The sequence below is a fragment of the Metapseudomonas phytobenefica genome, assembly GCF_043392685.1.
Classification (GTDB): domain Bacteria; phylum Pseudomonadota; class Gammaproteobacteria; order Pseudomonadales; family Pseudomonadaceae; genus Metapseudomonas.
In genome coordinates this window covers 1-55,899 of record NZ_JBHZGM010000018.1, presented here as the reverse complement: position 1 = coordinate 55,899, position 55,899 = coordinate 1, and the positions used below count along the sequence as shown (strand labels likewise).

At 62.7% G+C, this 55,899-nt stretch carries 52 protein-coding genes, 2 tRNA genes and 1 pseudogene; 36 read left to right on the top strand and 19 right to left on the bottom strand.

Annotated elements, in window-relative coordinates; genetic code table 11:
* Positions 1-100: 100 nt before the first annotated feature.
* The 18 genes from ACFW0B_RS15505 to ACFW0B_RS15420 all read left to right on the top strand — a co-directional run bounded on the left by ACFW0B_RS15505 (position 101) and on the right by ACFW0B_RS15420 (position 18,407).
* Complete coding sequence (locus ACFW0B_RS15505) at positions 101-1,258, top strand: iron-containing alcohol dehydrogenase (protein ID WP_449149598.1); 1,158 nt, start codon at positions 101-103, stop codon at positions 1,256-1,258.
* 48 nt (positions 1,259-1,306) lie between these two features.
* Positions 1,307-2,803, top strand: coding sequence for a CoA-acylating methylmalonate-semialdehyde dehydrogenase (locus ACFW0B_RS15500; RefSeq protein ID WP_449149596.1), 1,497 nt, complete (start codon positions 1,307-1,309; stop codon positions 2,801-2,803).
* 348 nt (positions 2,804-3,151) lie between these two features.
* Entirely contained in the window at positions 3,152-4,783 is a 1,632-nt protein-coding gene (locus ACFW0B_RS15495; RefSeq protein WP_449149594.1) for a BCCT family transporter, read from the top strand.
* 461 nt (positions 4,784-5,244) lie between these two features.
* Positions 5,245-7,236, top strand: a complete 1,992-nt coding sequence (locus tag ACFW0B_RS15490; RefSeq protein ID WP_449149592.1) for a conjugal transfer protein TraG — start codon at positions 5,245-5,247, stop codon at positions 7,234-7,236.
* Complete coding sequence (locus tag ACFW0B_RS15485) at positions 7,233-7,667, top strand: hypothetical protein (protein ID WP_003454156.1); 435 nt, start codon at positions 7,233-7,235, stop codon at positions 7,665-7,667. Before ACFW0B_RS15490 ends, ACFW0B_RS15485 begins: the two co-directional genes overlap by 4 nt.
* Positions 7,664-8,668 carry a P-type conjugative transfer ATPase TrbB gene (trbB, locus tag ACFW0B_RS15480; RefSeq protein WP_449149590.1) on the top strand — a complete coding sequence of 335 codons (1,005 nt, stop codon included), beginning with the start codon at positions 7,664-7,666 and terminating at the stop codon, positions 8,666-8,668. The genes ACFW0B_RS15485 and trbB overlap by 4 nt, the downstream gene beginning before the upstream one ends.
* Positions 8,665-9,006, top strand: coding sequence for a TrbC/VirB2 family type IV secretion system protein (locus ACFW0B_RS15475; RefSeq protein ID WP_036993377.1), 342 nt, complete (start codon positions 8,665-8,667; stop codon positions 9,004-9,006). The genes trbB and ACFW0B_RS15475 overlap by 4 nt, the downstream gene beginning before the upstream one ends.
* Entirely contained in the window at positions 9,003-9,275 is a 273-nt protein-coding gene (locus ACFW0B_RS15470; RefSeq protein WP_268132537.1) for a VirB3 family type IV secretion system protein, read from the top strand. Before ACFW0B_RS15475 ends, ACFW0B_RS15470 begins: the two co-directional genes overlap by 4 nt.
* Positions 9,276-9,286: 11 nt before the next feature.
* Positions 9,287-11,716 carry a conjugal transfer protein TrbE gene (gene trbE / locus ACFW0B_RS15465; RefSeq protein WP_449149587.1) on the top strand — a complete coding sequence of 810 codons (2,430 nt, stop codon included), beginning with the start codon at positions 9,287-9,289 and terminating at the stop codon, positions 11,714-11,716.
* Positions 11,713-12,447 (top strand): P-type conjugative transfer protein TrbJ, encoded by a 735-nt coding sequence (gene trbJ, locus ACFW0B_RS15460; RefSeq protein ID WP_449149585.1) that lies wholly within the window; start codon positions 11,713-11,715, stop codon positions 12,445-12,447. The genes trbE and trbJ overlap by 4 nt, the downstream gene beginning before the upstream one ends.
* Before the next feature lie 12 nt (positions 12,448-12,459).
* Entirely contained in the window at positions 12,460-12,645 is a 186-nt protein-coding gene (locus tag ACFW0B_RS15455) for a hypothetical protein (RefSeq protein ID WP_268132531.1), read from the top strand.
* Positions 12,642-13,817: a P-type conjugative transfer protein TrbL gene (trbL, locus tag ACFW0B_RS15450; RefSeq protein ID WP_449149582.1), complete on the top strand. Its 1,176-nt coding sequence runs from the start codon at positions 12,642-12,644 to the stop codon at positions 13,815-13,817. Before ACFW0B_RS15455 ends, trbL begins: the two co-directional genes overlap by 4 nt.
* Positions 13,818-13,829: 12 nt before the next feature.
* Entirely contained in the window at positions 13,830-14,537 is a 708-nt protein-coding gene (gene trbF, locus ACFW0B_RS15445) for a conjugal transfer protein TrbF (protein ID WP_449149580.1), read from the top strand.
* Positions 14,534-15,520 (top strand): P-type conjugative transfer protein TrbG, encoded by a 987-nt coding sequence (gene trbG, locus ACFW0B_RS15440; protein WP_268132525.1) that lies wholly within the window; start codon positions 14,534-14,536, stop codon positions 15,518-15,520. Before trbF ends, trbG begins: the two co-directional genes overlap by 4 nt.
* A gap of 2 nt (positions 15,521-15,522) precedes the next feature.
* The gene (locus ACFW0B_RS15435) at positions 15,523-16,788 is read left to right on the top strand and encodes a TraB/TrbI/VirB10 family type IV secretion system protein (protein WP_449149578.1); all 1,266 of its coding nucleotides are present in this window, start codon (positions 15,523-15,525) and stop codon (positions 16,786-16,788) included.
* Positions 16,785-17,018 carry a DUF2274 domain-containing protein gene (locus ACFW0B_RS15430; protein ID WP_449149576.1) on the top strand — a complete coding sequence of 78 codons (234 nt, stop codon included), beginning with the start codon at positions 16,785-16,787 and terminating at the stop codon, positions 17,016-17,018. The genes ACFW0B_RS15435 and ACFW0B_RS15430 overlap by 4 nt, the downstream gene beginning before the upstream one ends.
* 495 nt (positions 17,019-17,513) lie before the next feature.
* Complete coding sequence (locus ACFW0B_RS15425) at positions 17,514-18,239, top strand: zeta toxin family protein (protein WP_449149574.1); 726 nt, start codon at positions 17,514-17,516, stop codon at positions 18,237-18,239.
* Positions 18,240-18,248: 9 nt separating this feature from the next.
* Positions 18,249-18,407: a hypothetical protein gene (locus ACFW0B_RS15420; protein WP_449149572.1), complete on the top strand. Its 159-nt coding sequence runs from the start codon at positions 18,249-18,251 to the stop codon at positions 18,405-18,407.
* Positions 18,408-18,735: 328 nt separating this feature from the next.
* On the opposite strand, the gene ACFW0B_RS15415 is transcribed toward ACFW0B_RS15420, so the two are convergent.
* The gene (locus ACFW0B_RS15415; protein WP_449149570.1) at positions 18,736-19,674 is read right to left on the bottom strand and encodes a LysR family transcriptional regulator; all 939 of its coding nucleotides are present in this window, start codon (positions 19,672-19,674) and stop codon (positions 18,736-18,738) included.
* 110 nt (positions 19,675-19,784) lie between these two features.
* Between ACFW0B_RS15415 and ACFW0B_RS15410 the strand changes: the two genes are divergently transcribed.
* Together ACFW0B_RS15410 and ACFW0B_RS15405 are read left to right on the top strand one after the other, a co-directional pair.
* On the top strand, positions 19,785-20,537 hold the full coding sequence (locus ACFW0B_RS15410) for a 3-oxoacyl-ACP reductase family protein (protein WP_449149568.1): 753 nt from the start codon (positions 19,785-19,787) through the stop codon (positions 20,535-20,537).
* A 14-nt stretch (positions 20,538-20,551) separates the two neighbouring features.
* Complete coding sequence (locus ACFW0B_RS15405) at positions 20,552-21,148, top strand: NADPH-dependent F420 reductase (protein WP_449149566.1); 597 nt, start codon at positions 20,552-20,554, stop codon at positions 21,146-21,148.
* A 275-nt stretch (positions 21,149-21,423) separates the two neighbouring features.
* On the opposite strand, the gene ACFW0B_RS15400 is transcribed toward ACFW0B_RS15405, so the two are convergent.
* A complete protein-coding gene (locus tag ACFW0B_RS15400) occupies positions 21,424-22,350 on the bottom strand; it encodes a hypothetical protein (RefSeq protein WP_449149564.1) in 927 nt (308 codons plus the stop codon).
* A gap of 851 nt (positions 22,351-23,201) precedes the next feature.
* On the opposite strand from ACFW0B_RS15400, the gene ACFW0B_RS15395 reads away from it, so the two are divergent.
* Positions 23,202-24,401, top strand: coding sequence for a tyrosine-type recombinase/integrase (locus ACFW0B_RS15395; protein ID WP_449149562.1), 1,200 nt, complete (start codon positions 23,202-23,204; stop codon positions 24,399-24,401).
* A gap of 71 nt (positions 24,402-24,472) precedes the next feature.
* On the opposite strand, the gene ACFW0B_RS15390 is transcribed toward ACFW0B_RS15395, so the two are convergent.
* From ACFW0B_RS15390 to ACFW0B_RS15345, 10 genes are all read right to left on the bottom strand, one after another.
* A tRNA-Pro gene (locus tag ACFW0B_RS15390) sits at positions 24,473-24,549 on the bottom strand.
* Positions 24,550-24,634: 85 nt separating this feature from the next.
* Positions 24,635-24,991 (bottom strand): MerR family transcriptional regulator, encoded by a 357-nt coding sequence (locus ACFW0B_RS15385; RefSeq protein ID WP_016493505.1) that lies wholly within the window; start codon positions 24,989-24,991, stop codon positions 24,635-24,637.
* On the bottom strand, positions 24,972-25,274 hold the full coding sequence (gene ihfA / locus ACFW0B_RS15380) for an integration host factor subunit alpha (protein WP_003282572.1): 303 nt from the start codon (positions 25,272-25,274) through the stop codon (positions 24,972-24,974). Before ihfA ends, ACFW0B_RS15385 begins: the two co-directional genes overlap by 20 nt.
* A 3-nt stretch (positions 25,275-25,277) precedes the next feature.
* On the bottom strand, positions 25,278-27,656 hold the full coding sequence (pheT, locus tag ACFW0B_RS15375) for a phenylalanine--tRNA ligase subunit beta (protein WP_449149559.1): 2,379 nt from the start codon (positions 27,654-27,656) through the stop codon (positions 25,278-25,280).
* Positions 27,657-27,693: 37 nt separating this feature from the next.
* Positions 27,694-28,710 (bottom strand): phenylalanine--tRNA ligase subunit alpha, encoded by a 1,017-nt coding sequence (gene pheS / locus ACFW0B_RS15370; protein WP_449149557.1) that lies wholly within the window; start codon positions 28,708-28,710, stop codon positions 27,694-27,696.
* Between the two features lie 94 nt (positions 28,711-28,804).
* The gene (gene rplT, locus ACFW0B_RS15365) at positions 28,805-29,161 is read right to left on the bottom strand and encodes a 50S ribosomal protein L20 (RefSeq protein ID WP_044874620.1); all 357 of its coding nucleotides are present in this window, start codon (positions 29,159-29,161) and stop codon (positions 28,805-28,807) included.
* A gap of 28 nt (positions 29,162-29,189) precedes the next feature.
* Complete coding sequence (gene rpmI, locus ACFW0B_RS15360) at positions 29,190-29,384, bottom strand: 50S ribosomal protein L35 (RefSeq protein WP_016493509.1); 195 nt, start codon at positions 29,382-29,384, stop codon at positions 29,190-29,192.
* Between the two features lie 61 nt (positions 29,385-29,445).
* The gene (gene infC, locus ACFW0B_RS15355; RefSeq protein ID WP_449149666.1) at positions 29,446-29,997 is read right to left on the bottom strand and encodes a translation initiation factor IF-3; all 552 of its coding nucleotides are present in this window, start codon (positions 29,995-29,997) and stop codon (positions 29,446-29,448) included.
* On the bottom strand, positions 29,997-31,919 hold the full coding sequence (thrS, locus tag ACFW0B_RS15350) for a threonine--tRNA ligase (protein WP_449149555.1): 1,923 nt from the start codon (positions 31,917-31,919) through the stop codon (positions 29,997-29,999). Before thrS ends, infC begins: the two co-directional genes overlap by 1 nt.
* Before the next feature lie 228 nt (positions 31,920-32,147).
* Positions 32,148-32,224, bottom strand: a tRNA-Val gene (locus ACFW0B_RS15345).
* A gap of 184 nt (positions 32,225-32,408) precedes the next feature.
* On the opposite strand from ACFW0B_RS15345, the gene ACFW0B_RS15340 reads away from it, so the two are divergent.
* The gene (locus tag ACFW0B_RS15340; protein ID WP_449149553.1) at positions 32,409-33,692 is read left to right on the top strand and encodes an NAD(P)/FAD-dependent oxidoreductase; all 1,284 of its coding nucleotides are present in this window, start codon (positions 32,409-32,411) and stop codon (positions 33,690-33,692) included.
* A 59-nt stretch (positions 33,693-33,751) separates the two neighbouring features.
* On the opposite strand, the gene ACFW0B_RS15335 is transcribed toward ACFW0B_RS15340, so the two are convergent.
* Positions 33,752-34,420, bottom strand: coding sequence for a PA2778 family cysteine peptidase (locus tag ACFW0B_RS15335; RefSeq protein WP_449149551.1), 669 nt, complete (start codon positions 34,418-34,420; stop codon positions 33,752-33,754).
* A gap of 315 nt (positions 34,421-34,735) precedes the next feature.
* Between ACFW0B_RS15335 and ACFW0B_RS15330 the strand changes: the two genes are divergently transcribed.
* From ACFW0B_RS15330 to ACFW0B_RS15320, 3 genes are all read left to right on the top strand, one after another.
* The gene (locus tag ACFW0B_RS15330; RefSeq protein ID WP_449149549.1) at positions 34,736-35,005 is read left to right on the top strand and encodes a hypothetical protein; all 270 of its coding nucleotides are present in this window, start codon (positions 34,736-34,738) and stop codon (positions 35,003-35,005) included.
* A gap of 216 nt (positions 35,006-35,221) precedes the next feature.
* Complete coding sequence (locus ACFW0B_RS15325; RefSeq protein ID WP_449149547.1) at positions 35,222-36,229, top strand: GlxA family transcriptional regulator; 1,008 nt, start codon at positions 35,222-35,224, stop codon at positions 36,227-36,229.
* A gap of 10 nt (positions 36,230-36,239) precedes the next feature.
* The gene (locus ACFW0B_RS15320) at positions 36,240-36,518 is read left to right on the top strand and encodes a DUF1272 domain-containing protein (RefSeq protein ID WP_449149545.1); all 279 of its coding nucleotides are present in this window, start codon (positions 36,240-36,242) and stop codon (positions 36,516-36,518) included.
* Between the two features lie 91 nt (positions 36,519-36,609).
* Here ACFW0B_RS15320 and nfuA read toward each other — a convergent pair whose 3' ends face one another.
* On the bottom strand, positions 36,610-37,194 hold the full coding sequence (nfuA, locus tag ACFW0B_RS15315; protein ID WP_449149543.1) for a Fe-S biogenesis protein NfuA: 585 nt from the start codon (positions 37,192-37,194) through the stop codon (positions 36,610-36,612).
* Positions 37,195-37,279: 85 nt separating this feature from the next.
* Positions 37,280-39,565, bottom strand: a complete 2,286-nt coding sequence (locus ACFW0B_RS15310; protein ID WP_449149541.1) for a fatty acid cis/trans isomerase — start codon at positions 39,563-39,565, stop codon at positions 37,280-37,282.
* 172 nt (positions 39,566-39,737) lie between these two features.
* Here ACFW0B_RS15310 and metH point away from each other — a divergent pair, with 172 nt between their 5' ends.
* On the top strand, positions 39,738-43,430 hold the full coding sequence (gene metH, locus ACFW0B_RS15305; RefSeq protein ID WP_449149539.1) for a methionine synthase: 3,693 nt from the start codon (positions 39,738-39,740) through the stop codon (positions 43,428-43,430).
* Positions 43,431-43,542: 112 nt separating this feature from the next.
* Here metH and ACFW0B_RS15300 read toward each other — a convergent pair.
* Positions 43,543-43,927, bottom strand: a pseudogene (locus ACFW0B_RS15300) (DUF1883 domain-containing protein).
* A gap of 81 nt (positions 43,928-44,008) precedes the next feature.
* Here ACFW0B_RS15300 and ACFW0B_RS15295 point away from each other — a divergent pair.
* The 3 genes from ACFW0B_RS15295 to ACFW0B_RS15285 all read left to right on the top strand — a co-directional run bounded on the left by ACFW0B_RS15295 (position 44,009) and on the right by ACFW0B_RS15285 (position 45,993).
* Positions 44,009-44,617, top strand: a complete 609-nt coding sequence (locus ACFW0B_RS15295; RefSeq protein ID WP_449149537.1) for a hypothetical protein — start codon at positions 44,009-44,011, stop codon at positions 44,615-44,617.
* 62 nt (positions 44,618-44,679) lie between these two features.
* The gene (locus ACFW0B_RS15290) at positions 44,680-45,720 is read left to right on the top strand and encodes an RNA methyltransferase (protein WP_449149535.1); all 1,041 of its coding nucleotides are present in this window, start codon (positions 44,680-44,682) and stop codon (positions 45,718-45,720) included.
* A 54-nt stretch (positions 45,721-45,774) separates the two neighbouring features.
* Positions 45,775-45,993, top strand: coding sequence for a DUF2970 domain-containing protein (locus ACFW0B_RS15285; protein WP_449149533.1), 219 nt, complete (start codon positions 45,775-45,777; stop codon positions 45,991-45,993).
* 3 nt (positions 45,994-45,996) lie between these two features.
* Here ACFW0B_RS15285 and ACFW0B_RS15280 read toward each other — a convergent pair whose 3' ends face one another.
* A complete protein-coding gene (locus tag ACFW0B_RS15280; RefSeq protein WP_449149531.1) occupies positions 45,997-47,082 on the bottom strand; it encodes an ABC transporter substrate-binding protein in 1,086 nt (361 codons plus the stop codon).
* A 456-nt stretch (positions 47,083-47,538) separates the two neighbouring features.
* Between ACFW0B_RS15280 and ACFW0B_RS15275 the strand changes: the two genes are divergently transcribed.
* Positions 47,539-49,197: a nitrite/sulfite reductase gene (locus tag ACFW0B_RS15275; RefSeq protein ID WP_449149529.1), complete on the top strand. Its 1,659-nt coding sequence runs from the start codon at positions 47,539-47,541 to the stop codon at positions 49,195-49,197.
* Entirely contained in the window at positions 49,181-49,681 is a 501-nt protein-coding gene (locus ACFW0B_RS15270) for a DUF934 domain-containing protein (protein ID WP_449149527.1), read from the top strand. Before ACFW0B_RS15275 ends, ACFW0B_RS15270 begins: the two co-directional genes overlap by 17 nt.
* Before the next feature lie 88 nt (positions 49,682-49,769).
* Here ACFW0B_RS15270 and ACFW0B_RS15265 read toward each other — a convergent pair whose 3' ends face one another.
* On the bottom strand, positions 49,770-50,351 hold the full coding sequence (locus ACFW0B_RS15265; protein WP_449149525.1) for a TetR/AcrR family transcriptional regulator: 582 nt from the start codon (positions 50,349-50,351) through the stop codon (positions 49,770-49,772).
* A 110-nt stretch (positions 50,352-50,461) separates the two neighbouring features.
* Between ACFW0B_RS15265 and ACFW0B_RS15260 the strand changes: the two genes are divergently transcribed.
* Positions 50,462-51,316 carry an alpha/beta hydrolase family protein gene (locus tag ACFW0B_RS15260; protein ID WP_449149523.1) on the top strand — a complete coding sequence of 285 codons (855 nt, stop codon included), beginning with the start codon at positions 50,462-50,464 and terminating at the stop codon, positions 51,314-51,316.
* A gap of 23 nt (positions 51,317-51,339) precedes the next feature.
* Here ACFW0B_RS15260 and sohB read toward each other — a convergent pair whose 3' ends face one another.
* Positions 51,340-52,362, bottom strand: a complete 1,023-nt coding sequence (gene sohB, locus ACFW0B_RS15255) for a protease SohB (protein WP_449149521.1) — start codon at positions 52,360-52,362, stop codon at positions 51,340-51,342.
* 209 nt (positions 52,363-52,571) lie between these two features.
* Between sohB and ACFW0B_RS15250 the strand changes: the two genes are divergently transcribed.
* The 4 genes from ACFW0B_RS15250 to ACFW0B_RS15235 all read left to right on the top strand — a co-directional run bounded on the left by ACFW0B_RS15250 (position 52,572) and on the right by ACFW0B_RS15235 (position 55,727).
* Positions 52,572-53,282 carry a histidine phosphatase family protein gene (locus tag ACFW0B_RS15250; RefSeq protein ID WP_449149519.1) on the top strand — a complete coding sequence of 237 codons (711 nt, stop codon included), beginning with the start codon at positions 52,572-52,574 and terminating at the stop codon, positions 53,280-53,282.
* 59 nt (positions 53,283-53,341) lie between these two features.
* Complete coding sequence (locus ACFW0B_RS15245; protein ID WP_004422544.1) at positions 53,342-53,656, top strand: SCP2 sterol-binding domain-containing protein; 315 nt, start codon at positions 53,342-53,344, stop codon at positions 53,654-53,656.
* Between the two features lie 207 nt (positions 53,657-53,863).
* Positions 53,864-54,934 (top strand): phosphotransferase family protein, encoded by a 1,071-nt coding sequence (locus ACFW0B_RS15240; protein ID WP_449149516.1) that lies wholly within the window; start codon positions 53,864-53,866, stop codon positions 54,932-54,934.
* Positions 54,935-54,959: 25 nt separating this feature from the next.
* A complete protein-coding gene (locus ACFW0B_RS15235) occupies positions 54,960-55,727 on the top strand; it encodes an SDR family oxidoreductase (RefSeq protein WP_449149514.1) in 768 nt (255 codons plus the stop codon).
* Positions 55,728-55,899: the final 172 nt, after the last annotated feature.

Genomic DNA, 55,899 nt, shown 5'->3' with positions numbered 1-55,899 from the left:
GTGTCGGGCCTGAACTGCTTCAGGATGCCCTTCCCCTCTCAAAGAACGAGCGCAGAAGCCCGCTTGCGGGCTTGCTCATGCTGCGAAAAGAGATTTCATCATGACTTACTCGAGCATTCTCCCCCGCATCCTGCAGACAGGGGCCGGCGCCAGTCTGCAGATCCCGCAGGTCCTTGCCAGCCTGGGTTGCATGCGCCCGCTGATCATTACCGATCGCATGATGGTTGAGCTGGGTTACGCCGGCCGTATTCAAAATGCCCTTGCCGATACGGGTCTGTATGCAGACATCTTCTCTGATACCGTACCTGAACCCACGGTCGCCTCGATTCAGGCGGGCGTCGAAGCCGCTCGCGTTGGTGGCTATGACAGCATCATCGCATTGGGTGGCGGTAGCCCGATTGATAGCGCCAAGGCCATCGGCATCCTGGCCAAGCATGGTGGCGAAATGCGCGACTACAAGTTCCCGCGTAACGTCACCGAGGCCGGTCTGCCGATCATCGCGATTCCAACCACCGCCGGTACCGGTTCAGAGGTGACTCGTTTCACCATCATCACCGACGAAAAAAGCGACGAGAAGATGCTCTGCGTCGGAGCAGGCTTCATGCCCGTGGCCGCACTGGTGGACTTCGAGCTGACCCTGAGCTTGCCTCCGCGAGTCACCGCCGACACCGGAATCGATGCGCTGACCCATGCCATCGAGGCGTATGTCAGCAAGAAGGCCAATCTGTTCAGCGATGCTCAGGCCCTGGCCGCTATGCGCCTGATCGGACCGAACCTGCGTCAGGTTTACACGAAGGGTGATGATCGAGCAGCGCGTGAAGCTGTGATGCTGGGCTCGACCTTGGCGGGCTTGGCGTTCTCGGCCGCTTCCGTTGCGTTGGTGCATGGAATGAGCAGACCGATCGGCGCCTTCTTCCATGTGCCGCACGGCCTCTCGAACGCCATGCTGCTGCCTGCCGTTACTGCGTTCTCCATCCCTGCTGCTCGTGATCGCTATGCCGATTGTGCGCGAGCGATGGGCGTAGCGGCTGCCTCGGACAGCGATAACAGCGCTGTTGAGAAGCTCCTCGTTGAACTGGAAGCAATCAACGCTGAGCTGAACGTGCCGACACCGGCGCAGTTCGGTATCGACCGTAATCAATTCTTCGAGCTCATGCCGACCATGGCCCGTCAGGCGCTGGCTTCCGGCTCGCCTGGCAACAACCCGCGTGTACCTAGCGAGGCCGAGATGGTCGAGCTGTACCGCAGCCTCTGGTAAGTCCTACCGCCATTTTTGAACCTGTCTGAACATACGAGGAATCCGTTTATGAACACTGTAGGCCACCTGATCAACGGCCAGATCACTACTGCTGCCAAGCACACCCAGGATGTCTTCAACCCGGCTACTGGCGAAGTTTCCCGCCAGGTCGCACTGGCCTCCGCCCAGACCGTGGATTGCGCAATTGCTGCGGCTGAAGCTGCCTTCCCGGCCTGGCGCGATACTCCGCCGATCAAACGCGCCCGAGTGATGTTCCGCTTCAAGGAACTGCTGGAGAAGAACGCCGACACCATCTGCCAGATGATCGGTGAGGAGCACGGCAAGATCTCCCATGACGCAGCCGGTGAGCTGCAGCGCGGCATCGAGAACGTCGAATACGCCTGCGGAATCGCCGAGCTTCTCAAGGGGGAGCACAGTAAGAACGTTGGACCGAACATCGACTCCTGGAGCGAGTTCCAGCCGTTGGGGGTGGTGGCTGGCATCACCCCATTCAACTTCCCGGTGATGGTGCCGCTGTGGATGTTCCCGATGGCGATTGCCAGCGGCAACTGCTTCATCCTCAAGCCTTCCGAGCGTGACCCGAGCTCCACCCTGTTCATTGCCCAGCTGCTGCAGGAAGCTGGTCTGCCCAATGGTGTGCTGAACGTGGTGAATGGTGACAAGGAGGCGGTGGACATCCTCCTGCGCGACCCTCGCGTTCAGGCCGTGAGTTTCGTCGGTTCGACCCCGGTGGCCGAGTACATCTATTCCACGGCGACTGCCCATGGCAAACGTTGCCAAGCGCTGGGTGGTGCCAAGAACCACGCCATCGTGATGCCCGACGCGGATATGGACAACGCTGTTAACCAACTGCTCGGGGCGGCCTTCGGCTCGTCCGGCGAGCGCTGCATGGCCTTGTCGGTCGCCGTGGCGGTGGGGGATGCAGCTGCGGATGCGCTGATCGAGAAAATGCAGGCGGCCATGCAGAACCTGAAAGTCGGTGCCTACACCGACAGCAAGAATGATTTCGGCCCTGTTATCACGCGCCAGCATCAACAGAAGGTGATTGGCTACATCGGCAGCGCAGAAGAGCAAGGCGCCACCGTCGTAGTCGACGGTCGCGAGCCCCGGGTCCAGGGATACGAGAATGGGTTCTTCGTGGGCGGCACCCTGATCGATCGCGTGACACCGGAAATGGTCAGCTACAAGGAAGAGATCTTTGGCCCCGTGCTGCAGGTTGTTCGCGTCAACAGCATGAAAGAAGCCATGGCGCTGATCGACAACCACGAGTACGGCAACGGCACCTGCATCTTCACCCGCGATGGCGAGGCTGCCCGGTACTTCTCCGACAACATCAAGGTCGGCATGGTTGGTATCAACGTACCGCTGCCCGTACCCGTGGCCTACCACAGTTTTGGCGGTTGGAAGCGCTCTCTCTTTGGCGACCTGCACGCCTATGGCCCGGACGCGGTTCGCTTCTATACCCGCCGCAAGACAGTGACCCAGCGCTGGCCGTCCTCCGGCGTGCGCGAAGGCGTCGAGTTCTCCATGCCGACGATGAAGTAGCGACTGGATGCCCCACCGGGTGTTGGCAACGCCCGGTGGGGATCTGGCCGTGTCTCGTTGGGGCGCAGCAACCAACTCCGCCCAACGAGCTCCGCGGCATAAGCGTGACGCCAATTTGATCAAGGCGCCCCGGCAACCGAAGACGACTCAACTCGAACACAACAATAAAACCCGTAATCGAGAGACGACTATGAACAACAATCACAAGAAGCTTTCGCTCCGCTGCCCCTGCTGTCTCCTCCCCTCTGCGCGACCTCACGTCAGCTTTCTGGCCGATCTCCGGAACTAATCCGATTCCTGGCCTTGCACCGTTGTGAAAGGCAATGAGCTATTGAGGAGACTTGCGAAATGAACAAGGTCCACACGGGCACTGCGCTTGATGGGCGCGTATTCTGGCCCTCATTGATTGTCATTTTGGGTATCACCATTCCACTGGTTGCTTTCCCCGAATCGGGCGAAGCGATCATCAACCAGATGTTTGCGTTTTCCACCGGAAAGTTCGGCTGGCTGTACTTGGTCTCCGGGCTTTCAGTGGTTGCTTTTTTGCTCTGGCTCGCCTTCGGCCGATACGGAAACATTCGCTTAGGTCGGGAGACTGATGCCCCCGAATTCTCCTATTTCAGCTGGGTGGCGATGATTTTCTGCGGTGGCATTGGTATTGCCATCGTCAACTGGGCGTGGGTCGAGCCGATTTACTATTTCAATGCGCCGCCACTGAACATCGCAGCGCACAGTAGAGAGGCCGCCGAGTGGGCCCTGACCTATGGACAGTTCCATTGGGGGCTTACGCCTTGGGCCTTCTACTGTTTGCCCGCTTTGCCCATTGCATATTCCATGTACGTGCGCCGGCAGCCCGGCGTGCGTCTATCGGTTGCGGCACGCGGGGTACTTGGAACCAAGGCCAACGGCTGGATGGGCATCCTGCTCGATACCATCGTGGTCTTCGGGATAGTCGGGGGCGTGGGAACTTCGCTCGGTCTTGCCGTACCGCTAGTATCGACCCTGGCAAGCGATGTCTTTGGCATCAAACCGTCGTTTGCTTTCGATATGGCGATTCTTTCCCTCTGGACACTGATGTTCGGTATGAGCGTCTGGTTCGGTCTCAGCAAGGGAATCAAGATTCTCAGCGACATAAACGTCTATCTGGCACTTCTGCTGTTGGCGTTCGTAGCCATCATTGGTCCCACCCTGATGATCATTAACGGTTGGGCAAACAGCCTGGGGCTGATGTTCAACAATTTCATTCACATGAGCTTGTGGACCGATCCGATTGCTAAGGGCTCCTTCCCCCAGGATTGGACGGTTTTCTACTGGGCCTGGTGGATTGCCTACGCTCCGATGATGGGCTTGTTCGTGGCTCGTATTTCACGGGGCCGCACCATCAAGGAGTTGATTCTTGCCGAGTTGGTCTGGGGCAGTCTTGGCTGCTGGATCTTCTTCGCCGTTTGGGGCGGTTATTCGCTGAATCTTCAACTGTCTGGTGCGCTGGACGTGAGTGCGATCCTCAGTCAGCAGGGTATTCCCGCAGCCGTTCTTGCCATTCTCAAGACCATTCCATTCTCTGGCCCAATAATCGCCGCGTTCGTGCTGTTGTGCTTCGTTTTCCTGGCGACCACGCTGGATTCGGCCGCCTACGTCCTGGCGTCGGTCACTTCGCGTGAACTGAGCGGTTATGAAGAGCCGCAACGCTGGTTACGAATTGTCTGGGCGTTGCTTCTTGCGGTGATCGGTATCGGGCTGATCAAGGTCGGCGGGCTCAAGGCAGTACAGACGTCGACGATCGTCGTGGCACTTCCACTGATCCCGGTCCTCGGTGTGCTGGCCTGGTCCCTGGTTCGCATGATCAGGGTAGATTTCGGCGATCAGTTCGAAAATCGTGAAGTGGTTCTGGCCGCCTCGCAGGTCACGGTACCTCGGCATAGGGAAGAGACGGACGATCCGGACATGCTGAGTCCGGTGGCGGCTACTGCGGGCAAATGAGCGGTGATAGGCCACCTGTAGATAGGCACGAGTTTGCTCGGTCGTCTGGTTGGTCGTGCTAATCGTTCGTCCCTTCCAGATAGAGCGACTAGCAACTGACAAGTAACGCTGTAAGGGTCACTGCGTACTGTGTAGCAAAGCGCAGTGACCCGCCTAAATATGACATTCGAGCAGAACTACGTGCTCTCCTATCCTTGGGTCACCCTTCGTTTCCTCGTCATCTGCGAGTCTCCTTCTGGCCGGCTTCTGCCCATATCAACTGGCAGCTGTGGTCGACGTCTGTCTGGAGGGCACGCCGTACCCTGTTGATTCCCTCCCCCAAACCCCGCAGCCAGAACAGTTGTCGCCTCGCTCTTAATTACCCGCGAATCGGTCTTTGACCCCTCCCCCACCATTGCCGAACCTCTCGCCCGCGGCACATCGGCGTGCCGAGTGCTTGATCGGAGAGGTTGGGTTCAGGGATGCAAGCGACGACGGTGCTGTACGGCCAGGTGCTGGTGGTGTTGGCCATTACCCTTTCCGGGATCTGGAGTGCCACGCAGTGGACAGCCGCCGCGCTTGGCTACCAGTCTCGCCTGGGAGCGCCCTGGTTCGAATGGTTCGGCATGCCCATCTATCACCCTTGGCGTCTGTTCGAGTGGTGGTTTTTCTTCGATGCCTATGCGCCGGAGGTCTTCAACGTCGGCGGTAGCATCGCCGCCTGCAGCAGCCTGCTGGCCTTGGTGGTGGCAATCGGCATGGCCCTCTGGAGGGCGCGCCAGGCTAGGCATGTCACGACCTACGGGTCGGCACGCTGGGCCGATGCGGATGAGGTGCGCCGCGCCGGGCTGACCCAACCGGCGGGGGTATTCCTTGGCCTGTTCGAGGAGCAGTACCTGCGCCATGAAGGCCCGGAGCATGTGCTGGCCTTCGCACCGACGCGCTCTGGCAAAGGTGTCGGCCTGGTAGTCCCCACCCTCCTCTCCTGGCCGGCCTCCGCCGTCATCCATGACATCAAGGGTGAGAACTGGAACCTGACCGCTGGCTGGCGTTCGCGCTTCTCCCATTGCCTGCTGTTCAACCCCACCGACCCGGCTTCAGCGGCCTACAACCCGCTGCTGGAGGTACGTCGCGGCACCCACGAAGTGCGAGACGTGCAGAACATCGCCGATATCCTGGTCGACCCGGAGGGCGCGCTGGAGCGACGCAATCACTGGGAAAAGACCAGCCATGCACTGCTGGTCGGCGCCATCCTGCACGTGCTCTATGCCGGGGAGGACAAGACCCTGCGCGGCGTCGCCAACTTCCTCTCGGACCCGTCCTGCACCTTCGAGCTGACCCTGCACCGGATGATGAGCACACCCCACCTGGGCGACGCGCCTCATCCGGTGGTGGCCTCGGCCGCGCGCGAGGTGCTGAACAAGAGTGAGAACGAGCGTTCGGGCGTACTGTCGACGGCCATGTCCTTCCTCGGCCTATACCGTGATCCGACGGTCGCCGAGGTCACCTCGCGTTGCGACTGGCGGATCGCCGACCTCATCTCAGCCGAGCATCCCGTATCCCTGTACCTGGTAGTACCGCCCTCGGACATCAGCCGCACCAAGCCGCTGATTCGCCTGCTCCTCAACCAGATAGGCCGGCGCCTGACCGAATCACTCGATGGCACCGACGGCATCGAGCGCCGGCACAAGCTGCTGCTGATGCTCGATGAGTTCCCCGCGCTGGGGCGGCTGGATTTCTTCGAGTCGGCGCTGGCCTTCATGGCCGGCTACGGACTGCGCGCCTTCCTCATCTCGCAGTCGCTCAACCAGATCGACAAGGCCTACGGCCAGAACCACTCGATCCTCGACAACTGCCATGTGCGGGTGACCTTCGCCACCAACGACGAGCGCACCGCCAAGCGCATCTCCGAAACGCTGGGCACAGCCACCGAGCTGCGCGCACAACGCAACTACGCCGGCCACAGGCTCGCGCCCTGGCTGGGCCACCTGATGGTCTCGCGCCAGGAGACGGCTCGCCCGTTGCTGACTCCCGGTGAGGTGATGCAACTGCCCACCGACGAATCGGTGGTGATGCTCTCCGGCCATGCGCCGATCCGGGCCAAGAAGCTGCGCTATTTCACCGACACCAACTTCCAGCGTCGGGTACTTCCAGCGCCACGGCTAGGGCCTGGTCGCTACGCCGACGCCCCCGCCGCGCGACCGGACGATTGGAGTGCCTTGACCGTCCCCTCGGCCATTGACGCTCCGCAGACAGGACCGGCCAGCGGCGAGTCCCTCGAGGACGGCGGCCATCGCCGCCAGCCCGAGCTGGCGGAAATCGCCCAGTTGCCTGACCTCGACGAGCTGGCCAGCGACCTGCTGCTGCTCGATGAGGACGACACCCCGGCCCTCTTCCCTACCCAGCCCGATCCGCGCCTGCAGCGCGCAGCGCGGCTGGCCGCCCTCGACCCTGACGATGGAATCGCCCTATGAGCCGAACCCGCCTGAACCTGTTCATCCAACCCGAACACGCCAAACGCCTGAACGAGCTGGCGATCACCAAGGGGGTGTCGAAGTCCTCGATCATCGCCGCAGCCCTCGCTTCCTGGCTGTCACCAGACTCCGGGGAACAGCGCGAGGTGGCCATGGCCAAGCGGCTGGATCGGCTGTCGCGCCAGTTCGAGCGACTGGAGCGCGACCAGAACATCCTGATCGAGACCGTCGCGCTCTACGTGCGCTACTACCTCACCGTCAGCACACCAGTGCCCGAGGCTCATCAGGACGCGGCGCGCGCGCAGGGCAAGCTGCGCTTCACCCAGTTCGTCGAGCAACTGGGGCGCCACCTACAGCGCGGGCGCAGTCTGGTCAGTGACCTGCATGAGGCCGCTCCGTCAGAAGCCCAGGCTGCGGGGGACCGTCCATGACCACCGCCTCCCCGATGCGGAGCGCAGCAGCGGCCTCCCTGGATCGCCGAACCCGCATGCTGCGCACGGCGATGGGCCCACTGATCGCCGCCGCCCTGGATGATCCGGATGTGGTCGAGGTCATGCTCAACCCCGACGGTGTGCTCTGGCTGGATCGCCTGTCCACCGGCCGCTCCAGACTGGGCACGCTGCCCGCCGCCGACGGCGAGCGGATCATCCGCCTGGTTGCCGCGCATATCGGCGTCGAAGTGCACCGGTGCAAGCCCCTGCTCAGCGCCGAGTTGCCGGAGTCCGGCGAGCGATTCGAAGGCGTACTGCCACCCGTGGCAATCGGGCCGACCTTTGCCCTGCGCAAACGGGCCGCCAGCGTCATTCCCCTGCAGCAGTACGTGGCCGACGGAGTCCTCGACGCCGCACAAGCCGACTACCTGCGTGTCGCCGTGCGCGACCGGCAGAACATCCTCGTTGCCGGTGGCACCAGCACCGGCAAGACCACCCTGGCCAACGCCCTGCTGGCCGAAGTAGCCGGCACCGGTGACCGCGTGCTGGTCCTGGAGGACACGGTCGAACTGCAATGCCCCGCCCTCGATCACGTCGCCCTGCGCACGAAGCCCGGCGTGGTGTCCATGGCCGACCTGGTGCGCTCCACCCTGCGCCTACGCCCCGATCGGGTGGTAGTTGGCGAAGTACGGGGCGGCGAAGCCCTGGACCTGGTCAAGGCCTGGGGCACCGGCCACCCGGGCGGTATCGCCACCCTCCATGCCGGCTCCGCCCAGGGCGCCCTGCTACGCCTGGAACAACTGATCCTGGAAGTCGCCCTGGCCGCGCCACGGGCCCTGATCGCCGAGGCCATCAACCTGGTGGTGTTCCTTGCCGGGCGCGGCCGCGCCCGCCATGTGCAGCAGATCGCTCGCGTCATTGGCCATGACGAGCGCGGCTATCAGCTGACTTCGATCGACGCCCTCCTTTCTCCTTCATCCACGACAGGGAATCAGCCATGACTCTCCTCCATACCTTCGTTGCTTTTCGTCGTCGTGCCGCCAGCGCACTCCTACTGGGCGCACTTTGCCTGGGCGTGTGCGTTCCGGTATTCGCCGCAGGCTCCGGCATGCCCTGGGAAGGGCCGCTGCAATCGATCCTCGACTCCGTGCAGGGCCCGGTGGCACGCATCGTCGCAGTGATCATCATCATCACCACCGGCCTGACGCTGGCCTTCGGCGATACCAGCGGCGGCTTCCGCAAGCTGATCCAGATCGTCTTCGGCCTGTCCATCGCCTTTGCCGCGTCGTCGTTCTTCCTCAGCTTCTTCAGCTTTTCCGGCGGGGCGGTGGTTGCATGAACGGCGAGCGCACTCTCCTCCCCGGTTTCGAAGTGCCGCTGCACCGCGCACTGACCGAGCCAATCCTGCTCGGCGGCGCGCCACGCAACGTGGCCATCCTCAACGGCACCCTCGCGGCCGTGGTCGGCCTGGGCCTGCAGCTATGGATTCCGGGCCTGGTGCTCTGGCTGGTCGGCCACTCGCTGGCCGTCTGGGGCGCCCGCCTCGATCCGCAGTTCCTGCAGGTCTTCGCGCGGCACATCAAGCAATCCCCGCTGCTGGACGTGTGAGGAGAGCCGCCATGCTGAACCTCACCGAATACCAGCGTCGTCCCGCGCAACTGGCCGACTGGCTGCCCTGGGCTGGCTTGGTCGCCCCGGGCGTGGTGCTGAACAAGGACGGTGCCTTCCAGCGCACCTTGCACTTTCGCGGCCCGGACCTGGACAGCGCCACCCAAGGCGAGCTGGTGGCCACCTCGGCGCGCCTGAACAATGCCCTGCGCCGACTGGGTTCGGGCTGGGCGCTGTTCATCGAGGCCGAGCGCCTGGCGGCAGCGGGCTATCCCGACAGCGACTTTCCCGAGCCGCTGTCCTGGCTGGTGGACGAGGAGCGCCGTGCCGCCTTCGAGGCCCAAGGCCGACACTTCGAGAGTGCCTACCACCTGACGCTGCTCTACCTGCCACCGGAAGAGTCACGCTCCCGCGCCGCCGGCCTGCTCTACGAGCACCGGGCGCATCGCGGCGTCGACTGGCACGAACGGCTGGCCGCCTTCATCGTCGAGAGCGATCGCTTCTTCGACCTGCTGGACGGGGTGATGCCCGAGCTGGCCTGGCTCGACGACAGCCAAACGCTGACCTACCTGCACGCCACGGTGTCGACGCACCACCAGCGAATCGACGTGCCGGAGGTGCCCTTCCACCTGGACACGCTGCTGGCCGACTGTCCGCTGGCCACGGGTCTGGCACCGCGGCTGGGCGAGCAGCACCTGCGCGTGCTCTCGGTGCGCGGCTTTCCCACCTCGACCTGGCCGGGCCTGCTGGATGACCTCAACCGCCTGGGCATCCCCTATCGCTGGTCGACCCGCTTCATCTGCCTGGACAAGGACGAGGCCGAGAAGGAGCTGGTGCGCCTGCGCCGGCAATGGTTTGCCAAGCGCAAGGGCGTCCTGGCGCTGCTGCGCGAAGCGCTCTTCCAGCAGGAAAGCCCCCTGCTCGACAGCGACGCGGCGAACAAGGCCAGCGACGCCGATGCGGCGTTGCAGGAACTGGGCGCCGACCAGGTCGCCTTTGGCTACCTGACCGCCACCGTGACGGTGAGCGACTGCGATGCCCAGGTCGCTGACGAGAAGTTGCGGCTGGTCGAGCGGGTGATCCAGGGACGCGGCTTCGTCACACTTGCCGAGAGCCTCAACGCCGTGGAGGCCTGGCTGTCGTCCATCCCCGGCAATGCCTACGCCAATGTGCGGCAGCCGCTGGTGTCCACTCTCAACCTGGCGCATCTTATGCCGCTGTCGGCAGTCTGGGCCGGCCCCACGCGCAACCATCACCTCGACGGTCCGCCTCTGGTAGTGACACGCACGGATGGCGCAACGCCGTTCCGGCTGGTCACCCATGTCGGCGACGTCGGCCACACCCTGGTGGCCGGCCCCACCGGCATGGGCAAGTCGGTGCTGCTGGCGACCCTGGCCCTGCAGTTCCGTCGCTACCCGGGCGCGCGCCTGTTTCTCTTCGACATGGGGCGCTCGCTGCGCGCGACGGTGCTGGGCCTGGGCGGCGAGCACTACGAGCTGGGCGGCGATGGCGATATGGCCTTCCAGCCCCTGGCGCGCATCGACCAGGCCGGCTACCGCGCCTGGTCCGCCGAGTGGCTGGAGGCGCGCCTGCTACAGGAGGGCGTGGCCGTCGGCCCTGAACAAAAGGCCGCGCTGTGGACTGCGCTGGATAGCCTGGCCGGCGCCCCCGAGGCGCAGCGCACCCTGACCGGCCTGTGCGTGCTGCTGCAGGACAACGCTTTGCGCCAGGCGTTGCAGCCCTATGTGCTGGGTGGAGCCCACGGCCAGTTGCTGGACGCTGATCGCGATCGGCTGGGCATGGCCGATGTGCAGTGCTTCGAGATGGAGGAGCTGATGCACAGCAAGGCGGCGGTGGCCGCCGTGCTGGGCTACCTGTTCGCGCGCTTCGAGGAACGCTTCGACGGCGCGCCCACCCTGCTGATCCTCGACGAGGCCTGGCTATTTCTCGACGAGCCGCTGTTCGCCGCGCGCATCCGCCAATGGCTCAAGACCCTGCGCAAGAAGAATGTCTCGGTGATCTTCGCCACCCAGTCGCTGGCCGACATCAAGGACTCCAGCATCGCCGCAGCCATCATCGAGAGCTGCGCCAGCCGCATCTTCCTGCCCAACCCGCAGGCCAGCGAGCCGCAGATCCGCGGCATCTACCAGGGCTTCGGCCTGAATGATCGGCAGATCGACATCATCGCCCAGGCCACGCCCAAGCGTGATTACTACTACCAGTCGCGCCTGGGCAACCGGCTGTTCGACCTTGACCTCGGGCCGGTAGCGCTGGCCTTCGCTGCCTCCGCCAGCCCGGCCGAGCAACGAGCAATCAGCCGGGTCCTCCAGGAGTCCGGTCCAGCGGATTTCGCCGCCGCCTGGCTACGCCACCGCAGCCTGGACTGGGCCGCCGACCTGCTCGCCTCCCATCCCACACCACGCAAAGAGTGCCTGCCATGACGCTTCGTACTTGCCGTTACGCACACGCGGCCCTGTTGATGCTGGGCCTGCTGGCCTTCCAACCGGCCAGCGCGCTCACCGTGATCGACCCGACCAACCTCGCGCAGAACACCCTGACTGCGGTTCGCACGCTGGAGATGGTCAACAACCAGGTCCGTCAGTTGCAGAACGAGGCCCAGATGCTGCTGAACCAGGGCCGCCACCTGGCAACCCTGGACTACAACGTGGTCAATCGGCTGCGCAGGAACCTCGCCACCACGTCGCGCTTGTTGGCGGAGGCCCAAGGACTCGCCTACGAAGTGCAGCGCCTGGATCAGGAGTTTGCCCGCCTGTATCCAGCCGACTACGCGAACAGCGTCACCGGCGAACGAATGGCGCAGGAAGCGCGTGAGCGCTGGAAGCAGGGTCTCGAGGGACTGCACACCGCCATGCGGATACAGGCACAGGTGGCGCAGAACCTGGCCCAGGACGAGAACGTGCTGGCCGACCTCGTGCAGCAAAGCCAGTCGTCCGGTGGCGCGCTACAGGCGGCCCAGGCCACCAACCAATTGCTGGCCTTGCAGGCCAAGCAGTCGATCCAGGCGCAGCAGTTGCAGATCGCCCAGAACCGCGCCATCGCCCTGGAGCTCGCCCGGCAGGCAGCGGCAGCCGAGGAGGCCCGGGAGTTGCGGCGACGCTTCATGGGCAGCGGCACGCCCTACACCCCTTACCCCGTGCAGTTCTATCGGTAGGGAGGCCGACCCATGAAAATCCTGGCGTTGCTGCCGCTACTGGCACTGGCCGCCTGCGGACGTGGCGACGATGACGTTGTGGCACGGCAATACGACTCGACCGAACGCTTCTACTCCGGTTGCGCTCGCCCCGGCGAGTTCCTCACCCCTGAGACCCTGCCCGCCATCCCGCCGAGCTTCGACGAGGACGTGCCATGAACGATGTCAGCGTGATCGACCGCTTCCTCGACGTCTTCGGGCTGTATATCGACACGGGCTTCGGCCTGCTCGGCAGCGAGGTGGCCTTTCTCACCCTGACCCTGGTGGCCATCGACATGACCCTGGCCGGGCTGCTCTGGGCCATGGGCGGCGAGGACGTCAGCACCAAGCTGGTCCGCAAGATCCTCTACGTCGGCGCCTTCGCCTTTATCATCGGCAACTTCAACGCGCTGGCGAAGATCCTCTTCAGCTCCTTCGCGGGGTTGGGCCTGCTGGCGGCGGGCTCGGCGCTAAGCCCTGCCGAGTTCCTGAAGCCGGGGCGGTTGGCCTCCATTGGCGTCGATGCAGGAGGCCCCCTCCTTGAGCAGATCAGCACGCTCAGCGGATTTCCAGGCGTCTTCGAAAACCTGCACAGCATCACGGTGCTATTTCTGGCCTGGTTGGTGGTGATCGTCAGCTTCTTCTTCCTGGCCATCCAGCTGTTCGTCACCCTGATCGAATTCAAGCTGACCACCCTCGCCGGCTTCGTCCTGGTCCCCTTCGCCCTCTGGAACAAGACGGCCTTCCTCGCCGAGAAGGTCCTGGGCAACGTGGTGGCGTCTGGCATCAAGGTCCTGGTACTGGCGGTGATCGTCGGCATCGGCAGCGGGTTGTTCGCAGAGTTCCAGGCCGTTCCGGACAAACCCTCCATCGACCATGCCCTGGTGGTCATGCTCGCCGCGCTGGCCTTGCTGGGCCTGGGCATCTTCGGTCCGGGCATCGCCACCGGGCTGGTCTCCGGCGCCCCGCAACTGGGGGCCGGTGCAGCCGCCGGTACGGCTCTCGGTGTTACGGGCATGGCCGCGGGCGCAGCCGCGGTGGCGACGGGCGTCGGCGGTGCCGTGCTGGCCGGCGCCCGTATGGCACCCGGTGCGGCGCGCCTCGCCATGGGTGGAGCCCGCTCCTTGCCTGGCATGCCTTCTGGGTCGGCCGCTGGCGGTGCAATGACTGGTGGCGCGCCAAGTACTGACAGCCCATCCATGCCCCAAGCCAAACAGCCCGACTGGGCCAGGCGCCTGCAACGCAAGCAGCAACTCACCCAGGCTGCTACCACGGTCGCGCACACACTGCGTGCTGGCGATGGTGGTGGCTCATCCCCCGGGCCGCAGATCCGCGACCCATCGAATTCGTAAAGGAGGACGAAGATGCGTTTCAAACGTCCGCGGGCGCGCTACAGCGACACCCCGCAACCAGTAACGCCCTACCAAGCAGCGGCGCAGGCCTGGGACCGACGCATGGGCAGCAGCCTGGCGCAGGCACGCAACTGGCGACTGATGGCGTTCGGTTGCCTGGGCCTGGCCCTGCTGATGGCCGGCGGCCTGCTCTGGCGCTCAGCCCAGTCGGTGGTCACGCCCTACGTGGTGGAGGTCGACAACACCGGCCAGGTGCGTGCCGTGGGCGAGGCCGCCAGCCCCTATCAACCGCAGGATGCGCAGATCGCCCACCATCTGGCGCGTTTTATCGAGCGGGTGCGCTCGCTGTCCATCGACCCGGTGGTGGTGCGGCAGAACTGGCTGGAGGCCTATCACTTCACCACCGACCGCGGCGCCGTCACGCTCAATGACTATGCCCGTGCCAACGACCCTTTCACCCGCGTGGGCAAGGAGTCGGTGACGGTGGAGGTCACCAGCGTAGTGCGCGCCAGCGACAGCTCGTTCCAGGTGCGCTGGAACGAGCACCGCTTCGTCAATGGGGTGACCGCCGGACTGGAGCGCTGGACGGCGGTGATCTCAGTGGTCCTGCAGCCTCCGCGGACCGAGGAGAAGTTGCGCCGCAACCCGCTCGGCATCTACGTCAACGGCCTGTCATGGAGCCGTGAACTGGACACTACGGAAGGAGCCAAGAAACCATGAAAACCTCCCTGAACCTCTGTATCTGCCCTCTGCTGCTAAGCATGATGGCCGGCTGCGCCAGCCAGAATCTTCCGGTTATCGCGCTGGACGAACCGGTGGAGGCGCAGCGCCTGCCGGAGCCGCCCAAGCCCGTCGAGGTGGTGGAGATCCCCAAGCCATTAGCCCTGCCGGCGCAGCTCAAGCCGCTGGCGGAAACCATGGCCGATAAGCCGACCGCGGAACCGGCCGATGAGCGCACGCGCGTCTCGCGCGCCAACCGCGACGCCCGGGTCGCACCGAGCCGGGAGGGCTACATCAACGCCATCCAGGTCTGGCCCTACTCCGACGGCGCCCTGTACCAGGTGTACACCAGCCCGGGGCGAGTCACGGCAATCAACCTGCAGGCAGGCGAGGAGCTGGTCACCGTGGCCGCCGGCGACACGGTGCGCTGGATCGTCGGCGACACTTCCAGCGGCAGCGGCGATGAGTTGCGCACCAGCGTGCTGGTCAAGCCGACGCGGGTCGACCTCAAGACCAATCTGGTCATCACCACCACACGGCGCACCTACCTGATCGAACTGACCTCCACCGAGCAGGCCTGGATGGCTTCGGTGTCCTGGGACTACCCCAAGGACCGCATGCTTGCCCTGCAGCGCCGCGCCATGGCTGCGAAAACGGCGGCCCCAGTCGATGCTGGCCTCAGGTTGGAGCAGTTGCGCTTTCGCTATGCCATCAGCGGCAGCAACCCGCCCTGGAAGCCGCTTCGCGCCTTCGATGACGGCAGGAAGGTGTACATCCAGTTTCCCGCCGGCATCGCCCAGGGTGAGTTGCCGCCTTTGTTCGTGATCGGCTCGGAAGGTGATGGGCAACTGGTCAACTACCGCTTCCGCTCGCCCTACTACATCGTCGACCGCCTGTTCGGGGCGGCCGAGCTGCGCCTGGGCGCCGACAAGGGCGACGTGGTGCGGATCGAGCGCACCGATGGCGTGGCACGGAGGCCCTGAGCATGACAGCCAAGGACGACATCCAAAGCCCGGCTAAATCGCTACCGCCGAAGGAAGCGCCTGAATCGCTGGAGCTGCGCGCCAAGCCGCGCCCTGTCACTCGCCTCAACCCACGCATGCTGGCGGTAGTGGTCGGCGGTCTATCGGCTGCGGTACTCGGAGCCATGCTGTGGTCGCTGCAGCCGCAGCAGCGCCGCCAAGGCAACGAGCCGAACGAACTGTACAACGTCGACCGCGTGGCGCGATCCGAGGGGCTGGAGCAGCTACCGGCAGATTATGCGCAGTTGCCGCCTCCCCCTGCTCCCGAAGTGCCGCAACTGGGGCCGCCGCTGCCCGGTGATCTGGGCGGGCCGATCCTCAGGGCCGAGCAGCAGGCACAGGGCTATGGCCATGGTCCGGACACCGCTGAAGCGGAGCGCCTTGCCCGACTCAAGGAAGCCGAGGAAGCAGCGCTCTCCTCGGTGTTCTTCCAGACCGGCAGCGCGAAGAAATCGAATATCGCCTCCACTGGGGGCGCTCAACTCGGTTCCACGGTTCTGGGTATGGCTTCGTCAGGCGCAATAGCCGCCGCTGCGGGAACACCAACCCAGCAAGAGCAGAACAACGCGTTTCTCAGTAGATCCGCAAATGCGCAAATCCGTAATTCCGGATTGCTGCAGATGCCCGACTCGCCCTACCAGGTGATGGCCGGCACCGTCATCGCAGCGGCACTGGTCACCGGTATCAAGTCGGATCTACCCGGCGACGTGATCGCCACAGTGACCGAACCGGTCTACGACAGTGCCACCGGCCAGCACGTGCTGATCCCCCAGGGCTCGCGCCTGCTGGGCCGCTACAACAGCCAGGTGAGCTACGGACAAAGCCGCGTGCAGGTGGTTTGGCAGCGGGTGATCCTGCCGGACACCTCATCCTTCCAACTCGACAACCTGGTGGGTACCGATGCCGCCGGCTATGCCGGTCTTGAGGATGGCGTCGACTGGCATTGGGACCGGATCGTCGCTGGCGCGGCCATGACCAGCCTGCTGGGCATCGGCGCAGAACTGGCCGCGCCGGAGAATCGCACCGACGGTAATCGGATCATCATCGCCGGACGCGACAGCCTGCAGGACACGGTGAACCAGGTCGGCCAGGAGGTCACCCGCCGCAACCTCGATATCCAACCCACGCTGACCCAGCGTCCGGGCCTGCCCCTGCGGGTGATCGTAAACCGCGACCTGGTGCTGCGCCCCTACCAACCCATGTTCATCCAGCAGAGGAACCCACAATGAGCACGACCAAGTTACGCCTCGGCCCCTTGCCGAAAACCGAGAGCCTGAAGCTGACCTTTACCTGTCCGGCCAGCCTGAAAGCCGACCTTGAGCGCTACGCGGCGTTGCACTCGCAGACCTACGGCGAAGAAGTCGACGCCCTGACGCTCATCCCGCACATGCTGGAGGCGTTTATGGCCCGGGATCGGGGGTTCAGGAGAGCCAACGTCGAAGTCGACAGGGAAAGGTGATCCTCTCCATGTGATTCCCCAACAAACCCCAGGCGAACGGCAAACATCTAACGCTTTGCCGACATCGTCTAGAGGCCACTGGCAATTTCGCCCCTGCAGGGGCCAGAAAAATCGACACATTTAGCCCTATGGCGTGGCGCGGGGACGATGGCACGCGCCGGGTGCTGGCCAAAGTTTCCAAGGCTATGGGATCGCCCATCCCGAAGGTCGACAGCATCGTCCGGGCGGCACCGCCGGCACAGTACATTCTCGAGGAGTTCTGGCACGCCTTGACCCTCCTTGCCGACAGTAGCAAAGCCACACGCCTCGCTGCCTGCGTAAGAACCACACGGCTCTCAGCCGCCTGACCGGCAAAAGCATCAAGTGCTGCCTGTTCGGGCAGACAGAGACTGCAGGAGCTTTTTAGAAACGCAGGGTTCCTGATAGAGAAAGCCGATTTGCATGACCCAGTTGAGATGGGCGAAATTCGAGTCGCGTTGGGTGAAAGGAGGATTCATGCCGTTTAGCGCCGAGGAACAGGCCATCAGCGATGACGCGGTGGATTTCGCCAGGACCAACAAGAAAACCATTGCAAGGCGTCTCACCGACCCCCAGATATACGTACGAGAGGAAAACCCGGTTTCGGTGTTCATGGCGGGGTCGCCAGGGGCTGGCAAGACAGAGGCGTCGATTGAGTTGCTGTCGCATTTCGACGAAAACGGATTCAAGATCCTGCGGATCGATCCCGACGAGCTAAGGTCTGAATTCCGGGGCTACACGGGAGGCAATTCCTGGCTCTTTCAGCGAGGAGTGTCGATTCTGGTGGAGAAGATTCACGACCTCGCGTTGGAGCAGCGGCAGTCGTTTTTGCTCGATGGCACGCTCTCAAACTACGAAGTCGCTGAGCGGAACATCGAACGGTCATTGCGCAAGAACCGGACTGTGCTAATCCTGTACGTATATCAACGACCGGACCTGGCTTGGAATTTCGTCCAAGCCCGTGAGCGGGTAGAAGGAAGGAACATCCCGATTGAAGAGTTTGTCAGACAGTATTTCGCGGCCAGAGACGTCGTGAATCGTCTGAAGCAACGCTTCGGGAAGTCGATAGAAGTGGACCTACTGTTGAAAAACAACGATGGGGCGCACCGGGTTTATGAGGCGAACATAGATCGGATTGACAGCCATGTCCCCGAAACCTATGATCGCGCGTCCCTTGAGCAGATGCTTTTACAGCGAGGCTGAGGATCAGAAATGAGCTTCTTCACGGTAACCAAACCGGTCAAATCCACCAAATTCTCTGAGTTCATCCGGAATGCTTCCTCGGCGGAGAAGAAGCGCATCTACAACGATGTGATGAAAAAATCCACCGAGCGCCAATGCAAGGTGTTGGCAGCAGCTGCAGCCGACTGATCCGGAAAGATTTCGAAAAGCCCTCGCAATTGCGAGGGCTTTTCGTTTGGGGAGGTGGTTTGCGGTCTCCGTCAGTTCTGATAAGGCAATTCAAAGGGTTGGAAGCGGATCGCCTCCTCCCCAACCCACTCATTCACTAGGTTCTGTACGAAAAGTCGGTGCTGCGCAATTGCACTAATCGTGCCCCCAATTGCACCCTACCTGACCAACCATTTGCATTCGTCTTGACCACCCGCTCACATGCCGGTACGCCGTATTGGCGATCGGCTGCGCACGACCTTTGCTGCCGGAGGGAAAAGCACGGAATCGGCCAGAAGCGGACCTTAGCCTAGATCAAGCCCCCATTCCTGGCGTCGAAACGACGCAACCATTGCTGTTCACGGGCATGCTCGACCAGATGGTCGACGAAGGCGCGGGTCTTGGCGGGCAGCAGCTTCTGGCTGGCGAAGTACAGCGAGATGGGGCCGGCATCCACATGCCAATCCGGCAACAACCGCACCAGGGCGCCGCTCTCAAGGTGCCCAAGCACATCCGGCACGGCCAGCAGCGCCACGCCTAGACCGAGCACGGCGCTGGCACAGAGCGCCTGGGGATCGTTGACCAGCATGCGCGGACGCAACTCCAGCGGCACACGCTCGCCCTTCGCCCCCTGCAACATCCAGCTGCGCACCTTTCCGCTCTGGGTCGAACGCATGGCCAACTGATCGAGTTTGGCCAACTCCTCCGGGCGCCTGGGCGTAGGCCGCTCGGCCAGGTAATCAGGCGCAGCCACCAGCACCAGATGCGCCGGGGCCAGCTCACGCGCTACCACCCCTGGCGAAAGCTCGATACCGCCGCCGATGGCGGCATCGAAGCCGTCAGCAATCAACTCCACTTGGCGATTGTCGAAGTGCCACTCCGGCGTTATTGCCGGGTAGCGAGCGAGAAACTCGGGCATCGGTGGTAGCAGGAAGTCGCGACCGAAGGCCGGGGCTGCAGACAGGCGCAGCACACCACTCGGTGCACCGGCGCTGCCGGCGAGATCGGCGATGGCCGCTTGGATGCTCTCCAATCCACCACCGACATTGCCGAGAAAGCGCTCACCGGACTCGGTCAGGGTCAACCGCCGGGTGCTGCGCTGGAACAGGCGCACGCCGAGATTGGCCTCCAACTGGGCGACGTTGCGGCTGATCGCCGCCGGGGTCAGGCCCAGACGCCGTGCCGCGGCGGAGAAGCTACCGCACTCGGCGCTGCGTACGAAGGATTCCAGATTGGCCAGGGTTTCCATAGTGCAGCCTTCAAGCGTTAGTTGAAGGTGATTCTAGTCATTACCCGCTACTGCGTGAAAAGCCAAAGGCGTTTCATGAGCACGTCCATCACCCACACGAGGTCTGCATCATGAATAACGTCAACCTTCCCCTCAGCGGCCAGGTCGCCCTAGTCACCGGCGGCTCGCGCAGCATCGGTGCCGCCATCGCCAAGCGCCTGGCTGCCGACGGCGCCAGTGTCGCCGTCACCTACAACGCCTCGCCAGCCAAGGCCGAGGCGCTGGTCGGCGAGATAGTCGCGGCCGGCGGCAGGGCCCTCGCCATCGCTGCCGATGCCGGTGACCCGCAGGCGGTGCGCGCCGCGGTACAAGAGGTCGCCAGCACCTTCGGCCGGCTGGATATCCTGGTCAACAATGCTGGCATCAGCGTGCTCGGTGCCCCGGAAGAGATCGCTTTCGAGGACTTCCAGCGCATCCTCGCGGTGAATGTCACCGGGGTGTTCGTCGCCACCCAGGAAGCGCTCAAGCACATGGGCCATGGTGGTCGCATCATCCAGATCGGCAGCTCCATGGTTCACTACGCCGCCTTCGCTACCGCTTCGGCCTACACGCTGACCAAGGGTGCCCTGGCCGGTTTCAGCCGCGGCCTGGTGCGCGACCTTGGTCCGCGTGGCATCACGGTCAATACCGTGCATCCCGGCCCGACCGACAGCGACATGAACCCGGCGGATGGCCCGGTAGCCGACTTCGTCCGTCCCAACATCGCCGTCGGCCGCTATGGCGAGGGCCGCGACATTGCTGCCGCCGTGGCCTGGCTGGCCAGCCCCGAGGCAGCCTTCGTCAGCGGCGCCGAGCTGCTGGTCGATGGCGGCTTCACCGCCTGAAGGAGGGACGGAACATGCAGATAGGCATCATCGGCGCCGGAGCCATAGGCAGCGCCATCGCCCGTGCCCTGAGCAACGCGGGCATCGAAGTCGCCCTCGCCAATAGCCGCGGGCCCGAGAGCTTGCAGGCGCTGGCCAATGAACTCGGGCCGAAGGTCCGGCCGGTCAGCCGCGAGGAGGCCGCCCAAGCGGAGATCGTCTTCCTCGCGGTGAACTGGTCGAAGATTCCGGCCGCGGTGGACGGAATCGGTTCGTGGAACGGGCGCATCGTGGTGGATACCAACAACCCCATCGAGGCGCCAACCTTCCAGCCCTTCGACCTGGGCGACCAAAGCTCTAGCGAAGTGGTGGCGCAGCTGCTACCCGGGGCGCGCCTGGTCAAGGCGTTCAATCACCTGGCGCCGGCGCTGCTGGTCGGCGACCCGCAAGCCGAAGGCGGACGCCGTGTGCTGTTCTATGCGGGCGAGGATGCCGCGGCCAAGGCCGAGGTGGCGGCGCTGATCGGGCGCCTGGGCTTTGCCGGTATCGACCTTGGAGGCCTGGCCGAGGGACGCCTGGCGCAGTTCCCCGGTGGGCCGCTGCCGGCGCTCAATCTGGTCAGGTATAGCTAAGGCCTGAATGGCGGACACCGATCAATGGTGTCCGCCTTCGGCAGATCGATATAGTGCCAATACCAAACACAACCTGCAGTCAAATGCAGGCTTCTGCTCAAGAGACGTAAATGCTCGCACTCATGGCACCACGGTAAATGGCAGTCCTCGGACAATTTCCAGACAGGACCTGTCCCCTCAAGCAAGGACGTCAGGCAAACAGTTTAAGAAATCCAAATAATGCTCACCATCAGTGAGCATTTCCTTGAATTCGTAAACCAGGAATGGAGCAAACCTTAGCGTTCTTGAGGAACTCGCCACTCCATCAGCGCCTTTAATGCATCCAGCTCGCCGATAAGCTCGCGTGCCTGTGCGAGCTTTTCCATTGCCACGCGCTGAGGTTCTGCAGGCAACTCGGACGCAGACGCTTCCGCATCACGAAAGAATGCCTGTATCCGCTTGATTTCATCCCACTGCTGAATCGCTGTCAGTAGGTCTGAGCGCGCGTTCCGCCGGGCCTCGGCCTGTCGCCTGAGCTCTTCCTTCTCCTCAAGCCGGCGCAACTCTTCCTGCCATTCCTGGCGCCGAATTCTTGCCAGCTCCTCGCCCTCCTTCACCAAGCGGGCAATCACAGGTGCCGCATCTGTCAGTTGCTGGACGATCTCATCCAACTGGCTATGCAGGCGGCTCCCGTTACTCTCCTTCCAACTGCGACTCCAATCAGCATTGGGATAGGGGCAAAACGCCCGTAGGCACAGGCGCCCGGTGGCGAAATCCATGCGCGTGGTCCAGTTGAAGGTCGGATGCAGCCGTCGTAGCTTCTGTGCTGAAATCTTGGAAACTGGAATGTACTCACTGTCGACATAGCGAGCTTCCAGTTCCTCGGTCATTTCGAACAGAGTCAGTCCGATGGCCACCGTTCCCACGAACACCACCGTGGGTTTGGAGGGTGACCACAGCGCTGGATAACGATGGCGAGGCTTCTTGGGGGGCTGCTCATGCTCGTCTATCGGGGACCGGGAATACACTCGATCACTTGGCGCAAACATGACGCGATGGCCAGCGGCTTCAAGCTTGAGAAAGAGCTGATTCGCAATTTTCAGGACGGTTTCGAGCTGCTGCTTGGTTACCACGATATCAACCAGACGCTGCTTTCCTGGCTTGAGAAACCCCTGATCGATCACCCGTCCTTGCTCAAAAACTTCGTACGCCCCCACAACCATGGGATGCTGCTTAGAGCGTGAAATTCTTAGTTGCTCAGGATGAACTACACGCGGGCTCGGCGCCTTCGGAAGTGGCCGAGATATAGGCCCCAGGACATCACCCCGACGCCAAACCTGCAGATCACCCGGGCCTGCCTCTGGTAATGGTGGCTGAGGGCTTGGTTTTCCGTTCTCCAATTTTGCCCAGTGCCCGCGCGGTGGACGAGGAACGTTCATACGCGTGCACACACGCGCCAAAAAGCTGGACGAGACCCCGTGATGCTCTGCGATCTTGGTCATCGGAAGTTGCCATACCTCTGCGTACAACTCCTCACGAGTGACCGGCCCGCCAGGGCTTGAATTTGGTTGTTCGAACACCGCTGCAGAAGACATACATTGATCCTTAAGCCCCAATATGGCCGGCTCCGACACGCCAACGGGTGGCAAGTCGGCCCGAACCCGTCAGGGGACCAATTATCCAGGTACCCCTGTTGTACCAAACCCTCCCCGGCCCTCTCCACCGCGTTGTTTACCCAATAGGTAGCAGCCAGCATTGGCACGAGGAACAGGGTAACGAGGAGAAGGACAGCCATGCCCGCAACATCCGAGCAACGCCCTGCCCGCTTGATCGCTTGCATGCCCCGAATACTTCGGGCCAACGCGGCACCCGCCTACCTCGGCATGTGCCGTACCGAGTTCAACAAAACTGTTCGCCCCTACGTCCGGGAATTCCGCATTGGAGTGCAAGGCATCGGCTTTGATCGCGAAGAGCTGGATGCCTGGGCAGACGCCTACATCGACCGGGCCATCATTGAAAAGGAAGGCGCCTCGGGACATGATCACACCCGCAGCGAGCGCCAAGGAGAAAAACTATGGCGCAAAAAACCATTAGCGGCCTCTACCAAAGGAACGGGATCTGGCACATCGACAAGGTCTTCAGAGGTCAGCGAATTCAGGAAAGCACTGGATCAAGCGATAGGAAGGAGGCGGAGCAATACCTGATACACAAGCTGGAAAAGCTGCGCGAGCAGAAGATCTACGGCGTACGCAGGATCAGAACCTGGCGGGAAGCAGCCACTCGTTATCTGGTTGAGTACAAGGACCAACCCTCGATCGGCCTCACTGCTATCTACCTGGAGCAGTTGGATCCGTATATCGGGGACGTCCCCGTCACTCACGTCGATGATGAAACGCTGGCCCCGTACATCAGGGATCGCTTGAAGCCCCGAACGACCGGCGACGGCAAGGTGAAGCAGGGGGTTTCTTACCGAACGGTGAACATCGCCTTGGAGCGCGTCATACGCATTCTCAATCTCTGCGCCAGGAAATGGCGTGATGAGCATAAGCGTCCCTGGCTCGACGTAGTGCCGATGATCACCAAATTGGAGGAGAAGAAAACCAGGCGATCGCCCTATCCCCTGTCCTGGGAAGAGCAATCGATTCTCTTCGCCGAACTGCCTGATCATTTGCGCCGCATGGCGCTTTACAAGGTGAACAGCGGCTCACGCGAACAGGAAGTCGTGAAATTACGTTGGGACTGGGAGATACCGGTTCCCGAGCTCAAGACCAGTGTATTCCTGATACCTGCCGATTTTGGTGGCCGGCATGAGAGCTCAGGGGTCAAGAACGGCGACGAGCGCTTGGTGGTGCTGAACAACGTGGCGAAATCCGTCATCGAAGGGCAACGAGGTCTGGACCCGGTCTGGGTGTTCCCTTACGGAAAGCCTGACCAGAACGGCAAGGCAACGCCGGTGCACCGGATGAATGACTCGGCTTGGAAGAAAGCCAGGGTCAGGGCGGCAAAGAAGTTCCAGGAACAGTTTCTGCGCCCTGCCCCACCCGGGTTCGCCTCGATCCGCATCCACGACCTCAAGCACACCTTTGGCCGGCGGCTTCGGGCGGCCGGGGTGACGGAGGAGGACCGGCGGGCTCTGCTGGGGCACAAGAACGGCAGCATCACCAGTCACTACTCGGCGGCAGAGCTGGGAAAACTGATCGAAGAGGCCAACAAAATATCGGCTACCGACTCCCGCGGACCGGTGCTGACGATACTGAGGAGGAAGGCAGGATGAAGAGTCCCGCAAAAGTCCCTGAAACGAAAAAGGCCAGTCGTTTCCGAACTGGCCTAAGTCGTTGAAGAATATGGTCGGGACGGAGTGATTCGAACACTCGACCCCTTGCACCCCATGCAAGTGCGCTACCAGGCTGCGCTACGCCCCGACATTTGTTGCTCGTTCCGTGTTGCTGGAACGGAGCGAACTATACTTTAAGCTTTTGAATTATGGAAGGTTTTTTTCAAAAAAATTCACTTCCGTAACACATGGAGGACATCTTCGAGCTCAGCGATCATCTGGCGGATGAGCTGCTTGTACTGCGTGGTGTCTTCCTTGGCTTCGTCCCCGGAGAGGCGCTGGCGCGCCCCGCCGATGGTAAAGCCTTGATCGTATAACAGCGCCCGGATCTGCCGAATCATCAGCACATCCTGGCGCTGGTAGTAGCGCCGGTTCCCACGCCGCTTTACTGGGTTGAGCTGGGGAAATTCCTGCTCCCAGTAACGCAGCACATGGGGCTTGACTGCGCAGAGTTCACTAACTTCGCCAATAGTGAAGTAACGCTTGCCTGGAATGGGCGGTAACTCGTCGTTATGACTTGGTTCCAGCATAAGCTTCGACCCTGGCTTTGAGTTTCTGCCCTGGACGGAAAGTGACCACACGGCGAGCCGTGATCGGGATTTCCTCTCCTGTCTTCGGGTTTCGGCCAGGCCGCTGACGCTTGTCGCGCAAGTCAAAGTTGCCGAAGCCCGACAACTTCACCTGTTCGTTGTGCTCCAGCGCCTGACGGATTTCCTCGAAGAACAGCTCCACCAATTCCTTGGCTTCCCGTTTATTCAGGCCAAGCTCTTCATAAAGACGTTCAGCCATCTCAGCTTTCGTCAGAGCCCCCATACGCTACTTCCTTAACGTGGCATTGAACCTGTCTTCCAGCGAGGTGACGATGTTTTGCGTTGTGGTGTTCACCTCATCGTCAGTAAGAGTGCGCGATGGATGCTGCCAGGTCAAGCCGACGGCAAGGCTTTTTCTAAGCGGATCAATGCCTTTACCCTGATACACGTCAAATAGCCTGAGGTCCGTCATCCACTCGCCAGCGGCTTCGCGGATGGTGGCCAGCACGGACTCAGCCGGAACCTCGCGATCCACCAGCAGCGCCAGGTCACGACGCACTTCAGGGAAGCGCGACAGTTCGCTGAAGCTCGGCAGCTTGCCTTTCATCACTTCGGCCAGTACCAGCTCGAACAGGTAGACCGGCTGATCCAGATCCAGGGTCTTGGCCAGCTCCGGGTGCAGCGCACCGAGGAAGCCAACCAGGCGCCCTTCCCTTTCGATACGGGCGGTCTGGCCCGGATGCAGAGCTGGATGCTCGCCCGGCACGAAGCTGAAGGCCCCCAGGTCGCCAGCGGCGCCGAGAACGGCTTCGACATCAGCCTTAGCGTCGTAGAAGTCGACCGCGTCGCGACCGTGGGCCCAACCTTCCGGCAGACGGGAACCACAGAGCACGCCCGCCAGCATCGGCTCCTGCTTCAGGCCTTCAAGCTGGCCAACGAAGCGCAAGCCACTTTCGAATAGGCGAACGCGGGACTGCTGACGGTTGAGGTTATGCCGCAGCGCACTCACCAGGCCCGGCCACAGCGAAGAACGCATGGCAGCCATATCGGCGGAGATGGGGTTGGCCAGCATCAGCGGCTTCACGCCCGGATTGAACAGTTCAAACAGCTTCGGATCGATGAAGCTGTAGGTGATGGCTTCGTGGAAACCACGGGCCACCAGCAGGCGACGCAGCGCCGGCAGTTCGATCGCACCTTCGGCGCGCGCACGCGGCGCCAGGCGGGCTTGCGGGTAACGAACCGGCAGACGGTTGTAGCCGTAGAGGCGGCCCAGCTCTTCGATCAGGTCCACTTCCAGGCTGATATCGAAGCGGTGGCTCGGCACTTCGACGCGCCACTGTCCGGCACCTTCGGCAGTGGCCTTGAGGTCCAGTGCAGAAAGCAGACGCTCGACTTCGCCAGCGTCCATTTCCATGCCCAGCATCTGGGCGATACGCTCGGCACGCAGGGTAACCGGCGCGACTTTCGGCAGGTGGTCCTGGCTGGCAACTTCGATGATCGGACCCGCTTCGCCACCGACGATTTCCAGCAGCAGGCCGGTCGCACGCTCCATGGCTTCACGAGCCAGCTCGAAGTCGACACCACGCTCGAAGCGGTGAGAGGAGTCGGTGTGCAGGCCATAGGAACGAGCCTTGCCGGCGACTGCGATGGTGTCGAAGAAGGCCGCTTCCAGGAACAGGTCGCGAGTCTTGTCACTGACGCCACTGTGCTCGCCCCCCATCACACCGGCGATGGCCAGGGCGCGGTCATGGTCGGCGATCACCAGGGTGTCGGCGCGCAGGGAAACTTCCTGGCCGTCCAGCAGAACGAGTTTCTCGCCCTCTTCTGCCATGCGCACGCGAATGCCACCGTTGATTTCGGCGAGGTCGAAGGCGTGCATGGGCTGACCGAGCTCGAGCATCACGTAGTTGGTGATGTCGACAGCAGCATCGATGGAGCGAACGTCGGAGCGACGCAGGCACTCGACCATCCACAGCGGGGTCGGGCGGGACAGGTCGACATTGCGGATCACACGACCAAGGTAACGCGGGCAGGCAGCCGGAGCGGTCACTTCAACCGGGCGTACTTCGTCGTGGGCCGGCGCAACAGCTGCGACTTGCGGACGGGTGACCGGAGCGGCGTAGAGCGCCCCCACTTCGCGAGCCAGGCCGGACAGGCTCAGGCAGTCGCCGCGGTTAGGGGTCAGGCCCAGCTCGATGATCACGTCATCCAGGCCGAGGTAGGCACGGATGTCCTGTCCGACCGGAGCGTCCGCTTCCAGTTCCATCAGGCCGTCGTGGTCATCGCTGATCTGCAGTTCAGAAGCCGAGCACAGCATGCCGTGGGATTCGACGCCACGCAGCTTGGCCTTCTTGATCTTGAAGTCGCCCGGCAGTTGGGCACCGATCATGGCGAAGGGGATCTTCAGGCCGGGACGCACGTTGGGCGCGCCGCACACAACCTGGAGGGTCTCGCTGCCATTGCTCACCTGGCAGACGCGCAGCTTGTCCGCGTCCGGGTGTTGTTCGGTGCTCAGCACCTCGCCCACAACCACACCACTGAAGGCGCCCGCTACCGGAGTAACGCTGTCGACCTCAAGGCCGGCCATGGACAGACGAGCCACCAGCTCGTCGCGGGATACCTGCGGGCTTACCCAGCTCCGCAGCCATTGTTCACTGAATTTCATCCTGCTCTCCTAAGGGATTCGTTTCGGACACTACGACCTAGCGGAATTGCGCGAGGAAGCGCAGGTCGTTGTCGAAGAACAGGCGCAAGTCGTTGACGCCATAGCGCAGCATGGCCAAGCGCTCAACGCCCATGCCGAAGGCGAAGCCCTGGTATTTCTCCGGATCGATGCCGGACATGCGCAACACGTTCGGATGAACCATGCCGCAACCCATCACTTCCAGCCAGCCGGTCTGCTTGCAAACGCGGCAGCCCTTGCCAGAGCACATCACGCACTGCATGTCGACTTCGGCCGACGGCTCGGTGAAGGGGAAGAAGGAGGGACGGAAGCGCACGCCGAGGTCCTTCTCGAAGAACACGCGCAGGAACTCTTCGATGGTGCCCTTGAGGTCGGCAAAGCTGATGCCTTCATCCACCAGTAGGCCTTCGACCTGGTGGAACATCGGCGAGTGGGTAATATCTGAGTCGCAGCGATATACGCGGCCGGGGCATACGATGCGGATCGGCGGCTGCTGGGACTCCATGGTGCGCACCTGTACCGGGGAGGTATGGGTACGCAGCAGCATGTTCGCATTGAAGTAGAAGGTGTCGTGCATTGCCCGGGCCGGGTGGTGGCCGGGAATGTTGAGCGCTTCGAAGTTGTGGTAGTCGTCTTCGACTTCGGGGCCTTCGGCAATGCCGTAGCCAATCCGGGTGAAGAACTGCTCGACGCGCTCAAGAGTACGGGTAACCGGATGCAGGCCACCGGAGGCCTGGCCACGGCCCGGCAGGGTCACATCGATACGCTCGGCCGCGAGCTTGGCGGTCAGGGCAGCCTGCTCAAGCGACTCTTTGCGGATACTCAAGGCGTCCTGAACGCGCTCCTTGGCGGCGTTGATCAGTGCGCCGACCTTGGGACGCTCCTCAGCCGGCAGGTCGCCCAGGGTCTTCATCACCTGGGTCAGTTCGCCTTTCTTGCCAAGGTAGTGAACGCGAATCTGCTCCAGGGCGCTCACGTCTTCGGTTTGTTGCACGGCCTCAAGCGCTTGAGAGACCAGCGCATCCAGATTTTCCATTTACTGACTCCAGATACGAAATAGGGGAAGAGCGCAAGGCCCTTCCCCTATCGGTGACGTTCAGCACCGGGTGAACCCGGTGATTGTCGGGGACTTAAGCCAGAACGGCCTTAGCTTTCTCGACAATCGCAGCAAACGCCGCTTTTTCGTTCACTGCCAGGTCGGCCAGAACCTTACGGTCGATCTCGATGGCCGCTTTTTTCAGGCCAGCGATCAGACGGCTGTAGGACAGACCGTTCTGACGAGCACCGGCGTTGATACGAGCGATCCACAGAGCGCGGAACTGACGCTTGCGCTGACGACGGTCACGGTAGGCGTATTGGCCAGCCTTGATCACCGCCTGCTTGGCAACGCGGAACACGCGGCTGCGTGCGCCATAGTAGCCTTTGGCGAGTTTCAGAATTTTCTTGTGACGAGCACGAGCGATGACGCCACGCTTAACACGAGCCATGAGTAATTTCCTCTAGAATCTTGACCGATTAACGAACGCGCAGCATGCGCTCTACTTTACGTACGTCAGACGGGTGCACCAGGGTGCAGCCGCGCAGCTGACGCTTACGCTTGGTAGTCATCTTGGTCAGGATGTGGCTCTTGAAAGCGTGCTTGTGCTTGAAGCCGGAAGCGGTCTTCTTGAAGCGCTTCGCAGCACCGCTCTTGGTTTTCATTTTTGGCATGTTCGGATACTCCGCATTCAATCAATAAACATAACCGCAAGGCCTGCCAGTGCCCTGGGGGTTATTTTCGCTTTTTGGGAGCGATGACCATCATCAGCTGGCGTCCTTCCAGCTTAGGATGCTGTTCTACGGTGCCGTATTCGGCGAGGTCGGCTTCGACCCGCTTCAACAGCTCCATACCCAGCTCCTGGTGAGCCATCTCACGGCCGCGGAATCGCAGGGATACCTTGGCCTTGTCCCCATCATTAAGGAAACGTACCAGGTTGCGTAGTTTTACCTGGTAATCCCCTTCTTCCGTCCCTGGACGAAACTTGATTTCTTTAATCTGCTGCTGGTGCTGGTTCTTCTTCGCCGCAGCGGCCTGCTTCTTCTTCTCGAAGAGGTGCTTGCCGTAATCCATGATCCGGCAAACAGGTGGCACGGCATCGGCAGAGATCTCTACCAGATCCAGCTTCGCTTCTTCAGCAGCGCGAAGCGCTTCATCAATCGAGACGACGCCAATCTGCTGGCCGTCAGCACCAATCAACCGCACCTCGCGAGCCGTAATGTTCTCGTTGATCGGGGCTTTCGGTTGAGTCCGCTTGTCTTGTCTCATTTCACGCTTAATAGTGATTACTCCAATTCTTGGCGACCACGCCGGGAAACCGCTTGTGCGAGCAACTCAGAGAAGCTTTCGAAGGGCATGGAACCCAGGTCGACACCCTCACGGGTACGCACAGCAACGGATCGAGTCTCAACTTCCCGGTCTCCAATAACCAAGAGATAGGGAACCTTGAGCAAAGTATGCTCGCGGATTTTAAAGCCGATTTTTTCGTTTCTCAAGTCGGACTTGGCACGGAAACCGCTTTCGTTGAGGGCCTTCTCCACTTCGACGGCGAAATCGGCCTGCTTGTCAGTGATGTTCATGATCACCGCCTGGGTCGGCGCCAGCCAGGCCGGGAACGATCCAGCGTAATGCTCGATCAGCATGCCGATGAAGCGCTCGAAGGAACCGAGAATCGCGCGGTGCAACATGACCGGGCGCTTACGGTTGTTATCTTCGGCGATATAGCTGGCATCCAGGCGCTCTGGCAGGTTCGGATCGTACTGCAGGGTGCCGCACTGCCAGTTACGACCGAGGCAGTCCTTCAGGGTGAACTCGATCTTCGGGCCATAGAAAGCACCCTCCCCCGGCTGGTATTCCCAGGACAGACCGGACTCGTTCAGCGCATCAGCCAGAGCACCTTCAGCGCGATCCCACAGCTCGTCGGAACCCACACGCTTTGCCGGACGAGTGGACAGCTTCATGGAAATGTCAGAGAAGCCGAAGTCCTTGTAGACCTGAAGGGTCAGCTTGATGAAATCGGCCGCCTCCTTCTTTACCTGATCTTCGGTGCAGAAGATGTGGGCGTCGTCCTGGGTGAAACCACGCACGCGCATGATGCCGTGCAGCGCGCCGGACGGCTCGTTACGGTGACAGGCACCGAATTCGGCCAAACGCAGCGGCAGGTCACGATAGGACTTCAGGCCCTGGTTGAAGATCTGCACGTGGCACGGGCAGTTCATCGGCTTGACCGCGTAGTCGCGACTTTCCGACGCAGTGGTGAACATGTTTTCCGCGTAGTTGGACCAGTGCCCCGAACGCTCCCAGAGGATTCGGTCGACCACCTGCGGGGTGCGCACTTCCACATAACCGTGATCGCGCTGCACCTTGCGCATGTACTGCTCCAGCACCTGATAGACAGTCCAGCCAGCCGGATGCCAGAACACCATGCCCGGCGCCTCTTCCTGCAGATGGAACAGATCCAGCTGCTTGCCGATGCGGCGGTGGTCACGCTTTTCAGCTTCTTCAATGCGCTGGACATAGGCCGCCAGCTGCTTCTTGTCGGCCCAGGCAGTGCCATAGATACGCTGCAGCTGCTCGTTCTTCGAGTCGCCGCGCCAGTAGGCACCGGAAATCTTGGTCAGTTTGAAGGCTTTCAGGAAGCGGGTGTTCGGCACGTGCGGGCCGCGACACATGTCCACGTACTCCTCGTGGAAGTACAGGCCCATGGCCGTTTCGTCCGGCATGTCGTCGATCAAGCGCAGCTTGTATTCCTCACCGCGAGCCTTGAACAACTCGATAACCTCGGCACGCGGAGTCATCTTCTTGATGACGTCGTAGTCCTTGTCGATCAGCTCAGCCATGCGCTTTTCGATCGCCGCCATATCTTCAGGAGTGAAGGGGCGCTCGAAGGCGATGTCGTAGTAGAAGCCCTCCTCGATCACCGGACCGATCACCATCCGGGCAGTCGGATAGAGCTGCTTGACGGCGTGGCCAACCAGGTGCGCGCAGGAGTGGCGGATGATCTCCAGCCCCTCCTCGTCCTTCGGCGTGATGATTTGCAGGGTAGCGTCGGTTTCGATCAGATCGCAGGCATCCACCTGCTTGCCGTTGACCTTGCCAGCCAGAGTTGCCTTGGCCAGGCCCGCACCGATGGACTGGGCCACCTCGAGCACGGTAACGGGATTATCGAAAGTACGCTGACTGCCGTCAGGAAGAGTGATGATGGGCATGGCGCCTCCTCTCCTAGTGGTGACCTCTACCAAAGGCCACATGGGTTGGGATGAGCCAGTACGCGATTCGGTGGTATGCCTGCCATACGGTGGCAGGAGCCTTGGGGCCAACCATGACCGAACCAGAGTCACTGGAGGTAATGAAGAGCGGGATGCTTGCAGAAAGCCGGAGACCCGACAAGCGCCCAATAAAAAAGGGCCACCTGAGTGACCCTTTTTTATCGAATTTGGTAGGCACAATTGGACTCGAACCAACGACCCCCACCATGTCAAGGTGGTGCTCTAACCAACTGAGCTATGTGCCTTCGATGGGTGCGCATTCTACGGACTAACTTTTCCCTGTCAACACCTTTTTTCGCTAACTCTCTGAAAAAGTGGATTTTTTACTGTTCATCGCCTCGTTGAATATTTTGCACAGGCACTAGCCGACCCGTTTCAAGTCAGGTAGCATCATCTCATCTGTAAAAAATAAAAAACAGAGATTTCATTATGACGCACACTCCCTACCCCCAGTCCTATTACGCGTTCTCGGCCAACCCGGCGCCGGCACGCCCCGAACTGCAAGGTGAGACCGAAACCGACGTCTGCATCATCGGCGCAGGCTATACCGGCCTCTCCACGGCCCTCTTCCTTCTGGAGAGTGGCTTCAAGGTCACCGTACTTGAAGCCGCCAAGGTGGGCTTCGGCGCGTCAGGTCGCAACGGCGGCCAGATCGTCAACAGCTACAGCCGCGACATCGATGCTATCGAGCGCACCGCGAATCCGAAGAACGCCAGGCTGATGGCCGACATGGCCTTCGAAGGCGGCCGCATCATTCGCGACCGCATCAAGAAGTACAACATCCAGTGCGACCTGAAGGACGGCGGTGTATTCGCAGCCTTCACCAAGAAGCAGATGGGTCACCTGGAAGCCCAGAAGAAGCTCTGGGAACGCTTCGGCCACAACCAGCTGGAACTGCTGGACGCCAAGCGCATCCGTGAAGTCGTCGCCACCGACAACTATATCGGCGGCATGCTGGACATGAGCGGTGGTCACATCCATCCGCTCAATCTGGCCCTGGGTGAAGCCGCGGCTGTGGAATCCCTCGGCGGCCTGATCCACGAGCAGAGCCCTGCGACCCGTATCGAGCGCGGCGCCAACCCGGTGGTGCACACCCCGAAAGGCCGCGTGAAGGCCAAGTTCGTGGTTGTGGCCGGCAATGCCTACCTGGGCAACCTGGTTCCGGAGCTGGCCAGCAAGTCCATGCCGTGCGGCACCCAGGTGATCACCACCGAGCCGCTGTCCGATGAACTGGCCAAGAGCCTGTTGCCGCAGGACTACTGCGTCGAGGACTGCAACTATCTGCTGGACTACTACCGCCTCTCCGGCGACAAGCGCCTGATCTACGGCGGCGGCGTGGTCTACGGTGCTCGCGACCCGGCGAACATCGAAGCCATCATCCGCCCGAAGATGCTGAAGACCTTCCCGCAGCTGAAGAACGTGAAGATCGACTTCGCCTGGACCGGCAACTTCCTGCTGACCCTGTCGCGCCTGCCCCAGGTCGGCCGGATCGGCGACAACATCTACTACTCCCAGGGCTGTAGCGGCCACGGCGTGACCTACACCCACATCGCGGGCAAGGTGATCGCCGAAACCCTGCGCGGCCAGGCCGAGCGCTTCGACGCCTTTGCCAGCCTGCCACACTACCCCTTCCCGGGTGGCCGCATGTTCCGCGTACCCTTCACTGCGATGGGCGCCTGGTACTACACCATGCGTGACAAGCTGGGCGTCTGATCCGCCCGCAACGAAAACGGCGCCCCAGGGCGCCGTTTTTCATTTCGCCAATAACTTGCTCAAGGCATCTGCAGGCGCGCCATTTTCGCGGCGTTGACCTGGCCCGCCGCCGCGAGCTCATCCGCCGCCTTCAGCCAACGCGCCCGCTCCACCGACGCCGGCAATTGATTCGGCGCCTGCACCAGCACCGCCCAATGGTCCGCCTCCGTCCAATCCGCCTCGAACTCCCTGAAGCTCATCACCGCGCGACGCTTATGGCCCTGACGCAGCAGCACCTGCTGGTTGGTGCGGTCGTAGCCGACCAGCAATGCATAGCGCCACGAGGGCATCCAGCCGAAGCCTTCACGCAGGTGCACCAGCACCGGATTGCCGGCGGAAACCTGCTCCAGCAGGTCATCCAGCCGGTTGCCCAGCGGATAGACGATCAGGCCGTGCTGACGCGCGGTCGCCGCCAGCCCTTCGCGCAGGGATGCCTCCTTCTGCGGCAGCTGCAACTCCTTCTCGACCATGCCCGGCGTCACCTCGTCCCCCTGCTGGGTCAGCAGGGCGGCCAGCGAAGCCGGTGCACTCTGGTAGGCGTTCTGGGCGAAGAAGGGAACACCATTCAGCTCGACCCGCTCAGGCCCCGCCCGCAGCTTCGACGACAGCGACTGGGCGGCACAACCGGCCAGTGCGGCCACGCAGGCGGCAACAAGGACGGGACGAAAAAAGCGATTCAGGACGGGCACGGCAATACTCGCTGTAGGCAACCTCGAACGGCTGCCGATGATACTGGCAGGAGCCCGGGCGGTACATCGCGCGCCTTGCAGGGAGCGATCCGGAACAATGCCGGCTGCGCTCTGTATACCCATCGCATCGTGCAAAATGCACAACAGCGGGTACAAAAGCCGCTTACCCATTCATTTGCGCGACAAAAATTTAGTTTTTCACGACGCGCTGTGACTTATTGGTCGGGTCTCGCCATCCACATTCACGACGGTGTAACAAAGGGCTGAAGCCGCGCCGTCACCTTCATTGGGCACAATATGGAGAGACCTGCTCCCATGAACACTCCGCTGCGTTTCAACGAAGCACTGATCATCGCCGGCCGTGCATTCAAACCCTTCCAGTGCGTTGCCTGGGCCCTGCAAGACGGTACCGGTGAACTGAGCATCAGCGTGATCGACCGCACCAATACCCGTCTGCTTGGTCGTTCGAAGATTCCATGCAGCACCTATTCCGATCCGGAGCAGCTGGCAAGCATCCTCAAGCAATCCCGCGAGGAGCTGAGCCGCCAGGGCTACAACCTCGAGCCCTGGACGATGCCGGAGTAAGACTCCAGCACCAGTGCCCAATGCGCGGCGGGCAGGCCCCCTGCTCGCCCCGGCTGCTTTTCCCTCCCGCTTTCCTCCCCTCCCCCCACGCACTGAATCCAGCCTCCTGACCAGGCCGAGGATTTCGTCAGACCTGGCTAGATCTGTGGGCTTATTGTCATTGTTGCCACCCACCGTTCGCTGCAGACTGACGTCATCTCTTCCCCCGAGATCGTCATGGAACCGATTCGCCATATCGCCTGCCTCGCCTTCGCCGACGTCATGAGCCTGGATGTCACCGGGCCGCTGCAGGTATTCGCCTCGGCCAATGTCGAGCGCCAGCGCCAAGGACTGCCACCGTGCTACGTGCTGCATCTGCTCGGCCCCGAAGCGGGGCCGGTGAAGACCTCCGCCGGCTTCGCGCTGGTGGCCGAGCAAGCTTGGCGAGAATTCGACCTGGCAAGCCTGGACACGCTGCTGATTCCCGGCGGAATGGAGATGGCCCCGCTATGCGAGGACGCGGCCTTGCTGGACTGGCTGCGCCAGGCAGAGCCGCAGGTACGACGCCTGGGCTCCATCTGTTCAGGCGCCCTGGTCCTGGCGGCGGCCGGATTGCTGGACGGGCGCAAGGCCACGACCCACTGGTCGGACGTGGAGGCCCTGAGCGGCCATAGATCGGTGGAAGTGCAAGCCGACCGTCTGCACACCTACGACCCTCAAGGTCGGGATGGCGACGCCCATGTGTTCACCTCCGCTGGCGTCACCTCCGGCATCGACCTGGCGCTGGCCCTGGTGGAAGCGGACCTCGGCCGGCCCATGGCGCTGGCAGTGGCTCGCCGACTGGTGCTGTTCCTGCGTCGTCCCGGTGGCCAGGCGCAGTTTAGCGCCCTACTCGCCCCGGAACCCAGCCGCACTCCCAGGCTGGCCGCGCTGCTGGAGTGGATCCCGGCCAACCTCGGCGGCGACCTGTCCCTCGAAGCGCTCGCGGCTCAGGCGAAGATGGCGCCGCGCAGCCTGTCGCGCACTTTTTCCCGGGAACTGGGCATAGGCCCCGGCCAATACGTCGAACGCGTCCGCCTGGAGGCCGCCCGCAGCCTGCTGCAGGACGCCCAGGCCTCCATCGCCACGGTGGCGCGCCTGACCGGCTTCGGTCATCCGGAAAACCTGCGCCGCACCTTTCACAAGCACCTGTCCGTGAGTCCGCAGGAGTACGCGGAGCGCTTCGGACGCCCGACCTTCGACTGAGGATTCCGCCATGCTCGAACTGCGCCCCAACTGCGAATGCTGCGACAAGAATCTGCCCCCGGAGTCAACCGAGGCCCTGATTTGCTCGTTCGAATGCACCTTCTGCCGTGACTGTGCCGATCAGCGCCTGCACGGAACCTGCCCCAACTGCGGCGGCGAACTGGTGCGGCGACCAATCCGCCCCGTCGCCAAGCTGGCCAGGTATCCCGCGTCCAAGCAGCGCATCCTGAAGTCCGCGGGCTGCCCTCGCCCGCAAGCGGGAGAGGGGGTTGTCCGCGCAGGCCTTTAGGCCCGTATACACCCCTGTGGGGGCGAATTCACTCCCGCAGAGCCCATGAAAAAGGCGACCCGAAGGTCGCCTTTCCCGTTTCGCTCGCGCCTTAGTAGTAGGCGTTTTCGCGATTGCTGTGGTCGGTGACGTCACGCACACCCTTGAGCTCTGGGATACGCTCCATCAGGGTTTTCTCGACGCCATCTTTCAGGGTCATGTCGACCATGCCGCAGCCCTGGCAGCCGCCGCCGAAACGCAGCACGGCAATGCCTTCCTCGACCACGTCCACCAGGCTCACCTGGCCGCCGTGGCTGGCCAAGCCGGGGTTGATCTCGGTCTGCAGGTAGTAATTGATGCGCTCATTGAGCGGGCTGTCTTCGTTGACCATCGGCACCTTGGCGTTCGGCGCCTTGATGGTCAGCTGGCCGCCCATGCGGTCGGTGGCGTAGTCGACGATAGCGTCTTCCAGGAAAGGCTCGCTGATGCCGTCGATCCAGGCGGTGAACGCAGCCAGTGCCAGGGCGCTGTCTTCCGGCTTCTGCTCGCCCGGCTTGCAATAGGCGATGCAGGTTTCGGCGTACTGGGTACCTGGCTGGGTGATGAAGATACGAATACCGATGCCCGGGGTGTTCTGCTTCTCCAGCAGGTCAGCCAGATAATCCTGGGCAGCTTGGGTAATGGTGATAGCGCTCATGGCAACTCCTCGCAAACATGGGCGCAGTGTACGCCAAAGGGGAACAGGGGTTAAAGCCCTACCAATTTGGTAGGAATTATTCTCGTCAAAGATTCTGATAGCGATTCATATCCAGCTCTCCCGCCTCCACCGGCTCGGTTTCGCGGATGAAAGCCGCCAGGTCATGGAAGTAGGACCAGAATTCCGGGTGGGTGCGACGGATGCCCCAGCGCTCCACCACCTTCTCGAATGCCAAATCGTCCTTCGCCTGTTCCAGGGCAGAGACGAAGGCCTCCACCTCCCCCGCCTTGAGGTTGAAGATGAAGTTCGGGTAGCTGGAGAGCACACCGGGGTACAGCGTCAGGGTGTCCAGCCCCGGCTGGTAACGCAGCGCTTCGCCGAGCATGAAGGCCACGTTGCTGTGGGCACGGTTGCGCAGGAGGCTGTAGATCTCGCGGCGCCCATCGGCGGTTTCGACTCGCAACAAGGTTGCCTCCGGCAGTTGCTCGATCACCTTGAGCCCTGCAGCCGGCCGGCTCACCAGGCGGCTGAGAACCTGTTCCACGTCCTGCAGTTCGCGTTCGACGCCCGGCCGGAAGCAACGGCCATCGATGCAACGGTTGATCGGGTCGGGCCTTGCGTTGATCCCGGCGTAGCGCGACAGCAGCTCCTGGGCGAACGCACGCTTGGGGTCCTGTTCGGGCAAGGCGAGAGCACTCGGGGTGGTCTTGTCGATGCTCTGGTAGTCCAGCCACATCTTCACCTTGCCGCTCTTCTGGTACCAGTCGCCGAGCAGCGCCGCCCGGGACCCGGCAGGCATCAGGCGGAGGAAGTTCACCTCGGCGCCATTGCGGATCAGGTCGAAGTACAGCCGCGTCTGTGCCTGGTGGGAGACATTACCGAACACGTCGAAGTTGACCACCAACTGGTAGTAGGTGCGCTCGAACAGCGGATAGTCCATCCACCAGATGGTCTGCGGAATCTCGCCGATCAGGCCTTTGCGCACAGAAGCGCTGTCATGCTGACGGAAGATCGATAGCAGCGCGTTGTCGTTGCCGGTCCAGATATGTGACCAGCTTGGCAGCGGTGCATCCGCATAAGCCTCCATGCGCAGCGCTTCGTACTGGTTGCGCTTGTCGCGGTAGCTGCGCCACAGCCCCAGCAGGTCGCCGATCTCGTCGAACTGCCCCGGCATCGCCAGCAGCGGCGTCGCCTGCTCGCGGTACTCGGCATCGATGATATACAGGTCGTGGGCCGGGGCCTGGAACAGTGTCCAGAAGTTGTCGCGGATCACGTCGGTGGCGATCTGGCCACGGCAGACGGGGCCTCGAATGAAAGTCCGCACGAAGTACTCGGCGTTATCCAGCATGAACTGGTAGCGCGCCTGCGCCGGAATGGCCTGGAAGGTCTCGAAGGGGTTGGCGCGGCGCTGGGCGCCGTAGCCGGGCACCTGGTCGGCGGCCCAATCACCACTGAAGAACAGCTCCTTGACCCGCGCCAGCTTCGCCGCGCTCAGCGGATACGTGATGTGGGTCTTGTGCACGATCACGCCCTGGATGGGCCAGAGACGGTAGTAGAAGGTGTTGCCCGGATCTTCGTTCGGGCGACGCGTGGCGATGGGGTCGATCGGCTGGCCGCTGGGCGTGCGCGATCGCACCAGCTGGAAGAAGTGCCCCGGCTCGCCGCCCTCGAAATAAAGGTGCGCAAGGAACAGGTGCTCGAACAGCCAGCGCCCCACCAGCGCCTCACGGGCGCCCGGCGCATTGAGCAGGTTTTCCCACGCGGCCACCTGGCGCGCCTCGGCGGCGCTGGGCTGCACAGCCCGCTCCTCGACCGGGGCGCCCTGGGCCAGCCAGCGTTGCAGGGTCTGGTATTCAGCGTCGCTGAGGCCGGTCACCGCGAACGGCATGCCGGCACGGGCGTGCTTGCGGGCGTAGTCGTCGAACTCCCCGGGCAGCGGGCACAGGTTCTGGCGATTGATACCGATATCGAGGTCAGCTGGCAGCTTGGCATTGGCTTGCGGCGGATTCGACCGGCTCAGCTCCAGCATCCGCGCCATCAGCGCGGCCTGGGCGCCATTGGCGTCGAGCACGGAATGAAAGCCCTTGCGTTGCCAGGCCTCGGCGCCCTGCGCGTCGAAGTACAGGCGAGTGGTTTCCTGCGCCCTGGTACGGCCGCCGTCGTACACCGGCAGCTTGCTGGCACCCCGCGCAGCCCCCTCGGCACTGCCCAGGTTGAGCTGGCAAGGCGAGTCGTAACAGGCATGGCAGGCCACGCACTTCTGCGTGAAGATCGGCTGGACGTCGCGGCTGTAGGACAGCTCCTCAGCCACTGTCGGGCGCATCCACAGCATGAACAGGACAAACAACGAAGCAAGGGTACGCAGCGACATGACTCGATCCGTGAGGAGTGAATAGGCGGATTCTAGTGGCTTGCGGGATGGCGCGGCGAATTCGCCCCCGCACCAACATGAATGAAATTCATGGAAATGGCGGACAAGCTAAAAATTACTAAGGTTTTGCTATCATCCTCGCCTTTGTTCACGCCACCTTCAGGTAGTTCCCATGTCCGACCGCATCGCCCGCCAGCAAGCCCTGCAACAGGCGCTCAAAGAGCGCATCCTGATCCTCGACGGCGGCATGGGCACCATGATCCAGAGCTACAAGCTGCAGGAAGAGGACTACCGCGGTGCCCGCTTCGCCGACTGGCCAAGCGACGTAAAAGGCAACAACGACCTGCTGCTGCTGACCCGCCCGGACGTGATCCAGGCCATCGAGAAGGCCTACCTGGACGCCGGCGCGGACATCCTCGAGACCAACACCTTCAACGCCACCCGCGTGTCCCAGGCCGACTACGGCATGGAAGAGCTGGTGTACGAACTGAACGTCGAAGGCGCGCGCCTGGCCCGTGAAGTGGCCGATGCCAAGACCGCCGAGAATCCGGCCAAGCCGCGCTTCGTTGCCGGCGTGCTCGGCCCGACCAGCCGTACCTGCTCGATTTCCCCGGACGTGAACAATCCCGGCTACCGCAACGTCACCTTCGACGAGCTGGTGGAGAACTACAGCGAAGCCACCAGGGGCCTGATCGCAGGCGGCTCCGACCTGATCCTGATCGAAACCATCTTCGACACCCTCAACGCCAAGGCGGCGATCTTCGCCGTGCAAGGCGTGTTCGAGGAACTGGGCGTCGAGCTGCCGATCATGATCTCCGGCACCATCACCGACGCCTCCGGCCGCACCCTCTCCGGCCAGACCACCGAGGCCTTCCTGAACTCGGTGCGCCACGCCAAGCCGATCTCCATCGGCCTGAACTGCGCCCTTGGCGCCAAGGAACTGCGCCCCTATCTGGCGGAGCTGGCGGCCAAGGCCGAAACCCACGTCTCGGCGCACCCCAACGCCGGCCTGCCCAACGCCTTCGGCGAATACGACGAAAGCCCGGCGCAGATGGCCGAAGTGGTGGAAGAGTTCGCCGCCAGCGGCCTGCTCAACATCGTCGGCGGCTGCTGCGGCACCACCCCGCCGCACATCCAGGCCATCGCCGAGGCCGTTGCCAAGTACCCGCCACGGGTGATCCCGGACATCCCCAAGGCCTGCCGCCTCTCGGGCCTGGAACCTTTCACCATCGACCGTAACTCGCTGTTCGTGAACGTCGGCGAGCGCACCAACATCACCGGCAGCGCGAAGTTCGCCCGCCTGATCCGTGAAGAGAACTACACCGAAGCCCTGGAAGTGGCCCTGCAACAGGTGGAAGCGGGTGCCCAGGTGATCGACATCAACATGGACGAAGGGATGCTCGACTCCCAGGCGGCCATGGTCACCTTCCTCAACCTGATCGCCGGCGAGCCGGACATTTCCCGCGTGCCGATCATGATCGACTCTTCCAAGTGGGAAGTGATCGAAGCGGGCCTGAAATGCATCCAGGGCAAGGGCATCGTCAACTCCATCTCCATGAAGGAAGGCGTCGAGGCGTTCAAGCACCACGCCCGCCTGTGCAAGCGCTACGGCGCTGCCGTAGTGGTGATGGCCTTCGACGAAGTCGGCCAGGCCGATACCGCCGCGCGGAAGAAGGAAATCTGCCAGCGCAGTTACGACATCCTGGTCAACGAAGTGGGCTTCCCACCGGAAGACATCATCTTCGATCCGAACATCTTCGCCGTGGCCACCGGCATCGAGGAACACAACAACTACGCGGTGGACTTCATCGAGGCTTGCGCCTTCATCCGCGACAATCTGCCCTATGCGCTGTCGTCCGGCGGCGTGTCCAACGTGTCCTTCTCCTTCCGCGGCAACAACCCGGTGCGTGAAGCGATCCACTCGGTGTTCCTCTACCACGCCATCAGGAACGGCCTGACCATGGGCATCGTCAACGCCGGCCAGCTGGAAATCTACGACGAGATCCCCGCCGAACTGCGCGACAAGGTCGAAGACGTAGTACTCAACCGCCACGAGGGCAGCACCGAGGCCTTGCTGGCCATCGCCGACAACTACCGTGGCGGCGGCGCGGTGAAGGAAGCCGAAAGCGAGGAATGGCGCGGCTTCAGCGTCGAGAAGCGCCTGGAACATGCGCTGATCAAGGGCATCACCACCTTCATCGTGGAAGACACCGAAGAATGCCGCCAGAAGTGCGCGCGCCCCATCGAAGTGATCGAAGGCCCGCTGATGGCCGGCATGAACGTGGTCGGCGACCTGTTCGGCGCCGGCAAGATGTTCCTGCCCCAGGTGGTGAAATCCGCCCGCGTGATGAAGCAGGCCGTGGCCCACCTCATCCCCTTCATCGAAGCGGAGAAAGGCGACAAGCCCGAAGCCAAGGGCAAGATCCTCATGGCCACCGTGAAAGGCGACGTGCACGACATCGGCAAGAACATCGTGGGCGTCGTACTGGGCTGTAACGGCTACGACATCGTCGACCTCGGCGTGATGGTGCCGGCGGAGAAGATCCTGCAGACCGCCCGCGAGCAGAAGTGCGACATCATCGGCCTGTCCGGCCTGATCACACCGTCCCTGGACGAGATGGTCCATGTCGCCAAGGAGATGCAGCGCCAGGGCTTCAACCTGCCGCTGATGATCGGCGGCGCCACCACCTCCAAGGCGCATACGGCGGTGAAGATCGACCCGCAGTACAGCAATGACGCCGTGGTCTACGTCACCGACGCCTCCCGCGCGGTGGGTGTGGCCACCACCCTGCTGTCGAAGGAGATGAAGCCGGAATACACCCGCAAGCTGCGCGAGGAATATGCCGAGGTCCGCGAGCGCACCGCCAACCGCGCCGCCCGTACCGAGCGCCTGGCCTACGCCGACGCCCTGGCCAACAAGCCGCAGTTCGACTGGGCTTCCTACCAGGTCGCCAAGCCGAGCTTCACCGGCGTCCAGGTGCTGGAGGACATCGACCTGGCGGTGCTGGCCCAATACATCGACTGGACCCCCTTCTTCATCTCCTGGGATCTGGCCGGCAAGTACCCGCGCATCCTCACCGATGAAGTGGTGGGTGAAGCGGCCACGGCGCTGTTCAACGACGCCCAGGCGATGCTCAAGCAGTTGATCGACGGCAAACTGATCAAGGCCCGTGCGGTGTTCGGCTTCTGGCCGGCCAACCAGGTGGACCACGACGACATCGAAGTCTACGACGGCCACGGCAAGCCCCTGGCGCGCCTGCACCACCTGCGCCAGCAGACCATCAAGCCTGACAGCAAGCCGAACCTCTGCCTGGCCGACTACGTAGCGCCCAGGGAAAGCGGCATCACCGACTACGTAGGTGGTTTCATCACCACCGCCGGCATCGGCGCCGAGGAACTGGCCAAGCAGTACGAAGCCAAGGGCGACGACTACAGCGCCATCATGGTAAAGGCCCTGGCCGACCGCCTGGCCGAGGCCTGCGCCGAATGGCTGCACGAGCGCGTGCGCAAGGAACATTGGGGCTACGCGGCCGACGAGCATCTGGACAACGAGGCGCTGATCAAGGAGCAGTACAAGGGCATCCGCCCCGCTCCCGGCTACCCGGCCTGCCCGGACCACACCGAGAAAGGCACCCTCTTCCACCTGCTCGATCCGCAAGGCGTCTCCGGCGTCACCCTCACCGAGCACTACGCCATGTTCCCGGCGGCGGCGGTCAGCGGCTGGTACTTCGCCCACCCCGAGGCCCAGTACTTCGCTGTCGGCAAAGTCGAACGCGACCAGATCGAGAGCTACAGTAAACGCAAGGGCCAGGACCAGGCCGTGAGCGAGCGCTGGCTGGCACCGAATCTGGGATACGAGAACTGATCCGGCCGGGGGCTTGTGTGCGAATTCATTTGCGAATGAATTCCACACAAGACAAATCTCACCGAAAACGAAAAAGCCCCGAGATTTCGGGGCTTTTTGTTGGGTGCAGGAATCAGCCCTTGCTACGACGCACGAACTTGATCGACCACTGGAAGTTGGGCTTGCGCGTCACGCTGATGGCGCGGCGGGTGACGGTGTCAAGGGTGACGTTCCAGAAACCGGTGCTGGGGACCACGATCTTCGCCGGGAAACGGTCGAACGCGCCGCCGATGTAATTGTGGCGGGCACCGTTCTTGAAGCTGCGGAAGTTCGAGTCGTTCATCAGTCGGATGTTGCAGGTCTGCGAGCACTGGATGACGACCAGGTCACCCTCGTTGAGGTGCTCGCGTTGATGGATGAACTTCATGGACAACTCCCGAATCGCTGGATCAAACAGCGCGCGAGGATAGCACGGAGGCAACTGCCGCAACCTCGCCTACGCTGAAGAAGACGACCAGGCAGGCTCCCGGTTGAAACGGAACGACCGCCCGCCGCGCATCCAGCCTTCATGGAACCCGATCGACCAAGGTGGACATCTCATGCTCGACACCAGCCGCATTCCCGCCCTCCTGATTACCCTCAGCCTGCTCACGGCCTGCACCAGCCATGCGGAAAACGAGGGACTGACCGCCACCACCAGCTCGGCCGAGGCCTACGCCCAGGGCGTGCCCGGTAGCGTCGTGTCCGAAACCGAGCAGATCTCGGCAGTGGTACAGGCCGTCGACCCGAAGAAGCGCACCTTCACCCTCGAGGACGAACTGGGCAATCGCCAGACCTTCAATGCGGTCCCGGAGATGCGCAATTTCTCGCAGTTGAAGGTGGGCGATCGGGTAAACGCTGTGGTGACCCATGAACGCGTGATCGAGCTGCGCGCACCAGGCAGTGCCACGGAAGATGGCGCCGCCGGCCTGGCGGCAACCACGCCTGAAGGTGACAAGCCAGGCATGCTGGTCGCCAACACCGTGGAAATCACTGCCGTGGTCAAGGCCATCGACACCACCCAGCACACCGCTACGCTGCAGTTCGCCGACGGTACCCGCAAGGTCGTGCGGGTGCGGCCGGACATTGAGCTGAAGCTGGTCTATCTCAACCAGGAAGTGGTCATACGCATGACCTCCGCGCTGGCCATCAGCGTCGAGGCGCCCTGAGTCACATACAGCGCTCGGCGGGTCTGCCACCGCTTCGGGGACAGTGGTAGGATGCGCGCCCCATGCGAATCCCCGATATTCACCAGCGACTCGCCGACCTCGGTGCCCTCCCCGTCCATCGCGGGCGGGTGGTGCGTGCCTGGCTGCAGGGCAAGCCCCTGGACGCCGGCACCCGTCGCCAGCACACCGAGCACTTCCTGCCTCTGAGCGTCCGTGAAGGCCTGCCGGCGCTGGCCGAGGAACTGGCCTCCCTGGCAACCCTGCGTTCAGAACACCCCGGCGTCGACGGTTCTGCCCGGCTGTTGGTGGCGCTGCGCGACGGCCAGATGGTGGAAAGCGTGCTGCTGCCCCGCGACGGTCTTTGCGTTTCCACCCAGGTCGGCTGCGCAGTGGGCTGCGTGTTCTGCATGACCGGCAAGAGTGGCCTGCTGCGCCAGGTGGGCAGTGCCGAGATCGTCGCCCAGGTCGCCCTCGCCCGCCGCTTCCGGCCAGTGAAGAAGGTAGTGTTCATGGGAATGGGCGAGCCGGCGCACAACCTGGATAACGTGCTCGAAGCCATCGACCTGCTGGGCACCGATGGCGGCATCGGCCACAAGAACCTGGTGTTCTCCACCGTGGGCGACATGCGCGTCTTCGAGCGCCTGCCGCGGGAGCGGGTCAAGCCGGCGCTGGCGCTATCGCTGCACACCACCCGGGCCGACCTGCGCGAGCAACTGCTGCCCAGGGCGCCGCGCATTACCCCGGACGAACTGGTGGAGCTGGGCGAACGCTATGCCCGCAGCATCGGCTATCCCATCCAGTACCAGTGGACGCTGCTCAAGGGCATCAACGACAGCCAGGAAGAAATGGACGGCATCCTGCGCCTGCTCAAGGGCAAGTACGCGGTGATGAACCTCATCCCCTACAACAGCCTGGATGCGGACGAGTACCAGCGCCCGGACGGCGAGCGCATCGTGCAGATGGTTCGCTACCTGCACAGCCGCGGCATCCTCACCAAGGTGCGCAACTCCGCCGGCCAGGACGTCGAAGGCGGTTGCGGCCAGTTGCGTGCCCGCGCCGTGGATTTGGTCAATACCCGCCGCCTGCACCGCTCGGCCTCCTGAACGACCAGACAGCATTTCCCGGCCGACGAGCTAAGCTCAGCGCAGGAGGTGCCCATGAACGACAAGAACCACGATCAACCCCTGAGCTTCCGCGAGATGCTGCAGAGCGTGCTGGCAGCGGCCTTCGGCGTGCAGAGCGGGAAGAATCGAGCCCGCGACTTCAGCCGCGGCAAGCCCAGCCACTTCATCGTGCTCGGGGTGCTGTTCACCGCGATCTTCGTGCTGCTGCTGTTCGGACTGGTGAAAGTGATACTGCACCTCGCCGGGGTGTGAGCCTCAGTCGATCAGCGGCTCCAGGGAGAAGCGGTAGTCCGTCGCAGCCTTCTTGCCGACCAGGCTGAAGGCGCGGAAATCCAGGTCGTAGCCCTGCTGCTCGATGCGCCGCAGCAGGCGCTTCGCGCTGTCCCGGTCCAGGGCCATGAACAGCCGCACTTCTCGATCCTTGCCCCCGTGCCGGGCAAAGTCCACACCAGCGTCGTAGTCATGCAGCAGCACCATGGCCCAGCCACCAAGGGTGAAGTGGCCACTGACCAGGGCGCTGATCTGCCCGTCTAGATAGGCGTGCAGGACTTCCGCGGAATTGTTCAGGCCGGAGAAGTACATGTCCTGCCCCGGCTTGCGCCCCAACTCGGTGGCTGCCTTCATCGCACCAAAGGCCATTTCATCGTTGGCCGACCACACGACATTCACCTTCGGATAACGCTGGAACAGTTGCATGGCCTGGTCGTAGGCACGCTCACGATTCCACTCGCTGTAGACCAGCTGGCGCAGGCGGGCCTGGGGGAACTCGGCGAGGGCGGCCATCAGCCCCTGCTCACGACGCTGGGCGGCGGGTGTCTGCTTGATGCCGGAAAACGCCAACACGTCGAAAGGTTGGCCGGGGGTCCGGCGCGCCTGTTGTTCCAGCAACGTACGCGCCATCAGGTAGCCGGCTTCCTCATCGTTGGGAACCATGCTGCCGATCCAGTCCGGGTAACGCTCGCGGGTGCCGCCGGTCACGGACTGCTGGTCAGGCGTCAGACTGCTGTTCACCGCGAACAGCTTGACCCCGCTGCCGCGGGCCAGCCGCAGGATTTCCGGCCCAGCGTACTGCTCGTTGACGAATACGAGGTAATCAGGGCGATTCTCGCCCCGCAGCACTTCGCGAGCCTGGTCGAGCATCCGTTCCAGGTCGCGTTCGGCGAAGCGGATTTCCAGCTCCATGCCCAGATCGTCGGCAGCTGCCTGCATGAACTGCGCATAGCTGGCCCAGAAGGGTTCGTGGGTCCGGCCCGGATTGAGAAACACCACCGAAGCGGCGCTCAGAGACTGACTGAGCCCCAGGCAGAGGCAAAACAGAAGGGAGGCACAACGTCCTTTCATTCCAACACCCTGAATAAGCAGCCGCGCAGTATAACTGCTTATCGCAGGGCAACCGGAGATGACGGGGCGGACCAGGGATAAAACGCTCCGCCCCCCGCATGCCCCTTATTGGTGGCTGACCCAGAAAACAGCAGTGGAAACGGCAATCAGGATCAGGAAGAAGATGGCCCAGGCATCGACCTTGCTGTCGCGGCTGGTGTGTTCGGAATGTTCAGTCATGGCGTCCCCCGGTTGTTGTGGTTATAGGCGGCTTGCATTTCGAGTAAAGACCAAGCCCCGCAACGCCTCAAGCCGAAGGGTTATGCACCCGCCCAGAACCATAACTTCTGGTTCTTTACATATACTCAAACATCACTTTTGCGCATAACCACTAACTGGTATCTTCCTCCGCCTCCGCGGGGAGTGCGCGGCCGTGCGCGCAGAAAAGCTGTAAGCAGCCTGACAACAGGATTTTTCATGTACGTATACGACGAGTACGATCAACGGATCGTCGAGGACCGCGTCAAGCAGTTCCGCGATCAGACCCGACGCTATCTGGAAGGCGAGCTTTCGGGTGAGGAGTTCCGCCCGCTGCGCCTGCAGAACGGCCTGTACATCCAGCGCTACGCGCCCATGCTGCGCATCGCCGTGCCCTATGGCCTGCTTTCTTCCGTACAGGTGCGCAAGCTGGCTCAGATCGCTCGCGACTACGACAAGGGTTACGCCCACATCAGCACCCGCCAGAACGTCCAGTTCAACTGGCCGGAACTGGAAGACGTGCCGGAAATCCTCGCCGAACTGGCCACCGTGCAGATGCACGCCATCCAGACCAGCGGCAACTGCATCCGCAACACCACCACCGACCAGTTCGCCGGCGTTGCCCGTGACGAAATCGTCGACCCGCGCCCCTGGTGCGAGATCATCCGCCAGTGGTCCACCTTCCACCCGGAATTCTCCCACCTGCCACGCAAGTTCAAGATTGCCGTCAATGGCGCCGTGAGCGACCGCGCCGCCATCGAGGTGCATGACATCGGCCTGGAAGCGGTGAAGAACGAAGCCGGTGAGCTGGGCTTCCGCGTGTCCGTTGGTGGCGGCCTTGGCCGTACCCCGGTGGTGGGCAGCTTCATCAATGAATTCCTGCCCTGGCAGCACCTGCTCAGCTATCTCGATGCCATCCTGCGTGTGTACAACCGCTATGGCCGTCGCGATAACAAGTACAAGGCGCGTATCAAGATCCTCGTCAAGGCACTGACTCCCGAAGTCTTCGCCGAGCGCGTGAACGCCGAATGGGCCCACCTGAAGGGCGGCCCCACCACGCTCACCGAGGCCGAAGTGGCACGCGTTGCCAAGCACTTCGTCGATCCGTCGTACAAGGCCCTGGAAGACCAGGACGCCGCCCTCGCCGCCCTGGACGCCGAGCACCCCGGCTTCGCCCGCTGGCGTGCGCGCAACGTCGTTGCGCACAAGAAGCCCGGCTACGCCGCAGTGACCCTGTCGCTCAAGCCCACCGGCGTGGCGCCTGGCGACGTCACCGACAAGCAGCTGGACGCCATCGCCGACCTGGCCGATCGCTACAGCTTCGGTGAAGTGCGCAACAGCCATAACCAGAACATCATCCTGGCCGACGTCGAGCAGTCCCAGCTGTTCACCCTGTGGGGCGAACTGCGCGAATTCGGTTTCGCCACCCCGAACGTGGGCCTGCTGACCGACATCATCTGCTGCCCTGGTGGTGACTTCTGCTCCCTGGCCAACGCCAAGTCGATCCCGGTGGCCGAAGCCATCCAGCGCCGCTTCGACGACCTGGACTACCTGTTCGACATCGGCGACCTCGACCTGAACATTTCCGGCTGCATGAACGCCTGCGGCCACCACCACGTGGGCCACATCGGCATCCTCGGCGTGGACAAGAAAGGCCAGGAGTTCTACCAGGTTTCCCTGGGCGGCAGTGCCGGCCGTGACGCCAGCCTGGCGCAGATCCTCGGCCCGTCCTTCGCCCAGGAGGAAATGGCCGACGTGATCGAGAGAATCATCAATGTCTACGTGGAACAGCGCACCGAAGACGAGCAATTCCTCGACACCTTCCGCCGTATCGGTATCGACCCGTTCAAGGAGCGCGTATATGCAGCGAATCATTAAGAACGGCCAGGTAATCGACGAAACCTGGCACCTGCTGGCCAAGGACGCGACCCTGGACGGCGTCCCCAACTGCGACGACATCATCGTCCCGCTGGCCCTCTGGCGCGACCACGCCCACGCCCTGAAAGCCCGCGACGGCGGCCTGGGCGTCTGGCTGGACAGCGATGAGGAAATCGAGGAAATCGCCGACCAGCTGGAATACTTCCAGGTCATCGCGCTGAACTTCCCGGCCTTCACCGATGGTCGTCACTCCTCCACCGCCTACCTGCTGCGCCAGCGTTATGGCTACAAGGGTGAAGTACGCGCCATCGGCGACGTGCTGCGCGACCAGCTGTTCGCCCTGAAGCGTTGCGGCTTCGACGCCTTCGCCCTGCGCGCGGACAAGGACCCGTATGACGCGCTCAAGGCCTTCGAAGACTTCAGCGAGGTCTACCAGGCCTCCAGCGACCAGCCATTGCCGCTGTTCCGCCGCCGTACGGCCTGAGTGACGCAGCAACAAAAAGCCCCGCATCCGGGGCTTTTTGTTGGGTGAATCATTCCCTTGTAGGGGCGAAATCATTCCCGGATCGCGCTCACGGCGCACGAACCGCATCCCACGCCACCTGCATGAACAGCTCGCGGCAATCCGCCAGGCTGGTACGGGTGCGTCCGGCCAGCCAGTTGCGGGTGAAGTCCTGAACCGGCCCGATGACCACGGAAACGAAGCAGTCCCGCGGCATCGGCCGGAACGCACCCGCCTCGCGATAGGGACGCAGGGCTTCCTCGATGCGCCCGTGATGCAGGCGATTGGCTTCGCGCAACTGCCCGCCCAGCTCGCTCGCCTCCACCCTCCCCCGGCTATGCAGGATGAAACGCGCCCAGTCCGGATTCGCCAGCACCCAGTCGACGTAGCAACCCACCAGCAGCCTGATGCACGCCTCGGCGCTGTCCACCTTGGTAAAACCCGCCTCCAGCAGGCGCGCGTAGCCGCCTACGCCTTCCAGGTAGAGCGCCGCGATGATCCGCTCCTTGTTGCCGAAGTGGTGGTAGAGACTGCCGATGCTGGCGCCGGAGCGGTCGCGGATCATCTCGATGGTGGTGGCATCCACGCCCTGTTCGCTGAAGCAGGCCAGGGCGGCCTGGAGAATGTCGTCTTTACGGGAGGGACGGCCCATGAATGTCCTCTGATGAGACTAGAATATTTTTCTAGAATACTTTTCTAGTTTTCGTATACTGCCGGGGTTCGTGCATTTCCAGAAGCCCTTTCCACACCAGGACGGATGCAATGACCAGTTCGACAGAAACCCGGATCGACAACGGCAACGGCCACTACATCAGCGCCAACTGGTTCCGCCCGGAGGGTGAAGTGCAGGCCGCGGTGCTCATAGTACCCGCCATGGGTGTACCGCAGCGCTATTACGCGCCCTTCGCCACCTGGCTCGCCGAGCGCGGCTACCTGGTCGCCACCTTCGACTACGTCGGCATGGGCCAGTCGCGCAATGGCCACCTGCGCGACCTCGATGTGGACATCCTCGACTGGGCCCGCCATGACTGCAGCACCATGCTCTCGCTGGTGGCCAACGCCGCCGGCGACAAGCCGCTGTACTGGATCGGCCACAGCCTGGGCGGGCAGATCCTGCCCTTCGTCGAAGGCACCGAACGCATCAGCAAGGTACTGACCATCGCCACCGGTAGTGGCTACTGGCGTGAGAACACCGCCGAACTGCGTCGCCGTGTCTGGCTGCTGTGGTTCCTGGTGGCTCCGCTGGTGACACCCTTGGCCGGCTATTTCCCCGGCAAGCGGCTGGGCATGGTAGGCGACCTGCCCAAGGGTGTGATCAATCAATGGCGCCGCTGGTGCCTGGACCCGGAGTACGCCGTGGGCGCAGAAGGTGAGAGCGTGCGTGCTGCCTATTCCGCGGTGCGCACGCCCATCACCGCCATCTCCTTCACCGACGACGAGATGATGTCCGGACGCAACACCGAGTCGTTGCACGGCTTCTATCGCCAGGCGGAAAAGACCTTCAAACGCATCGCCCCGGCGGACGTGGGTGAGAAGAGCATCGGCCACTTCGGCTTCTTCAAGCCGCACTACCAACGCTCGCTCTGGCAGGATGTGCTGTTGCCCGAGCTGGCCTGATCCAGCCCGGGCCAACCGGCCTGCTACCAGAAACGCTGCTGGCCGAGCCGCTCCCACCAGCTCAGCAGCACGCGGTCGATGGCCACGCTGGCGGCCAGGCCGACGCGCTCCTGCAGGCTCTTGCGAGCGGCAAAGTGCAGATGGAACAGCTCGGCGTCCCTGGCACGCGCGGCCAGGTATTCATCGCTGGTACACAGCTCATCCACCAGCTTCTTCTCCAGCGCGGCCGTGCCCAGCCAGACTTCACCCGTGGCGATCTCGGCCATGTCCAGCTGCGAGCGATAGCGACCGACGAACCCCTTGAACAGCTCGTGGGTGGCTTCCAGGTCTTCCTGGAACTTCTGCCGGCCCTTTTCGGTGTTCTCGCCGAATACGGTAAGGGTGCGCTTGTACTCGCCAGCGGTGAGGACTTCGAAATCGATGTCGTGCTTCTTCAGCAGGCGATGCACGTTGGGCAACTGCGCCACGACGCCGATGGAGCCGATGATGGAGAACGGCGCGGCGAGGATCTTGTTGCCAATGCACGCCATCATGTAGCCGCCGCTGGCCGCCACCTTGTCCACGCAGACGGTGAGCGGTACGCCGGCATCGCGAATGCGCGCCAGCTGCGAAGACGCCAGGCCATAGCTGTGGACCATGCCGCCACCGCTTTCCAGGCGCACCACCACTTCATCCTTGTCCGTGGCCATGGACAGCAGCGCAGTCACTTCATGACGCAGGTGATCGGTGGCCGACGCCTTGATGTCGCCCTCGAAATCCAGCACGAACACCCGAGGCTTGTGCCTGCCGGCCTTCTTCGCCTGCTTCGCCGCCTTGGCTTCGGCCTTGCGCACAGCCTTCAGCTGAGCCTTGTCCAGCACCGAATGCTCCAGGCGCTCGCGCAGGCCCTTGTAGAAGTCATTGAGCTTGCGTACATCCAGATGGCCGCTGGCGACGCGGCGATTGCGCCCACGCAGTGTGGCAATGGCCGCCAACACCACCAGGATGGCCACCAGCACGGTGACGGTCCTGGCCAGAAAGCCTGCGTACTCGGCAAAGAACTCCACTTGTATCCCCCTTGTAATCCCTCCTGGCGCCGGCCTTTCGGCGACGCAACGACCAGCAAGCATAACGGCGCCATCCCCGGCTCGCCAGCGACGGGAAATGTCTTCATAAACAGTGGGAATGCATTCAAACAAGCGTATGTTTTTTCGTTGACAGGCCCCTGGCTTCCCCATACCCTCGCGGAACTTTCAACCTCACGGGACGCCAGTACGTGGGCAGCATCTACCTGATTCGACATGGCCAGGCTTCCTTCGGTGCCGACGACTACGATGTGCTCTCGTCCATCGGAGTCCGCCAGGCTGAAGTGCTGGGTGCTCACCTCGCCCAACTGGGCCTGCACCTCGATCGCTGCTACAGCGGTGACCTGCGTCGCCAGCAGCACACCGCCCAGGCCGCACTGGCGCAGTACGACGCTGCCGGCCTCGGCGCCCCGGCGATCCAGATCGACCCGGCCTTCAACGAATTCGACGCAGACGCGGTGATCCGCGCCCTACTCCCCGACCTGCTCAGCGAAGAACCCGAAGCCCTGCACGTGCTGCGCAACGGCGCGCAGAATCGCGCCGAATTCCAGCGCCTGTTCTCCAGGCTGGTGTTGCGCTGGGTCTCTGCTGAACACGACATGCCGGGCCTGCAGAGCTGGAAGGACTTCGTCGATCAGGTTCACGGCGGCCTGGAGCGCATCCTGGCCGAAGCGGAGCGCAAGCAGAACATCGCCGTGTTCACCTCCGGCGGCACCATCACCGCCCTGCTCCACCTGGTGGCCGGCATACCGGCCGAAAGCGCCTTCGGCCTCAACTGGCAGATCGTCAACACCTCGCTCAACCGCCTGAAGTTCCGCGGCAGCGAGGTGACACTGGCTTCCTTCAACAATCATGTGCACCTGGAACTGTTGAAGGCGCCGGAGCTCATCACCTATCGCTGAGCCCGGCCTACTGCGGCCGGACAGGCCGCCGGAAAAAACCCTAGAAAAAGGAAAACACCATGACCAACGTTGCTGACATCGTCAAAACCATGCAGTCCAAGTTCAACGCCGGTGCCGCCGCTGGCCTGGACCTGGTATTCCAGTTCAACATCGAAGACGGCGACAACCACTACCTGGTGGTCAAGGACGGTACCTGCGACGTACAGCAGGGCGATGCCGAGAACCCGAACGTCACCCTGATCATGGACAGCGCCACCCTGGTGGGCATCATGACCGGCGAAACCGACGGCATGCAGGCCTTCATGGCCGGCAAGCTGCGCGCCGAGGGCGACATGATGCTGGCCATGAAGCTCGGCGAACTATTCCCGGTCTAAGCTTTACGCCGAGATCCAGCACGAAGAACCGGAGTCCCAGGGCTCCGGTTTTTTTTTCGCCCAATGCATGCAGCGAGGGCGAATCAGGCAGCCTGATTGTGCTGCAACACCTTTGTCTATAACGGCTCGTTCGGCTTGTGACGCCCCCGGAGCGGCATTAGATTAGTGAATAATCTCGAGCCCCCATCATAAACAGAAGGGATAAGCATGACGCTTACTGATCAGTCCACCTGCATCCGCGAAGGCGAAGAGCTCGACGCCGCCATTATCGACCCGTACCTCAAGGCCAATATCCCCGGCCTCACCGGTACGCCGCGCATCAGCCAGTTTCCGGGCGGCGCTTCCAACCTGACCTACCTGCTGGAATACCCCGACCGGGAACTCGTGCTGCGCCGTCCGCCCTTTGGCCGCAAGGCCAAGTCCGCCCACGACATGGGCCGCGAGTTCCGCATCCTCAACCAGCTCAACGCCGGCTTCCCCTACTGCCCGAAAGCCTATGTTCACTGCACTGACGAATCGCTGATCGGTGCCGAGTTCTACGTGATGGATCGGGTCAAGGGCGTGATCCTGCGGGCCGACCTGCCGGCCGACCTGTCGCTCGACGAAGGCCAGACCCGCGCACTGTGCCTGAACTTCATCGACAAGCTGGTGGAGCTGCACAACGTCGACTACAACGCCTGCGGCCTGGGCGACCTGGGCAAGCCGGAAGGCTACGTGCAGCGCCAGATCGCCGGCTGGAGCGACCGCTACGAGAAGGCCCTGACCCCGGATGCGCCGACCTGGGAGCCGGTCAAGGCCTGGCTCCGCGACAAGCTGCCCGCCGACCACCACAAGCCGGCCATCGTGCATAACGACTACCGCTTCGACAACGTGATCCTCGACCCGGCCAATCCGCTGAAGATCATCGGCGTGCTGGACTGGGAACTGACCACCATCGGCGATCCGCTGATGGACCTGGGCAACACCCTGGCCTACTGGATCGAGGCAAAGGACCCGGCGCCGATGCAGCTGATGCGCCGCCAGCCGAGCCACCTGCCGGGCATGCTCACCCGCCAGGCGTTCGCCGACTACTACGCCGAACGCGCCGGCCTGCCGCCCATCACCAACCTCGACTTCTACTACACCTATGGCCTGTTCCGCCTGGCCGGCATCGTGCAGCAGATCTACTACCGCTATTTCCACGGCCAGACCCAGGACAAGCGCTTCGCCCAGTTCATCCACATGAACAAGCTGCTGGAGCAGATGAGCCTGCAGGTCATCAACCAATCACGGCTGTAAACCGGCTTACAACAAGGGGAACCCCATGTCCAAGACCAACCTGTTCGACCTCGACGGCAAGATCGCCTTCGTTTCCGGCGCCAGCCGCGGCATAGGTGAAGCCATCGCCAGGCTGCTGGCCCAGCAAGGCGCCCACGTGATCGTCTCCAGCCGCAAGATCGAGGGCTGCCAGGCCGTTGCCGACGCCATCATCGCAGAGGGTGGCCAGGCCACCGCCATCGCCTGCCACATCGGTGAAATGGAGCAGATCCAGAACGTCTTCGCCGCGATCCGCGAGAAGTTCGGCCGCCTCGACATCCTGGTCAACAACGCCGCCACCAACCCGCAGTTCTGCAACGTGCTGGACACCGACCTCTCGGCCTTTCAGAAGACCGTGGACGTGAACATCCGCGGCTACTACTTCATGTCCATCGAGGCCGGCAAGCTGATGAAGCAGAACGGCGGCGGCAGCATCATCAACGTCGCCTCCATCAACGGCGTCTCCCCGGGCGAGTTCCAGGGCATCTACTCAGTGACCAAGGCCGCCGTGATCAGCATGACCAAGGTCTTCGCCAAGGAATGCGCCCAGTTCGGCATCCGCTGCAACGCCCTGCTGCCGGGCCTGACCGACACCAAGTTCGCCTCGGCGCTGACCAAGAACGAATCCATCCTCAACCTCGCCCTGCAGCGCATCCCGCTCAAGCGCGTCGCCGACCCGAGCGAAATGGCCGGCGCCGTGCTGTATCTGGCCAGCGCTGCCTCCAGTTACACCACCGGCGTCGCGCTGAACGTCGACGGCGGCTTCCTCTCCTGAGGATTGGCGGCCATGAAAAAGGGAGCCCAGGGCTCCCTTTTTCTTTGGTTCTTCGCGGAGTCTGGGGGAAGAGCGAGTTGACAGTCAGGGAAGTGGGTAAATTGGCAGTCGCCAAACGAACCAACCCCCACTCCCTGCTGCCGCCGTGCATCCTATTGATCTTGCTCAATTC

What these genes read in the sequence shown, in the direction of transcription:
- ACFW0B_RS15505 (WP_449149598.1), top strand. Translation starts at nt 101, where the DNA reads ATGACTTACTCGAGCATTCTCCCCCGCATCCTGCAGACAGGGGCCGGC.
- ACFW0B_RS15500 (WP_449149596.1), top strand. Translation starts at nt 1,307, where the DNA reads ATGAACACTGTAGGCCACCTGATCAACGGCCAGATCACTACTGCTGCC.
- ACFW0B_RS15495 (WP_449149594.1), top strand. Translation starts at nt 3,152, where the DNA reads ATGAACAAGGTCCACACGGGCACTGCGCTTGATGGGCGCGTATTCTGG.
- ACFW0B_RS15490 (WP_449149592.1), top strand. Translation starts at nt 5,245, where the DNA reads ATGCAAGCGACGACGGTGCTGTACGGCCAGGTGCTGGTGGTGTTGGCC.
- ACFW0B_RS15485 (WP_003454156.1), top strand. Translation starts at nt 7,233, where the DNA reads ATGAGCCGAACCCGCCTGAACCTGTTCATCCAACCCGAACACGCCAAA.
- trbB (WP_449149590.1), top strand. Translation starts at nt 7,664, where the DNA reads ATGACCACCGCCTCCCCGATGCGGAGCGCAGCAGCGGCCTCCCTGGAT.
- ACFW0B_RS15475 (WP_036993377.1), top strand. Translation starts at nt 8,665, where the DNA reads ATGACTCTCCTCCATACCTTCGTTGCTTTTCGTCGTCGTGCCGCCAGC.
- ACFW0B_RS15470 (WP_268132537.1), top strand. Translation starts at nt 9,003, where the DNA reads ATGAACGGCGAGCGCACTCTCCTCCCCGGTTTCGAAGTGCCGCTGCAC.
- trbE (WP_449149587.1), top strand. Translation starts at nt 9,287, where the DNA reads ATGCTGAACCTCACCGAATACCAGCGTCGTCCCGCGCAACTGGCCGAC.
- trbJ (WP_449149585.1), top strand. Translation starts at nt 11,713, where the DNA reads ATGACGCTTCGTACTTGCCGTTACGCACACGCGGCCCTGTTGATGCTG.
- ACFW0B_RS15455 (WP_268132531.1), top strand. Translation starts at nt 12,460, where the DNA reads ATGAAAATCCTGGCGTTGCTGCCGCTACTGGCACTGGCCGCCTGCGGA.
- trbL (WP_449149582.1), top strand. Translation starts at nt 12,642, where the DNA reads ATGAACGATGTCAGCGTGATCGACCGCTTCCTCGACGTCTTCGGGCTG.
- trbF (WP_449149580.1), top strand. Translation starts at nt 13,830, where the DNA reads ATGCGTTTCAAACGTCCGCGGGCGCGCTACAGCGACACCCCGCAACCA.
- trbG (WP_268132525.1), top strand. Translation starts at nt 14,534, where the DNA reads ATGAAAACCTCCCTGAACCTCTGTATCTGCCCTCTGCTGCTAAGCATG.
- ACFW0B_RS15435 (WP_449149578.1), top strand. Translation starts at nt 15,523, where the DNA reads ATGACAGCCAAGGACGACATCCAAAGCCCGGCTAAATCGCTACCGCCG.
- ACFW0B_RS15430 (WP_449149576.1), top strand. Translation starts at nt 16,785, where the DNA reads ATGAGCACGACCAAGTTACGCCTCGGCCCCTTGCCGAAAACCGAGAGC.
- ACFW0B_RS15425 (WP_449149574.1), top strand. Translation starts at nt 17,514, where the DNA reads ATGCCGTTTAGCGCCGAGGAACAGGCCATCAGCGATGACGCGGTGGAT.
- ACFW0B_RS15420 (WP_449149572.1), top strand. Translation starts at nt 18,249, where the DNA reads ATGAGCTTCTTCACGGTAACCAAACCGGTCAAATCCACCAAATTCTCT.
- ACFW0B_RS15415 (WP_449149570.1), bottom strand. Translation starts at nt 19,674, where the DNA reads ATGGAAACCCTGGCCAATCTGGAATCCTTCGTACGCAGCGCCGAGTGC.
- ACFW0B_RS15410 (WP_449149568.1), top strand. Translation starts at nt 19,785, where the DNA reads ATGAATAACGTCAACCTTCCCCTCAGCGGCCAGGTCGCCCTAGTCACC.
- ACFW0B_RS15405 (WP_449149566.1), top strand. Translation starts at nt 20,552, where the DNA reads ATGCAGATAGGCATCATCGGCGCCGGAGCCATAGGCAGCGCCATCGCC.
- ACFW0B_RS15400 (WP_449149564.1), bottom strand. Translation starts at nt 22,350, where the DNA reads ATGGTTGTGGGGGCGTACGAAGTTTTTGAGCAAGGACGGGTGATCGAT.
- ACFW0B_RS15395 (WP_449149562.1), top strand. Translation starts at nt 23,202, where the DNA reads ATGGCGCAAAAAACCATTAGCGGCCTCTACCAAAGGAACGGGATCTGG.
- ACFW0B_RS15385 (WP_016493505.1), bottom strand. Translation starts at nt 24,991, where the DNA reads ATGCTGGAACCAAGTCATAACGACGAGTTACCGCCCATTCCAGGCAAG.
- ihfA (WP_003282572.1), bottom strand. Translation starts at nt 25,274, where the DNA reads ATGGGGGCTCTGACGAAAGCTGAGATGGCTGAACGTCTTTATGAAGAG.
- pheT (WP_449149559.1), bottom strand. Translation starts at nt 27,656, where the DNA reads ATGAAATTCAGTGAACAATGGCTGCGGAGCTGGGTAAGCCCGCAGGTA.
- pheS (WP_449149557.1), bottom strand. Translation starts at nt 28,710, where the DNA reads ATGGAAAATCTGGATGCGCTGGTCTCTCAAGCGCTTGAGGCCGTGCAA.
- rplT (WP_044874620.1), bottom strand. Translation starts at nt 29,161, where the DNA reads ATGGCTCGTGTTAAGCGTGGCGTCATCGCTCGTGCTCGTCACAAGAAA.
- rpmI (WP_016493509.1), bottom strand. Translation starts at nt 29,384, where the DNA reads ATGCCAAAAATGAAAACCAAGAGCGGTGCTGCGAAGCGCTTCAAGAAG.
- thrS (WP_449149555.1), bottom strand. Translation starts at nt 31,919, where the DNA reads ATGCCCATCATCACTCTTCCTGACGGCAGTCAGCGTACTTTCGATAAT.
- ACFW0B_RS15340 (WP_449149553.1), top strand. Translation starts at nt 32,409, where the DNA reads ATGACGCACACTCCCTACCCCCAGTCCTATTACGCGTTCTCGGCCAAC.
- ACFW0B_RS15330 (WP_449149549.1), top strand. Translation starts at nt 34,736, where the DNA reads ATGAACACTCCGCTGCGTTTCAACGAAGCACTGATCATCGCCGGCCGT.
- ACFW0B_RS15325 (WP_449149547.1), top strand. Translation starts at nt 35,222, where the DNA reads ATGGAACCGATTCGCCATATCGCCTGCCTCGCCTTCGCCGACGTCATG.
- ACFW0B_RS15320 (WP_449149545.1), top strand. Translation starts at nt 36,240, where the DNA reads ATGCTCGAACTGCGCCCCAACTGCGAATGCTGCGACAAGAATCTGCCC.
- nfuA (WP_449149543.1), bottom strand. Translation starts at nt 37,194, where the DNA reads ATGAGCGCTATCACCATTACCCAAGCTGCCCAGGATTATCTGGCTGAC.
- ACFW0B_RS15310 (WP_449149541.1), bottom strand. Translation starts at nt 39,565, where the DNA reads ATGTCGCTGCGTACCCTTGCTTCGTTGTTTGTCCTGTTCATGCTGTGG.
- metH (WP_449149539.1), top strand. Translation starts at nt 39,738, where the DNA reads ATGTCCGACCGCATCGCCCGCCAGCAAGCCCTGCAACAGGCGCTCAAA.
- ACFW0B_RS15295 (WP_449149537.1), top strand. Translation starts at nt 44,009, where the DNA reads ATGCTCGACACCAGCCGCATTCCCGCCCTCCTGATTACCCTCAGCCTG.
- ACFW0B_RS15290 (WP_449149535.1), top strand. Translation starts at nt 44,680, where the DNA reads ATGCGAATCCCCGATATTCACCAGCGACTCGCCGACCTCGGTGCCCTC.
- ACFW0B_RS15285 (WP_449149533.1), top strand. Translation starts at nt 45,775, where the DNA reads ATGAACGACAAGAACCACGATCAACCCCTGAGCTTCCGCGAGATGCTG.
- ACFW0B_RS15280 (WP_449149531.1), bottom strand. Translation starts at nt 47,082, where the DNA reads ATGAAAGGACGTTGTGCCTCCCTTCTGTTTTGCCTCTGCCTGGGGCTC.
- ACFW0B_RS15275 (WP_449149529.1), top strand. Translation starts at nt 47,539, where the DNA reads ATGTACGTATACGACGAGTACGATCAACGGATCGTCGAGGACCGCGTC.
- ACFW0B_RS15270 (WP_449149527.1), top strand. Translation starts at nt 49,181, where the DNA reads ATGCAGCGAATCATTAAGAACGGCCAGGTAATCGACGAAACCTGGCAC.
- ACFW0B_RS15265 (WP_449149525.1), bottom strand. Translation starts at nt 50,351, where the DNA reads ATGGGCCGTCCCTCCCGTAAAGACGACATTCTCCAGGCCGCCCTGGCC.
- ACFW0B_RS15260 (WP_449149523.1), top strand. Translation starts at nt 50,462, where the DNA reads ATGACCAGTTCGACAGAAACCCGGATCGACAACGGCAACGGCCACTAC.
- ACFW0B_RS15245 (WP_004422544.1), top strand. Translation starts at nt 53,342, where the DNA reads ATGACCAACGTTGCTGACATCGTCAAAACCATGCAGTCCAAGTTCAAC.
- ACFW0B_RS15240 (WP_449149516.1), top strand. Translation starts at nt 53,864, where the DNA reads ATGACGCTTACTGATCAGTCCACCTGCATCCGCGAAGGCGAAGAGCTC.
- ACFW0B_RS15235 (WP_449149514.1), top strand. Translation starts at nt 54,960, where the DNA reads ATGTCCAAGACCAACCTGTTCGACCTCGACGGCAAGATCGCCTTCGTT.